General features: G+C 42.0%; 44 protein-coding genes, 1 rRNA gene and 1 pseudogene (1 of these 46 running past the window's edge). 36 read left to right on the top strand and 10 right to left on the bottom strand.

The features are described from left to right. The 4 genes from DYE48_RS15520 to DYE48_RS15505 form a co-directional block, all read left to right on the top strand. Positions 1 to 899: the 3' portion of a glycoside hydrolase family 32 protein gene (locus DYE48_RS15520; protein WP_167449526.1), read on the top strand. Its footprint begins 577 nt before the window's first position; the window shows 899 of its 1,476 coding nt (coding positions 578–1,476); its start codon lies beyond the left edge, outside the window; its stop codon occupies positions 897 to 899. Positions 900 to 920: 21 nt separating this feature from the next. Further along, a complete protein-coding gene (locus DYE48_RS15515) occupies positions 921 to 1,523 on the top strand; it encodes a YesL family protein (protein WP_167449525.1) in 603 nt (200 codons plus the stop codon). 98 nt (positions 1,524 to 1,621) lie between these two features. After that, positions 1,622 to 7,294, top strand: a complete 5,673-nt coding sequence (locus DYE48_RS15510; RefSeq protein ID WP_167449524.1) for a GH32 C-terminal domain-containing protein — start codon at positions 1,622 to 1,624, stop codon at positions 7,292 to 7,294. Between the two features lie 426 nt (positions 7,295 to 7,720). Further along, positions 7,721 to 9,079 (top strand): glucoamylase family protein, encoded by a 1,359-nt coding sequence (locus DYE48_RS15505; RefSeq protein ID WP_244199452.1) that lies wholly within the window; start codon positions 7,721 to 7,723, stop codon positions 9,077 to 9,079. A 43-nt stretch (positions 9,080 to 9,122) separates the two neighbouring features. On the opposite strand, the gene DYE48_RS15500 is transcribed toward DYE48_RS15505, so the two are convergent. The 4 genes from DYE48_RS15500 to DYE48_RS15485 all read right to left on the bottom strand — a co-directional run bounded on the left by DYE48_RS15500 (position 9,123) and on the right by DYE48_RS15485 (position 13,219). Next, entirely contained in the window at positions 9,123 to 10,112 is a 990-nt protein-coding gene (locus DYE48_RS15500) for a LacI family DNA-binding transcriptional regulator (protein WP_115824418.1), read from the bottom strand. 62 nt (positions 10,113 to 10,174) lie between these two features. Continuing rightward, complete coding sequence (locus DYE48_RS15495) at positions 10,175 to 11,005, bottom strand: carbohydrate ABC transporter permease (RefSeq protein WP_115824417.1); 831 nt, start codon at positions 11,003 to 11,005, stop codon at positions 10,175 to 10,177. A 21-nt stretch (positions 11,006 to 11,026) separates the two neighbouring features. Next, entirely contained in the window at positions 11,027 to 11,908 is an 882-nt protein-coding gene (locus tag DYE48_RS15490; RefSeq protein WP_244199451.1) for a carbohydrate ABC transporter permease, read from the bottom strand. Positions 11,909 to 11,986: 78 nt separating this feature from the next. Further along, a complete protein-coding gene (locus DYE48_RS15485; protein ID WP_244199450.1) occupies positions 11,987 to 13,219 on the bottom strand; it encodes a sugar ABC transporter substrate-binding protein in 1,233 nt (410 codons plus the stop codon). Between the two features lie 227 nt (positions 13,220 to 13,446). Here DYE48_RS15485 and DYE48_RS15480 point away from each other — a divergent pair, with 227 nt between their 5' ends. The 3 genes from DYE48_RS15480 (at position 13,447) to DYE48_RS15470 (ending at position 16,839) form a co-directional block, all read left to right on the top strand. Further along, complete coding sequence (locus DYE48_RS15480; protein ID WP_115824416.1) at positions 13,447 to 15,612, top strand: glycoside hydrolase family 3 N-terminal domain-containing protein; 2,166 nt, start codon at positions 13,447 to 13,449, stop codon at positions 15,610 to 15,612. A gap of 331 nt (positions 15,613 to 15,943) precedes the next feature. Next, positions 15,944 to 16,240, top strand: coding sequence for a hypothetical protein (locus tag DYE48_RS15475; RefSeq protein ID WP_115824415.1), 297 nt, complete (start codon positions 15,944 to 15,946; stop codon positions 16,238 to 16,240). Between the two features lie 371 nt (positions 16,241 to 16,611). Further along, positions 16,612 to 16,839, top strand: a complete 228-nt coding sequence (locus DYE48_RS15470) for a WYL domain-containing protein (protein ID WP_115824414.1) — start codon at positions 16,612 to 16,614, stop codon at positions 16,837 to 16,839. A gap of 126 nt (positions 16,840 to 16,965) precedes the next feature. Here the strand turns inward: DYE48_RS15470 and DYE48_RS15465 are convergent, their stop codons facing one another. Beyond that, a complete protein-coding gene (locus DYE48_RS15465; protein WP_115824413.1) occupies positions 16,966 to 17,151 on the bottom strand; it encodes a hypothetical protein in 186 nt (61 codons plus the stop codon). 761 nt (positions 17,152 to 17,912) lie between these two features. Between DYE48_RS15465 and DYE48_RS15460 the strand changes: the two genes are divergently transcribed. From DYE48_RS15460 to DYE48_RS15385, 16 genes are all read left to right on the top strand, one after another. Beyond that, positions 17,913 to 18,302, top strand: a complete 390-nt coding sequence (locus DYE48_RS15460; RefSeq protein WP_147299290.1) for a hypothetical protein — start codon at positions 17,913 to 17,915, stop codon at positions 18,300 to 18,302. Positions 18,303 to 18,408: 106 nt separating this feature from the next. After that, entirely contained in the window at positions 18,409 to 18,828 is a 420-nt protein-coding gene (locus DYE48_RS15455; protein ID WP_115824411.1) for a hypothetical protein, read from the top strand. A 77-nt stretch (positions 18,829 to 18,905) separates the two neighbouring features. Then, positions 18,906 to 19,193, top strand: coding sequence for a hypothetical protein (locus DYE48_RS15450; protein ID WP_147299289.1), 288 nt, complete (start codon positions 18,906 to 18,908; stop codon positions 19,191 to 19,193). Positions 19,194 to 19,777: 584 nt separating this feature from the next. Beyond that, a complete protein-coding gene (locus tag DYE48_RS15445) occupies positions 19,778 to 21,346 on the top strand; it encodes a metal ABC transporter solute-binding protein, Zn/Mn family (protein WP_115824409.1) in 1,569 nt (522 codons plus the stop codon). Between the two features lie 222 nt (positions 21,347 to 21,568). Then, positions 21,569 to 21,874 carry an AbrB/MazE/SpoVT family DNA-binding domain-containing protein gene (locus DYE48_RS15440; RefSeq protein ID WP_115824408.1) on the top strand — a complete coding sequence of 102 codons (306 nt, stop codon included), beginning with the start codon at positions 21,569 to 21,571 and terminating at the stop codon, positions 21,872 to 21,874. Between the two features lie 371 nt (positions 21,875 to 22,245). Beyond that, positions 22,246 to 23,202, top strand: a complete 957-nt coding sequence (locus DYE48_RS15435) for a CobW family GTP-binding protein (RefSeq protein ID WP_167449523.1) — start codon at positions 22,246 to 22,248, stop codon at positions 23,200 to 23,202. 90 nt (positions 23,203 to 23,292) lie between these two features. Beyond that, positions 23,293 to 24,306: a permease gene (locus DYE48_RS15430; RefSeq protein WP_115824406.1), complete on the top strand. Its 1,014-nt coding sequence runs from the start codon at positions 23,293 to 23,295 to the stop codon at positions 24,304 to 24,306. 7 nt (positions 24,307 to 24,313) lie between these two features. Then, entirely contained in the window at positions 24,314 to 25,186 is an 873-nt protein-coding gene (locus DYE48_RS15425; RefSeq protein ID WP_115824405.1) for a TIGR03943 family putative permease subunit, read from the top strand. A gap of 157 nt (positions 25,187 to 25,343) precedes the next feature. Further along, entirely contained in the window at positions 25,344 to 26,069 is a 726-nt protein-coding gene (locus tag DYE48_RS15420) for a DnaD domain protein (RefSeq protein WP_115824404.1), read from the top strand. After that, positions 26,066 to 26,398 carry a hypothetical protein gene (locus tag DYE48_RS15415; RefSeq protein ID WP_115824403.1) on the top strand — a complete coding sequence of 111 codons (333 nt, stop codon included), beginning with the start codon at positions 26,066 to 26,068 and terminating at the stop codon, positions 26,396 to 26,398. The genes DYE48_RS15420 and DYE48_RS15415 overlap by 4 nt, the downstream gene beginning before the upstream one ends. Further along, a complete protein-coding gene (gene dnaB / locus DYE48_RS15410; RefSeq protein WP_115824402.1) occupies positions 26,388 to 27,626 on the top strand; it encodes a replicative DNA helicase in 1,239 nt (412 codons plus the stop codon). The genes DYE48_RS15415 and dnaB overlap by 11 nt, the downstream gene beginning before the upstream one ends. 182 nt (positions 27,627 to 27,808) lie before the next feature. Continuing rightward, on the top strand, positions 27,809 to 28,795 hold the full coding sequence (locus DYE48_RS15405) for a helix-turn-helix transcriptional regulator (protein WP_115824401.1): 987 nt from the start codon (positions 27,809 to 27,811) through the stop codon (positions 28,793 to 28,795). An 81-nt stretch (positions 28,796 to 28,876) separates the two neighbouring features. Next, complete coding sequence (locus DYE48_RS15400; protein WP_115824400.1) at positions 28,877 to 29,614, top strand: Rv1352/Rv1906c domain-containing protein; 738 nt, start codon at positions 28,877 to 28,879, stop codon at positions 29,612 to 29,614. 96 nt (positions 29,615 to 29,710) lie between these two features. Then, positions 29,711 to 31,192, top strand: coding sequence for a type I restriction-modification system subunit M (locus DYE48_RS15395; RefSeq protein WP_115824399.1), 1,482 nt, complete (start codon positions 29,711 to 29,713; stop codon positions 31,190 to 31,192). Continuing rightward, the gene (locus tag DYE48_RS15390; protein WP_115824398.1) at positions 31,185 to 32,399 is read left to right on the top strand and encodes a restriction endonuclease subunit S; all 1,215 of its coding nucleotides are present in this window, start codon (positions 31,185 to 31,187) and stop codon (positions 32,397 to 32,399) included. Before DYE48_RS15395 ends, DYE48_RS15390 begins: the two co-directional genes overlap by 8 nt. Then, the gene (locus tag DYE48_RS15385; RefSeq protein WP_115824397.1) at positions 32,396 to 35,344 is read left to right on the top strand and encodes a type I restriction endonuclease subunit R; all 2,949 of its coding nucleotides are present in this window, start codon (positions 32,396 to 32,398) and stop codon (positions 35,342 to 35,344) included. The genes DYE48_RS15390 and DYE48_RS15385 overlap by 4 nt, the downstream gene beginning before the upstream one ends. A 40-nt stretch (positions 35,345 to 35,384) precedes the next feature. Here the strand turns inward: DYE48_RS15385 and DYE48_RS15380 are convergent, their stop codons facing one another. After that, positions 35,385 to 36,116 (bottom strand): M48 family metallopeptidase, encoded by a 732-nt coding sequence (locus tag DYE48_RS15380; RefSeq protein ID WP_115824396.1) that lies wholly within the window; start codon positions 36,114 to 36,116, stop codon positions 35,385 to 35,387. Between the two features lie 255 nt (positions 36,117 to 36,371). Between DYE48_RS15380 and DYE48_RS15375 the strand changes: the two genes are divergently transcribed. From DYE48_RS15375 to DYE48_RS15350, 7 genes are all read left to right on the top strand, one after another. Continuing rightward, complete coding sequence (locus DYE48_RS15375; RefSeq protein ID WP_115824395.1) at positions 36,372 to 36,629, top strand: helix-turn-helix domain-containing protein; 258 nt, start codon at positions 36,372 to 36,374, stop codon at positions 36,627 to 36,629. A gap of 535 nt (positions 36,630 to 37,164) precedes the next feature. Beyond that, positions 37,165 to 37,329 (top strand): hypothetical protein, encoded by a 165-nt coding sequence (locus tag DYE48_RS21210; protein WP_167449522.1) that lies wholly within the window; start codon positions 37,165 to 37,167, stop codon positions 37,327 to 37,329. A gap of 36 nt (positions 37,330 to 37,365) precedes the next feature. Beyond that, positions 37,366 to 37,689, top strand: a complete 324-nt coding sequence (locus tag DYE48_RS15370) for a nucleoside triphosphate pyrophosphohydrolase (protein ID WP_115824394.1) — start codon at positions 37,366 to 37,368, stop codon at positions 37,687 to 37,689. Further along, entirely contained in the window at positions 37,676 to 40,126 is a 2,451-nt protein-coding gene (locus DYE48_RS15365; RefSeq protein WP_115824393.1) for a DEAD/DEAH box helicase family protein, read from the top strand. The genes DYE48_RS15370 and DYE48_RS15365 overlap by 14 nt, the downstream gene beginning before the upstream one ends. 254 nt (positions 40,127 to 40,380) lie before the next feature. Beyond that, positions 40,381 to 44,718 (top strand): AAA domain-containing protein, encoded by a 4,338-nt coding sequence (locus DYE48_RS15360; protein WP_147299288.1) that lies wholly within the window; start codon positions 40,381 to 40,383, stop codon positions 44,716 to 44,718. A 145-nt stretch (positions 44,719 to 44,863) separates the two neighbouring features. Continuing rightward, entirely contained in the window at positions 44,864 to 45,112 is a 249-nt protein-coding gene (locus tag DYE48_RS15355; protein WP_115824391.1) for a hypothetical protein, read from the top strand. Between the two features lie 682 nt (positions 45,113 to 45,794). Continuing rightward, positions 45,795 to 46,130 carry a hypothetical protein gene (locus DYE48_RS15350; protein ID WP_115824390.1) on the top strand — a complete coding sequence of 112 codons (336 nt, stop codon included), beginning with the start codon at positions 45,795 to 45,797 and terminating at the stop codon, positions 46,128 to 46,130. A 629-nt stretch (positions 46,131 to 46,759) separates the two neighbouring features. Here the strand turns inward: DYE48_RS15350 and DYE48_RS15345 are convergent. The 3 genes and pseudogenes from DYE48_RS15345 to DYE48_RS15335 all read right to left on the bottom strand — a co-directional run. After that, positions 46,760 to 49,255, bottom strand: coding sequence for a restriction endonuclease-like protein (locus tag DYE48_RS15345; RefSeq protein WP_115824389.1), 2,496 nt, complete (start codon positions 49,253 to 49,255; stop codon positions 46,760 to 46,762). Between the two features lie 24 nt (positions 49,256 to 49,279). Then, entirely contained in the window at positions 49,280 to 51,670 is a 2,391-nt protein-coding gene (locus DYE48_RS15340) for an McrB family protein (RefSeq protein WP_115824388.1), read from the bottom strand. A 242-nt stretch (positions 51,671 to 51,912) separates the two neighbouring features. Continuing rightward, positions 51,913 to 52,197, bottom strand: a pseudogene (locus DYE48_RS15335) (DUF5655 domain-containing protein); the annotation flags it as partial. Positions 52,198 to 52,407: 210 nt separating this feature from the next. Between DYE48_RS15335 and DYE48_RS21205 the strand changes: the two are divergent. Both DYE48_RS21205 and DYE48_RS15325 read left to right on the top strand, forming a co-directional pair. Then, positions 52,408 to 53,682, top strand: a complete 1,275-nt coding sequence (locus DYE48_RS21205) for a hypothetical protein (RefSeq protein WP_167449521.1) — start codon at positions 52,408 to 52,410, stop codon at positions 53,680 to 53,682. Positions 53,683 to 53,922: 240 nt separating this feature from the next. Next, entirely contained in the window at positions 53,923 to 54,555 is a 633-nt protein-coding gene (locus DYE48_RS15325; RefSeq protein ID WP_115824387.1) for a flavodoxin family protein, read from the top strand. 437 nt (positions 54,556 to 54,992) lie between these two features. Here the strand turns inward: DYE48_RS15325 and DYE48_RS15320 are convergent, their stop codons facing one another. Continuing rightward, positions 54,993 to 55,562, bottom strand: a complete 570-nt coding sequence (locus DYE48_RS15320) for a hypothetical protein (protein ID WP_115824386.1) — start codon at positions 55,560 to 55,562, stop codon at positions 54,993 to 54,995. 394 nt (positions 55,563 to 55,956) lie between these two features. Here DYE48_RS15320 and DYE48_RS15315 point away from each other — a divergent pair, with 394 nt between their 5' ends. From DYE48_RS15315 to DYE48_RS15305, 4 genes are all read left to right on the top strand, one after another. Further along, positions 55,957 to 56,391, top strand: coding sequence for a hypothetical protein (locus DYE48_RS15315; RefSeq protein WP_115824385.1), 435 nt, complete (start codon positions 55,957 to 55,959; stop codon positions 56,389 to 56,391). Positions 56,392 to 56,662: 271 nt separating this feature from the next. Next, positions 56,663 to 57,010 (top strand): DUF4260 domain-containing protein, encoded by a 348-nt coding sequence (locus DYE48_RS15310; protein WP_115824384.1) that lies wholly within the window; start codon positions 56,663 to 56,665, stop codon positions 57,008 to 57,010. A 12-nt stretch (positions 57,011 to 57,022) separates the two neighbouring features. Then, entirely contained in the window at positions 57,023 to 57,148 is a 126-nt protein-coding gene (locus DYE48_RS21500; RefSeq protein ID WP_279629303.1) for a hypothetical protein, read from the top strand. Positions 57,149 to 57,593: 445 nt separating this feature from the next. Continuing rightward, positions 57,594 to 57,671 (top strand): 16S ribosomal RNA (locus tag DYE48_RS15305); the annotation flags it as partial.

The raw sequence follows: 57,671 nt of genomic DNA, 5'->3' as shown, positions 1-57,671 counted from the left end.
TTGGAGAAGGCTGGGGCGAACAAAAAGGGGTATGGGAATGCCCGGACCTGTTCCCGCTCACGAATGAAACGTCCGGGGAAAAGAAATGGATACTGCCGATCGGAATTGATGCTGGCGCTCCTTCAGGTGGATCCGGCACGCAGTATTTTATCGGCTCCTTTGATGGCAAGCACTTTGTTCCTCATCAGCCGAAAGAAACGGTGCGCTGGCTGGACTACGGCAAAGACTTTTATGCTTCGCAGTCCTTTTCCGATGTCCCAGGGAGAAGGGTGGTCCTTGCCTGGATGAGCAATTGGCAATATGCCAATGACGTGCCGACAGATCCGTGGAGAAGTGCGATGACGATCCCAAGGGAATTGACTTTAACTATGGTGGAAGATCAGGAACGACTGATTCAGAAGCCTGTCGCAGAGCTTACCAGCTTGATAGAAAAGCGAATGGAGAAGGATTCTTTCTTCCTTAAAGAAAAGCAGTCCATCGAGCTGGACCAGCCTGCTTCTCCCTTCCTATGGGAATGGGATGTGGAAATCGAAAAGGACGGCGTTTTCGAAGCACAATTATTTGGAAAGCAGGATGGAGGTCTCCAGGTTCGCATTGATCGCGAGAAAAATGCGCTATATGTTCAAAGAGACAGGGCGGACCTTGATTTCTCCAAGGAATATGCGTGTACTTGTCAGGCACCATTGAATGGTGATCTGTCATCCTTCCATCTCAAGTTGGTCTGTGACCATTCCTCGGTCGAAATCTTTCTTGGTGATGGGGAAATAAGCATGACGAATGTATACTTACCGGCAGCTGACCACGAAGCGAAGTTAAAGATGGAAGCTGTCCGCGGAACGGCAGAAGTGAAACAATCGTCGGTTTCTGAATTGAGATCGATCTGGAAGCCGAACGCTTAAAGAAAGAAGAGGAGGATGAAGATGAAAGGTACGGGGAACCTCATCTACCTTGTTTGTGACTGGTTGATGCGGCTTGCGATTTTAAATGTATTGTGGATCACTTTTACACTCATGGGTGGCGGAGTTTTCGGTATCTTTCCTGCTTCTGCCGCCTGTGTCGCTTTATTGAAAGAGTGGATCGCGGACCGGCGTCCTCATCCGGTAGCGTTTTATTGGAACATCTATAAACGATCCTTTCTTTCTGCGAATGTCATGTTCCTATGTACGTTTGTTTTAATGATTCTTTTAGGGTTCAACATCTATACCAGTCTTCAATTCACAGGGGTATGGTTCTACATTTTCTTCAGCGGTACCGTGTTTTTGGCTGGAGGGGTGTTGATGACGGCCATCTTAACGTTCAACCCTCTCAGTCATGGCATGAAGGCAAAAGAAGCGTTGAGAAACGCCCTTCATCTTCTTTTGCTTTACCCTGGTCGTCTGCTTTCTTTTATCGCCGGGTTTGCCCTCCTTCTCGTTTGTATTCGGTTCATACCTGGCATCCTGCCGTTGTATTCCGTCAATATCATTCTACTGTTAACCGTCCTTTTGTTTCCTTTTCAACAAGAGGCTCAAAAACCCGTCTGACTGGATGCAAGAACAGACGGGTTTTCTTTTACATGGGTTTTAAAAAATCAGCGCACTACTTTTTGACAACGCTTACAATTCTAAAGGAGGAAGATCACTTGAGACGTGCGATCCGTCGTTTCACCACCGTTTTGACGATTGCCCTATTAATCTTGGCTTTATTTCCGACCTATCCAATGGCTGAGGAGGGGGCGCAGGAGAGTCAGGAAACTTCGCTTGATCCATACCGGTCACAATTTCATTATTCACCAGCTGAAAATTGGATGAATGACCCGAATGGAATGGTCTATTATGACGGGGAATATCACTTATTCTATCAGCATAACCCAACAGGGAATCAATGGGGGCCGATGTACTGGGGCCATGCGGTCAGTAAGGATTTAATCAACTGGGAAGAACTCCCGATCGCGTTGTATCCGGATGAAAAAGGGTTTATCTGGTCAGGGAGTGTCGTCGTAGATAAACAGAATACCGCAGGGTTCCAGACAGGTGATGAAGCGACTATGGTCGCTGTTTTCACTCATGAAAAAGCAGGACACCAAACCCAGAGTCTTGCGTACAGCAATGATAAAGGACGAACCTGGACGAAGTATGAAGGCAATCCGGTCATGGACATGCCTGACGATACGGATGTTTTCAGAGATCCAAAAGTCTTCTGGCATGAAGAGTCAGGTCAATGGAAAATGGTTGTGTCCGCAGGGCAGAGCATCGAATTTTACCAATCTGATAATCTAAAAGACTGGCAGCATACCGACACCTTCGAACGTCCGGCAGATGCCACAGGGGTTTGGGAGTGCCCGGACCTTGTAGAACTGCCGGTCGACGGGGATGGAAACGAAAATAAATGGGCGCTCATCATGAGTGTGAGTGAAGGTTCTTCTGCCGGTGGTTCTGGTATGGAGTATGTCGTGGGAGATTTCAATGGAGAATCTTTTTCTACAGAAATGACTCCGGTTCCTTTGGATTATGGGGCAGACATGTATGCCGGAGTCACGTGGAACAACCTGCCGAAAGAACAAGAGCGTACGGTTTTGCTTGGCTGGATGAACAATTGGCAGTATGGGCAGGACATACCGACAGAAAACTTCCGTGGAGCGATGTCCATTCCGCGGGAATTAAAGCTTCGTACAGCAGAAGATGGAACATACCAACTCCAACAGCAGCCTGTAGCTGAATTTGAACAGCTGAGAGGAGAAAACGTAGAACGAAAAGATGAAGTAGTAACAGAAGGAAGTCAGCAGCTCGGCGATTCTGTCAATGACTTGCTTGAAATAACCGCTTCTTTTGATATCGATCAGTCGTCAGCGGATTCCTTTGGGTTTACGTTGAAGAACGAAAACGATCAATCGACGACGATTGTTTACCACGCAAAAGAGGAGAAGATCGCCCTTGACCGTACGTCATCAGGGGAGGGTGACTTCTCTGAGGATTTTGCCGCCGTCCATGAAGCGCCTCTGAAAGTGGAGGACGGGAAAGTTCAGATGAGAATCCTTCTGGATCGCTCGTCTGTGGAAGTGTTCGGAAATGAAGGGACGACCGTTCTGACTGACCAGATCTTCAGAGATGAGTCCCCTTCCACACTGGAAATGTTCAGCACGGGAGGAGAGGCGTACCTTACTCAATTGAATGTGACGGACTTGAATAAGGCGACCGTGGAACCTAGGAAAAGGACGATTCCGGAAGATGTTCCGAACACCTTGGAAAATGGTGGATTCGAAACAGTCGATCTAACAGGATGGACGGCGAGAGGAAGTGCGTTTACCCACGGTGTTTCTCAAACTGAAACGTACTGGGACGGCATTCCTTTTGAACACGAAGGAAACTACCATCTTTGGGGTTTTTCTGAGGACGTGACTGATTCTGATTTCCGGACAGGAACGCTTCAATCTGATCTTTTTCAATTAAGCGGAAAAGGACAGGTGGAATTTCTGATCGGAGGTGGGCAGGATAAGGAACGCTTATATGTAGCGCTTGTCCGAGCGTCAGATGGGAAAGAACTCTTCAAAGCGACAGGAGCGAACGACGAGAAATACCGCCGTGTCTCCTGGGATGCCAGTGCCTATCTTGGTGATACGCTGTACTTGAAAGTCGTGGATTACCATAATGATGGATTCGGACATATAAACGTCGATGATTTTCAGGTGTATACAGAAGGAGAGCCGGTTAGAGATGAGCTAGTGAACGGGGATTTTGAAACAGGTGATTTAACAGGATGGACCGTCGTTGAGGGAGATGCTTTCAGCCCGGCTGACGTAACCAGTGATACGGATTGGGGCTGGGGAGGGCCGTTCAACCATCAGGGCGACTACCATCTGTGGGGCGCTAAAGATGGTGGGGATGAGCAAACCGGCATCCTGCGTTCTTCATCCTTTATTTTATCTGGAACAGGGACGATCTCTTATTTGATTGGTGGAGGCAATGACCCCGATCGCTTGTATGTCGCCCTTGTACGGGCGGCTGATGATCAGGAATTGATGAAGGCGACCCATACCGAATGGAACAATACTGAAGAATATTCGAAAGTCGTTTGGGATGCTTCTGAGTATGTAGGGGAAGAAGTGTATCTGAAAGTCGTGGACAACGCTACAGAAGGATGGGGACATATCAATGTGGATGACTTCCAAGTGAAGCAAACCGGCCTGCTTGCTCACTGGTCGTTTGATGAGCAGGAAGGAAAGGTTGCGAAAGAGGAAATCCGTGGAGAGTCCGATCCTGTGCACTACGTGTTTAATGACGCGGTATACAAAGCATCATCGGATCCGTTATGGCGGCCGGGTCTGGTAGGAAACGCTTTATTATTTGATGGCTATTCCACATGGGTGACGCATGAGGACGAATCATTCGTCCAGCCCGAAGATGCCCTTACAATCGAAGGATGGGTAGCTCCACGAGCCTATGAGTGGGGGGACCTTAATCAAATATCAGCGATCGTCAACCAGCATGACAAGTCCAAAGGGGAAGGGTTTCTTTTAGGAATGGGACGTCACGGAAAACTTTCCTTCCAGGCAGGCATCAATGGGGATTGGCAGGAGGTTTCCACAACGGCTGACGAAAGGTTGGAAAAGGATCAGTGGTCCCATGTGGCCGCTACTTTTAATCGGAATGACCAATCCATGAAACTTTACTTGAATGGAGAACTCGTCGGTCAGACAGATACCCCGAATGGAAGGATAACAGCGTCCAGCGAAGATCTTTTGATTGGGAAACACAACCAGGCGGCCCTGGTTAATGGGGTGTTTGATGTCAATATGTTCAATGGTTTGATGGATGAAGTGAAAATCGCGAATGATGCGAAATCATCAGAAGAGATTCAGGAAGAATATCAGTCTATGGTAGAGAGTTTCGACGATCAGACGCTCCCTGAACCAGCACTGGACTGGGACCGCACTCGTTACGATGGCGATCAGCATCGGCCACAATATCATTTCATGCCTCCGGAACATTGGATGAACGAACCACACGCACCAATCTATTACAATGGAAAATATCACATCTTCTATCAAAAGAACCCACAGGGACCGTATTGGCACCATATTCACTGGGGACATGCGGTTAGTGAGGATCTTGTGCATTGGGAAGAGCTTCCTACAGCTCTTGCACCTGAAGCGGGCTCCGTGTCTCCAGACGGAGTATGGTCCGGCAGTGCGACCCTCGATGAGAACGGGGAACCGGTCCTATTCTTCACGGCAGGAGATGACAGTAAGTTCCCGAATCAAATGACGGGGCTTGCCGTTAGTGAGGACCCGAGTGACCCTGAATTGAAGGAATGGCGCATGCTTGATGAGCCCGTAACGGTACAGGAAGAAAACCTTCCGGCAGAAGAGGGCGAAGTGATGTACGGACAGTTCCGTGATCCATTCGTTTGGAAAGATGGAGACACCTGGTATCAGCTGATGGGGTCAGGCATTGATCAAGTGGGTGGAACCGCGCTGTTATATTCTTCGAAGGATTTGGAAAACTGGACTTACGAGAAACCTTTCTTTACCGGAGATTCAGAATCCTATCCAAAAACGGGAGATGTATGGGAACTACCTGTCTTTCTTCCGATCGGAAAAGATGAATCCGGAGAAGGAAAATATGCGTTCTTTATCAACCCATGGTTCGATGGATACAGTCCGCACAATGTCAAATACACCTTCTACTGGGTAGGCACGTGGGATAAGGAAAACTTAGCGTTTGTCCCTGACCATGAAGAACCGAAAATGTTCGACTATGGTGAGCATTTCACAGGCCCAAGCGGCATGGTGGATGAAGACGGCACGCCGATTTTATTCAGCATTGCCCAAGACAAACGAAGCGAGCAGGAACATTACGACGCAGGCTGGGCGCACAATGCGGGACTGCCTGTGGAACTTTCCTTGAGAGACAATAACGATCTCGGATTGCAGCCGATAGAAGAACTGGAATCTTTGAGAGGGGAGTCCCTGGTATCCTTTGAAAACAAAGGAATGAAAGAAGCGAATGAAATGATTCAAGATGTGGAAGGCGACATGCTTGAAATCATTTTAGACGTGGATCCGCAAGAAGCAGAGAAAGTGGGCTTGAAAGTACGACAGAGCGAAAATGGTGAAGAAGAAACGCTCATATATTACGATACCGCGGAAGAAACGTTTGCCATCGACCGGAATCAGTCCAGCCTGGACCCGGATGTGAGTAAAGGGGTCCAAGGGGGAGAATTGAAATTGAACGGCGACCGCTGGCAGCTTCATCTTTATTTGGATCGTTCGATGGTGGAAGCGTATGCCAATGGACAGAAGAGCATCACTTCCCGCGTCTATCCTACAAGCTATGATGCGCTTGGCATAGAGCTTTGGAGTGAAGGAGGCGAGCCTGAGATCGTGTCCATGGATGTCTGGGAAATGAACGGTGCCTTCGGTGAGACCGCACCGGTTTATGAAAAAGAAACAGAAACGGTCCCACCACATGGGGAGCTTGAAAACCATGATTTCCAAATCGGTGACTTAACGGGCTGGAACATCGTAGACGGGAATGCTTTTTCTGATGCGCATGTAACAACGAAAGATGATTGGGGCTGGGGCGGCCCGTTTGATCAGGCCGAAGATGTGATAGACCCTGAGCCCTATCACCTGTGGGGATTCCTTGATTCCAGCGGAGGCGACGCAGCCACAGGTATTTTAGAATCCAAGGTCTTTGAACTTGGCGGCAATGGGAAGATCGACTTTTTGATCGGCGGGGGCAATAATATCGATCAACTATCTGTCTCACTGATCCGGGCCTCGGATGGAAATGTACTGAAGCAAGCGACAGGAAGAAACCAGGAAACGTACCGTCGAGTCACATGGGAGGCTTCTGAGTATGTAGGAGAAGACCTCTTGATTCGCATCACAGACAAGGCCGAAGGGGGCTGGGGTCATATCAATGTGGATGATGTCAACGTCCCCGTCGCCTTGAGTGAAGAAGAGAAAATCCTCAAGCAGCTGCAGGCGATGGATCTGCAAACAGGCGAAGATCTTGATGAGAAAATCGAACTCTATCAGGATGCGGAAAAAGGAATAGAGGAGAAAGAGGAGACATTCGTTTCTATCAAGAACGAAATGATAGACTTTCTGGAGAAGCAACTGAAATTGAAGAAAAAAGAATATACCCTCAGTTCGATCCAGCTCCATTTTCTAGTCAAGCATGCAATTGAAGAAACAGGAGCACAACAACCTTCGGACGCAGGAAAAGTCCAGGGGTATGTGATGAAGAGAGTGAACAAACATGCGACAGGGAAAGAGGTTCGCGGTGTTATCGAGGAATACTTGAAATAAGAAAGAGGTTCTGTTCCAAGTCGGAGCAGAACCTTTTTTTGAGTAAGCAGTCATGTCTTTTTCAAGCGCTTTTTATCACTTATAAAAGTTGCTGGACCCCAGTGTCTTAGAGAGTTCCAGCGTCTAGCGAGACATCCTTCTTTGCTCTACGACAAGTCAACACCGAACCACCAAGTTCTACTAGTTAGTATTCCCTCCGACAGCTCAGCCCCGTTCAGCTCACGATGTGTAAGCTACTTCTACATTAATATTGAAGATTTGTTTTTCCGGAAGACAGCTCTCCAATAGAAAAATTAACCAGTACTTTCATACCAGTAAATATCTGAACTTTACGACAATTACTACTATTATCGCATTTACCAATACCCTATAGTCTTGTACACTTTAATCGAAACGTTTCACCAATTTCTGAAAGGGAGTGTTTTTTTGAAAAAGAAGGTTTCTCTATTATTTTTATCACTCATCCTAATGCTGAGTGTAGCCGTACCAACCACTTCACTAGCGAAACAGTCACCGAAAGGAAAAGAAATTGCTTTATCGAAACAATTGGAAGCGATTTCAAAGAAAACGTACCGGTATTTTGAAGATTTTACAGTGGAGGAAACAGGACTGACTTATGATGCTGTCAGATATGATGAGAACGGGGAGATGACGGCACAAAAACACACTTCGCCAACAAACATCGGTATCTACATGATGAGCACGATTGCTGCTGAAGAAGCGGGGCACATTTCTCGTGACGCAGCCGTAGATAAAATCCAGACGACTTTAACAACACTTGAGGACATGGAAAAATGGAATGGGTTGTTTTATAACTGGTATAATACATCAGATGGGTCTCTCTATACGGACTGGGGGGAGTTCATTTCAACAGTAGACAATGGCTGGCTGTCTGCGGGTTTGATCGTCGTAGGACAAGCTTACCCGGAGCTCTATGATCAGTCCAATGAAATCGTACAGGATATGGATTATTCCACGCTCTATACGCCTGAAGTCGGGCAGATGAGAGGCGGATATGATGTCGCAGCAGAAAGTTATACATCACACCATTACGGAGCTTTTTACACAGAACCTCGTGTGGCCAGCTACATTGCAATTGGTAAAGGCGATGTTCCTAAAGAACACTGGTGGAAGATGTACCGCACGATGCCTGACAGTTGGGATTGGCAAGCCCAGAAGCCGGAAGGATATACGACGACGTATGATGGCGTGGAAGTATTTGAAGGTCACTATTCATACAATGATAAAAAATATGTACCAAGCTGGGGAGGAAGCATGTTCGAAGCACTCATGCCACCTCTTGTATTAAAAGAAAAAGAACTGGGTAAAGATGCATTAGGATTGAACAACCAACGACATGCTGACATCCAAATCGAATATGCCAAAGAAGAAGGATACGAAGCTTGGGGAATGTCGCCTGCTGCGACGCCGGAGGATTATTCTGAATTCGCCGCCACACCGCTGGGGATGGATGGATATAAATCAGATGGCACGGTAACCCCTCACGCCACTTTCTTAGCTCTTGAATATGCACCTATGGAAGCATTCAAAAACATTCAGCAATTGAAACGTTTCGACACTTATAGTAAGTATGGTTTCTTAGATTCTGTCAATGTCGAAACAGGGGAAGTAACCAACGCTTATCTCGCTCTTGACCAGGGCATGACGATGGTATCGATCATCAATTATCTCAAGGATGGGGTGATCCGAGACTATTTCCATGAATCAGACATTGGTCACGCTCCTGAAGAGCTGCTGATCAAAGAAGAATTCTCTATTAAATAAAAAATAACCCGGTGATTCCAGAGAGGGAATCACCGGGTTATTTTTATCTACTTCGTACAGAAGAACGTTTCACAAACTCTGTTGAAAGATTAAATGACTTATCAACTTTCTCTCCTGCGAGCATTTGAAAGATCGTGTGGACCGCTAATGCGCCTGCTTCATACTTCGGTTGCTTGACGGTCGTCAAAGGCGGGTTTACATACTCAGATAACTGGATATCATCAAACCCGATAACAGAAAGGTCATCCGGAATCGAAACACCTTTTTCTGAGAAAGCCTGAAGGCCGCCAATAGCCATTTCATCATTGGCATAAAACACAGCCTCTGGCAATTGCTGCTGGGCAATAAGCATTTTAGTTGCCCGGTAACCACCATCACGAGTGAAATTCCCGTTCATTTTAAAGCGGGATTGAAAGGGGATCTCGTAGTCTTTCAAGGCTTCTGAAAACCCTTTGAACCGTTCCTCATTGTCATGAGAATCATGGGGGCCACTGATAAACCCGATGGATCGGTGTCCATTCTCGATTAAATGCTCCGTGGCCTGATAGGCTCCGTGACGGTTATCGACTTTCACATGGATTGCAAAAGGATTTTGAACTTCACGATCCAATACAACGATAGGGAAGTCTTCCCGTGCCGATTCTTCAATGAGCTGGGTGCTTACATTATTCGCAAGTATGATTGCTCCGTCCACTCGTTTCTCCCGCAGGAATTTCGTGGCTGTGGAACGATCGCCTCCCAAGGAACTGCAGGCGATCAAATCATACTGATGGCTTGCCGTCACTTCCTGGACCCCTTTGATCAATTCAGAAAAGTAAGGCCCTGACATATCACTCAATATCAAGGCGATGGTATTTGTTTTGGTCCGCTTCAGATCCGAAGCGAACCCGTTCTTTTGATAGTTCAACTCTCTAGCGGCTTTAAGCACTTTTTCGATCGTAGATGCACTTACTTTTTGATTGCCATTCAATGCATAGGAAGCTGTCGAAAGAGCGACCCCTGCTCGCTTAGCCACATCTTTAATTGTAGCCATTTTAAATCCTCCACCTGTCTATTCATATACTTAATTATAACAGTTTTTACAAGAAAACCTGCTTATTTGATTCCTGACATCGTAAAACCTTCGACAATGTATTTCTGGAAAAAAGAGAAGATAATGATGATCGGTACGACCATGAAAGCAGCCCCAGCCATTTGAAGAGCAAAATTATTCGCATACTGTCCCTGCAGGAGGGAGAGTCCGACGGATAAGGTGTAAAGGCTCTCATCGTTGGCGATAATCAATGGCCATAGGAAGCTGTTCCACCCCGCGATGAAGGTCAGAATTCCCTGTACCGCAAAAATAGGTTTGGCAATCGGCATGACCAACCTGAAAAAGATATAAAATTCGCCAGCGCCATCCAGCCTTGCTGCTTCAATTAAATCATCGGGGATGGTCGTCATAAACTGACGGAATAAAAAGATGCTGAAGGCGACAGCTAAACCTGGTAAGATAATGCCTGTCATCGTATTGGTAAGGCCCATAGCATTCAACAAAAGATACACAGGGATCATGGTTACTTGACCAGGGATCATCATCGTAGCTAATACGATATAAAAAAACTTATCCCGGCCTTTAAAGTTATATTTAGCGAAGCCATAGCCTGCCATTGCGTTGAATAATAACCCTAAGAAAGAGAAGAGGACAATGACCAGGGTATTTCTCAGGTAGACGGCAAAATTCATATTGGTGAACAGGTTGATATAATTATCAAGTGTCGGGTTATCAGGGATGATGGTGGGTGGGATGGACAAGACTTCACTTTCAGGTTTGAAGGAGCTTGAGATCATCCATATGAATGGAATCGAAACGAGAATTCCTCCCGCTACCATAATAAAGATGACAAGCGCTTGTTCCCACTTGTTTTTCTTAGTCGCTAGTGCCATAACTTCTGGAACTCCCTTCTATTAATATTCCGTATCTGATTTTCTGAACTTGAACTGGATCATCGTTACAAGGATGATCATGGCGAAAAGCACAAAGGACGCAGCGGCCGCATAGCCGAATTCACTGAATTGGAAACCTTCCTTGTATATGAAGAGGGCAATGGAAATCGTTCCATCCAAAGGTCCGCCATCTGTCATGACGAATGGCTCTTCGAAAAACTGCATCCATCCGATCAGAGTGGTAACGGTCACGAAGAAAGTGGCGTAGCGCAAGAGCGGTAACGTTACATTAAATAGCACCTGCAAGCGGTTCGCTCCATCCATTTCGGCTGCTTCATAATACGATTTCGGAATTCCCTGCAAGGCTGCGAGGAATATGATCATATTGATACCGATTCCTTTCCAAACCGCTAAGATGATCAGTGAGATTTTAGCGATGGTCGGTTCTTGCAGCCAAGGAACGTTTTCGACCGTAAGTAAAGAAAGTAAATAATTAAACAAGCCGTACTCTGTATTGTATAAATAACCCCAAATAACAGCGACAGCAATGATATTTGTGATGGAAGGCATATAATATACAGCCCGGAACATATTGAAAAGTCTGCTTGTGCCGTAATTCAGCAATAAAGCGATGGACAAAGAACAGATGATGACTAATGGAACACCGATGACTACATAAAAGATGGTGTTGAAAATGGATTTGATAAATTTATCGTCTGCGAATAGGGACTGGTAATTTTCCAGGCCGACAAATGAAACGGAAGACCAATCGGCCAGGCCTTTCAAGTTCATATCTGTGAAGCTGATAAAAAAAGCAATTAGGATCGGAATCAAACTGAATAATGATAACAAAAGAACAGCTGGAGATATGAACATATAAGGGTGTCTATTTTTTAATTTCATGAAAACCCACCTATCTTGTCGTGACATGGATAAAAGAAGATGGAATGGAGGTTCCATTCCATCATTCCATGTTGTTTTTTATTCCTCGATCAAGCTTTGAGCTTCCTGATTGAACTCCTCAAGCTCTTTATCTACGTCAGCTCCACCTACGGTAATGCGTTCGATATGAGCCAGTAGTTCCTGGGCAATCCTTTCAAACTGTTCGGTCTGCAAACCAGGTTTCGTATTTTCAAGCTGCTCTCCGAATGTTGCGTACATCGGATTTTCCTGCATCACTGGATCTTCCCAGGCTTCCGTACGGGATGGCAGAGTATTGGACTCTTCCAACCAGCTCAACTGTGTATCCACATCCGTCATATAGGAAATAAACTTCAAAGCACCCTCGACATTATCGGAGCTTTCAAATATAGATAGATTGGCTCCACCCATGCTGGACGTATTCGTTTCTTTTGTCGGCATAACAGCTGTCGCCCATTTTCCTTCAAGGTCAGGAGCTTGATCATTAATGATATTGATCATCCAAGGGCCACTGAAGAACATCGGTTTAGAACCATCTTTGAAAGCTTCGACGATGTCTTTTCCTTCCTGCTTCTGACTGATTCCCTCTTCGAAATAACTGGTATAGTATTGGATCGCTTCTTTGAATTCCGGAGAATCGAAATTCAGATCTCCTTCTTCAAGGTTCGCTTCATAACCATTCTGCCATGCGAAAATGAATGGAGTGATCTGATCATTTCGATCAATGTCAAGACCATAGGAACCTTCACCGCGGTCTGCTAATTTTTGAGCAGCGTCCTTCAGCTCATCCCACGTTTTAGGTGCTTCTTCATAACCTGCTTCTTTCAATACATCTTTCCGGTAGTAAATGACTCGTGTATCTGCATACCAAGGAATTCCTACGACCTGATCTTCGTGTTCCATCGTTGTTACAGAACCGTCGAAGTAATTTTCTTTTGCGAAATTAGGGTAGTCTTCCATGTATTCGGATAAGTCTAATAGTGCTCCTGCTTCTGCGAATTCCGGAACCCAGGTGGTGCCCAGCTGAACGACATCCGGCCCATTCCCGGAGGCTACGGCTGTCAACAATTTGTCATGAGCGGTATCCCATGGAATAGCCTGCACATCAACCGTCAAACCTTCGTTCTTTTCCTCGAAATCTTTACTGAACTCTTTCAGTTTTTTACCTTCTTCACCCATCGCCCACACCGTTATCGTGTTTTCATCTCCTTCGGAGGAGGAACTATCCGAGCATCCTGCCAATGTCAAAGATGTCAAAACAACCGCGATAAACAACCATAGTTTTCCTTTCACTTAAAGCACCCCTTTGAAATAATTTAAGTTTATTGAAACGTTTCGATAACTGTATTATAATTTACTTTGTATCCGCTTTCAACTACTTATTCGATATTTCTCATAAAAATAAGTAATCCTTATTCAAAGCCGTTATATAAAGGTTGACGGATAGAGTTGGCGGGATTATACTGCAATTACATTTATTCGAAACGTTTCACTTATTATTCAATTGAGGGGGATCATTCATGGGAGAACATCAACTGAAAAACTTATTGGATCAAATGACAGTAGAAGAAAAAGTAGGGCAGCTCGTTCAATTGGCCACACCTTTCTTTAAGGGGGCTTCAGATCGCGGGGAAATTACAGGCCCGATGGTTCACATGAACATAGATGAAGAGGATATCAAGCGTACAGGTTCGGTATTAGGAGCTTCAGGAGCTAAGGAAACGATCAATATTCAAAAGGTTCATATGGAAGAGAACCGGTTAGGAATTCCTTTGTTATTCATGTCGGACATCGTCCATGGGTTCAAGACCATCTTTCCTGTACCCCTAGCCATCGGCTGCTCATGGGATTTGGACCTTGCTGAAAGGAGTGCTTCGATTGCAGCAAAAGAAGCGGCTGTCGCCGGCGTTCACGTCACATTCGCTCCGATGGTGGATCTATCCCGGGAACCAAGATGGGGACGTGTCATGGAGGGCACAGGGGAGGATACCTTCCTGAACAGCCAATTTGCCCGTTCCTTTGTAAGAGGTTTTCAAGGAGATCTGGAAAATGATCCTTATAAAGTGGCCTCCTGCGTCAAACACTTCGCTGCCTATGGGGCGCCGGAGGGCGGTCGTGATTACAATACCGTAGATATGTCTGAATGGCAGCTGCGAGAAAACTACCTTCCGGCATATAAAGCTGCGTTAGACGAAGGTGCTCAGATGGTAATGACGGCTTTCAACATCTTAAATGGTATGCCTTCCACAGGTAATGAACCTTTGATGAGGGGACTTCTGCGGAATGAATGGAACTTTGATGGTGTGCTCATTTCTGATTGGGGCGCGGTGAAGGAATTGATCCCTCACGGAGTAGCCGAAAATGAAAAGCGAGCAGCAGAAAAAGCCATGAAAGCAGGCGTCGATGTCGAAATGATGACGTCCTGTTACGTCAATCATGTAGAGGAACTGATCGAGGAAGGGACATTGGAAGAAAACATCCTTGATGAAGCCGTTCTGCGCATCCTTCAATTGAAACAGAAACTCGGCCTGTTCGATAATCCTTACCGAGGAGCGAGTGAAAAAGAGGAAGAGACCTTTATTCTCTCCCCTGAAAACAGAAAAGCTTCCCGTGAATTGGCTTCCAAATCAATGGTGCTTTTAAAAAACGAAGAGATTCTGCCGTTGCAGAAGGATCAGAAAGTCGCTTTGATCGGTCCTTTCGCAGACAATACGGATATACTTGGCCCGTGGTCCTGGGGAGGTTCCGCCGAAGACACCGTTACGGCTGCTTCCGGCATCTCCCAGTACTTGAATGAAGACCAGCTATTAACTTCAGCCGGATGTGATATTGAGACTGGAACAAAAGAACAATTGGAAGCCGCTCTGCGAAAAGCAGAACAAGCGGAAACCATCGTCGTAGCGCTTGGGGAGCATTCCGATATGAGTGGGGAGGCGGGATGCCGTGCAGACATCCGTATTCCTGAGGTCCAGTTAGAGCTGTTGAAAAAAATCAAATCCCTAGGAAAACCTGTCACAGCCGTCCTTTTTAATGGACGTCCCCTTGATCTACGCGAAGTCATCGAGAACGCAGATGCCGTCATAGAAGCTTGGTATCCAGGAACAGAAGGTGGGAACGCGCTCGCAGATATCCTATTCGGCGAAGTGAACCCTTCGGCTAAACTGACGATGTCGATGCCTTACTCTGTAGGACAAGTGCCGATCTACTATAATCGTTACAATACGGGTCGTCCTAAAGGTGCACCAGATGCGCAGGAGCGTTATGTATCCCAATATCTCGATATCCCGAACGAACCGCTGTACCCGTTTGGTTATGGATTGAGCTACAGCCGATTTGAATATGAAGAACTTACGATATCCTCAGTGCGGATCCACCCAGATGAGCCCTTGAACGTTTCTGTTAAAATAACCAACAAAGGCGACTATGCAGGGGAGGAAATCGTTCAATTGTATGTAAGGGATCTAGTCGGCGAGGTTGTACGCCCGCTGAAAGAGCTGAAGGACTTTCGGAAGGTCTATCTCAACCCTGGAGAGACAAAGGTTGTCGATTTTACCCTCACAGAAGAGCAGCTTAGGTATTATCATGCGAGCATGGAACTTAAGAGTGATGCAGGGGAGTTTGAGGTTTTTGTAGGGCCGAATAGTCGGGATACGAAGTCTGAGAGATTTACGCTTGATCGTAAATAATTTCTATTCAAAGTCACATGGATTTTTCCGTGTGGCTTTTTATTTAAGAAAAAGGCGAGGAGGGGTGCTTCTTTTAAGATATAAATTATCTGCTAATACAAGTGTCTTCCTTGGTGAATGCGCCTGACCACAAGTTTCTGTAAGAGTCAATCTTTGTAAGACTAAATGGAGAAAAACGAAAAGGCTTAACTACTCCGGTTAATTTAAATTTATGGAATCATGCAGTCCCCATCTTCCTTAAAAGTTGGGGGCTTTTTTGAAAGCATCTTTTGATAATGGTTTATTTAATGGCTTTTTGTAAATATTAGAGGTTGAAACAGGAGGTGAACGAATGAAAATTAAAGGAGCCATTTTATTAGGCGTGTTAATTGCAGCTGTTTTGAACGGTTGCACAGGCAACGAACAAAATGAACCGGAAGATGTGAATTACCAACCCACACGCTATGACCAGGACGATCAAAGAAATCGTTTGGACAGAGATAACGGCGAGGATACGAGGCCTGACGTTGATTATCCGATCATCGATAGAGAGGATCAGGAGATCGAGTTTGGTGACAGGGAAATTGATCTTGAGGAACCTTTTGAAGAAAATAACAATAAGGACGATAACCGAGAAATGGATGAATAACATATGTAAAGCATCGGTGCGCGTTTGAAAAAGTCCCTGGCCTCTGCCAGGGTTCATATTGTCCTGTTGCATTTTAAATAAGTAATATCCGTTAAGCTCGAAAACCTCTGCCTCTTCACTGAATACCTCAAGTCTTCCCCTGAAATTCAGCGACTTCGGCTGAGGTTTGCGTGAACATCCAAACTTGGTCGTTCCGCACCTGTTCCCCAGCCATTTCTCCATGCTTATATCAGTGTTATTAACCATTATTAAATCCCAGGTTATTCTCATATATGAGACCTTCATTTACCAGTTTACTTCTAAAACCGTTGTGGTAACATATACATAAATAGAACAAGTGTTCGTATTCATGTTAAAGGATGTGATGATCAATGAATGGAGTATTGAGAAGGTCTTTAGAGGAGAAGCAACAACTGGAACTCATCTACATGGCTGACCAAGGGAAAATCTCACAAAGGGTCATCCGCGTTGTTTCCATCAAAGAGGAGACCGTCCTGGCTTATTGCTATACTCGTAAGACTGTCCGGTCATTTAAGCTTGCCAATATTTTGTCTGTAACCCCTTATAAAAAGCGGGAGAAGTATAAAAAAACACCTTGAAATACAGTTTTCGAAATATGTAGAATGTACGGTTACTCCTAGCGGGGACTATAGAAGGTACATCAGGATAGATGAGAGCTGCAAGAAAATAAGTATGTAAAAAAGAACCACAATAATAGTGGTTCTTTAGTCTTTCATGGATCCCGCCTCACGCGATGTCATGGCCCCTATCCCTGCGCTTACATCCTTTTGAATTTCCTGCTTTACTTTTTGTGGATCTGTTCCGGGATGGTTTGGGTCCATCAATGATTTCGGATTCTCTTTTCTTCCTTGTCCTACCTCAGTTCCTGCCTTTGTCTGGTTCTTTGCCACTACAATCACCTCCATACCCGTAGGTTTAGCCATAACTCAAATATTAATCGGGTGTATATTCTTAATGAAATTTCCTCCCCCCTGTTTTGGTGAAATTCTTATTAAATAAATTTAAATAGAGTGATTATTTGCATCAACAGACCTTAATAGAAGTCAAACCTGGTCTGATTTTGAAAACAATTCCCAAAGCTTTCTAGGATCTTTTTCATTGTTCATGCTCTTGAGATGAGACCGGAATTAAAGAAATCGTTTCTCAAATTGATACCCAGTGGGAGTTAGGGAAGCTGATTACTACAAGCGTGAAGAATATCACCTGCGGAACCTTTTTGCATTAGCCGGCAGAAGGTCAATATGAACACGTGAACTATCTGCATTTTCTCTTACTGGTCTTACAGTACATGTATTACCTCAAAAAAAGAGCCTCTGAAGATGGAATAAAAACAAAAACTGAAACCGCTCGATTTATTCAGACGGAATATCTTTACCTTTAAAAATTAGGAGAGAGAAGTACATCATCCCTGCAATTTCGATGCACCAACGAAAAAGGTTTAATCTAAGAGATGGAGAAACTTTTGTTTCTCCATCTCTTTTATGATTTCCACTTTAGTAATGGAAATAATTAGCCGATAATTTCATTAAATAGAGAGTACATATTACAAACGCAACAATCTTCATTAGAGGCATGTATAAAATCACACTACAAATAAACTAATAAGGAGACTTTCACTATCATTGTTTTAAAGATTATTGGTGTAATTGCCTTGTTTATTCTAATAGTTAAACATTTTTCACCTCCCCTAATATTTTCTGCAGCGATTCTTGTATTCCTTTTAGCTCTTGCTTTTTTCGGAGGGACAATGCTTAAAGTTATAGGTGTTATTGGATTGCTTGTTTTAATGGTTAGATATTTCTCCAGTTTCATTGTGGTTTCAGGCGCAATTCTTGTACTACTTATTTCCATTGGTTTTGTTGGTGGAATATTTGAAACGGTTTCTGACTTCATTAAGGGTGATAATAGAAATTATCGTGACTCCGAAGAAAGGTATGGTGATTATGAAGAAGGCTACACTGATGATGACAACACACACCATGTTGATCCTCACTATGTGGAAGGTTACGAACGATCCGACGGCACTTTCACTTATTCTTAAAGGCTCAATTTTGAGTTGATATTGTTAATTACCTTAAGAAGTCGGACTCTTAGTTGGAACTTATAGTGCTGTCATTACGTAGAGGTAGGAAGAGGGGGGTGTTTCTATGTATGGTGTTACTTATTTTTACGCTTTAGCAGCGATTGGGTTGCTATTTTTTATTCCATATTTGATCATAAGAGACCTTAAGATGGGCCGGAAACTTTCTTCAATTCTCACATCTAATGTAATGCTTGTCATTTTGCTATTTGTGGCATTAGGTGAAGTATTAAAAACATTTCTGTCGGAAGCACACATGATGTATTACAATCAGGTTTTTTTCCTTGTGATAATTGTATTTATTGTTGTGCCACTTGTATTGTTCTTATTTTTCACTGTGAAAGAAGAGCATCAAAAGTGGGAGGATTCGCAGGAATACAAATACGAATGGCTATATAAAGTTAGATACCTTTTGCTAGGGTGCGTGGCGGTACTTTTTGTCGGTGCTTTGTACCGTTTCTATCAAGTTTATGTCTTTCTCTTCTAATCTTTAGGCAATTATCCCATAGAAGGTGTTTGTTCTTTTTATAATACATAGATGAGTTCTGCAAAGTTGTAAGATTTTTGTGTTGGAATATTGAGGAGGGAAGAGAGATTAAAGTAGTTGAAGTGTTATTACTTATAATTGCAATGGCTTCAGTTTGTACATATCTGTTTTATGAGGCTGACTATTTAATTTACATAGCTTTAGCTGGAGGGATTGGCTTTTCAATATTACATTTAATAAGAACATATGATAAAAGAAGAGGAGCAGTATTAGGTAACCCAGATGCTAAGTACTATAATACATTTGATACTTATCATGATGATTTTTCTAATGGTGATAGTTTCACTGATGATAGCGATAATTAATTTACTTTCTCACAAAAAGTGCCTGACCCCCACTGTGTTAAAGTGTTAACGCGGTGGGGTCATTAGCGCATTGATTTTCCTAGATCATGCGCTGTAACAGAGTCTCCTTTTAATATGCGGGCAAGCATCAGACACCAAGGTGGAGAGCTGAGCTTATGATGAAATCCTGCTTACAAGGACTTTTATACATACAAAGAGTTTTCCATACAAATCGCTGTTCTGTATATGCTTATATGTTATTAAACATATATAAACCCTACGTATTCATGCCCAAACCGTGGATACTAAACCATCCTTTATCACACTAACGCACCGGGGGTCAGGCACCGAAAATAATATACATCAATCATAACAATGGTGAGATATTGAAGGCCTTTTAAATAAAAAATATGCTGTTTTAGGGATAGTGCCTGCACCCGCTGCGTTAAAGTGTTAACCAGCGGAGGCAGGCACTTTTTTAATTCAACAATTCTGCAATCACCATTCTTGAAGAGAGAAAGAGAATAAAATAAGAGTAATGATTACTATTTACAAATCGTAATGGTTACGATAAAATCAAGTCTGCAAGTAAAGGAGGAGAGCAGATGTTTAAGAAATTTTTAGGATTATTTAGTTTATGTTTAGTTATCTTTACCATGGCTGCATGTAATGGGGAAGAGGCAAGCAGTGATGGTAGTGAAAAAGAATCCCAAGATTCAATGGAAGAGATGAAGGTGTTCACTACGGTTTATCCCCTTCAGTTTTTCACAGAACAAATCGCAGGAGACCTGGCTTCAGTAGAATCTATTCTGCCACCGGGAACCGACCCTCATACTTATGAACCAACGACGAAAGAAATGATCGAAATCGCGGAATCGGATGCTTTTATCTTTAATGGTGCAGGATTAGAGCCTTATGCGAAAAAAATCTCTGAATCTATCGAGTCAGAAGATGTTCAAATTCTTGAAGCATCCAAAGGAATCGATTTAAAAGACCATAGCCATAACCGCGGCGAAGAAGATAGCCATGACGACCATGCAGATGACGAGGGTAGTCACGAAGGGGACCATGAGGGGCATCATCATGGCGACCAGGACCCGCACGTGTGGCTTGATCCGATTCGATCTATTGAAATGGCCGAACATATTAAAGAGACACTGGTTGAAATAAACCCAGAGAAGGAAGGAGTACTTAATGAAAACTTTGAGAAGCTGAAAGAAAATCTTGAACGTTTAGACGAACAGTTCCATGCAGAGATTGAAAGCCTGCCTGGAAATAAGATTATCGTATCTCATGCCGCCTATGGCTATTGGGAAGAAAATTACGGAATAGAGCAGGTGGCGGTGTCTGGACTAAGTCCTGCGAATGAACCTTCACAGAAGGACCTGGAAAATATCGTAAAAACGGCTGAAGATAATGGCTTGAACCATGTACTTTTCGAACAGAATGTAACCCCTAAAGTAGCAGAAGTAGTGCGCCAGGAAATCGACGCCGAGACGTTACGCATCCATAACTTATCTGTCTTAACTGAAGAAGATATCGAAAATGATGAGGATTACTTCAGCCTCATGAAGCGTAACTTAGAAGTCCTTTCAACTGCTTTAGCGAATCCTTCGGCAGCTTCAGACAACGCTCGCGAATCTGAGGAGCACGATCATGACCACAGCCATGAACATGGTCATGACGAAGAAGCGGAGAAAATTTATGAAGGCTACTTTGAAGACAGCCAGGTGGAGGACCGAAAGCTTTCCGATTGGGAAGGGGACTGGCAGTCGGTTTACCCTTACCATAAAGACGGAACGCTTGATGAAGTCTATGCTCATAAAGCAGAAGACGGGGGCAAGACAGCGGAAGAATACAAGGAATATTATGAGCAGGGGTATAAGACAGATGTGAATCGTATTGATATTCACGGAAAGACCGTCACTTTTTATGAAGATGGAGAAGAACGATCCGGGGACTATGTCTCGGATGGTTATGAAATCTTGACTTACGATAAAGGCAATAGAGGGGTAAGGTATATCTTTAAACTGGAGGAAGAAGCGGAAGGTCTTCCGGAGTATATTCAGTTTAGTGATCACAGTATCTATCCGACGAAAGCGGATCACTACCATCTTTACTGGGGTGATGACCGTGAGGCTTTACTGGATGAAGTGACTCACTGGCCGACCTAATATCCATTAGATATGGATGGACATGATATCGTCCATGAAATGATGGCCCATTAAATTTCTATACGGGTTAAGAAAATGCTGGCTGTTCTATATAGGAAAGCTGAAGGCTGCCACGGTCTTCAGCTTTCCTTTACCTTTGAACATAGAACTTAATCTATAAGGTCGGACAGGGATTCATTTTAATAAATAACACACCAATCTGGAGGGTGGAGAAAGATAAACATGAAACAAACTCAAAAAACAATTGATATTACACGTAAAAGTGATTTCAACATGCCCGTTAAATGGAGAAGGAAATTACAGATAGAAGACGGGATGAGAGTCGTGTTTAAAGTCGAGAATAATGATATCGTGATAAAGCCCGCTTCCAATAAAACCCTTGATGTGATGAGCACGGTGGGTAGAAAAGGGCTGATCTACCTTCCGAAAGAAATCCGTACCTACTTTGAGCAGAAAGGATTGAAAAGTTTCCATATTGACATAGAAGAAGTAGAGAAGACGATGATCCTGACACCTCTGAAAGAATAGAGCAGGGCGCATGCGGTTTTAATACATTGTGATAACAAAAAGAGCGAACCATTTTGCCGTGGTTCGCTTTTTTTTTGTGTAGTGGGTCCATCCTCTTCGGAAAGAATGGTCGAATGAATAAAAAAATTCTCCAGTTCGATAAGGCTCGTGTCTTGTTTTTCATCTTGTCCATCATTGTCCATGGGTCCTATGATCATCATTCTGTCTGAATCCCCACCTACATCCTTAAATTTGAAGTCCTCAAATCGAATGAGGCCTTTGACTTATTTTCAGGAAAAGCCATCGTCCAAACGTATATTTTTCATGTTCAAATAGTAGATTGTAATAAATAGTAACAATTACGATTTATCGAATGGAGGAGGATGTTAGTCGTGCCCATACCGACTTATATGATTAGTGGCTTCTTAGGTAGTGGAAAAACCACCGTTTTATTAAAAATGATAGAAGAATGCGAGAGGAAGAACCGACGGGTAGGCGTGATTTTAAATGAACTGGGAGAAGTGAATATAGAAAAACCTCTCTTTCAGAAACAAAATGTGAAAGAACTATTAAATGGCTGCATATGCTGTACTATCAAAGAGGATTTAGAGACAACGTTGGATGAATTTATACAAGAGACGCAAAAGAATAAACTGGATCTTTTAATCATCGAAGGAACAGGCGTTTCCAACCCTCTCGAAGTAAAGAAAGTATTAGAAAATCCTATTTATTCGTCTCATTTCCGTTTGTATTCGATGATTAGTTTGATAGACTCCAGTACCTTTTTAGAGTATCAGAGTGTGTTTTCAAGCACTGCGGACATAAGGAAACTGCTGGAAGAACAGATTACCAGCGCCGATCTCATTCTATTAAATAAACAGGACCTGACCAAAGGGAAGACTCTAAATAAAACCATCAGGAAAATCAAAGGTCTCGCAGGGGAGTCCGTCCCGATCTTTCAGACATCCTATGGGCGTGTCCCACCTCTGGAGTTATGGAAGAGACGAATCGACCCTTCTATCCATTCTTCAGCGGAAATGAGAGAAGAGGATGCTCATTCCCATCACCACTCCGGGCTGCGTGCCGTGAAAATCGAGCCCTTACCAAAGATGAAGAAACGAGATTTTGAGAGTTGGTTGAGCCACTTACCTAAAACAATCTTAAGAGGAAAAGGAGTCGTGAATCTTGAAGGTCATGAAGGCCTTTATTCCTTTCAATTTTCCTCCAACATGCTCGAGTTTGAAAGGATTAAACATCCGGCAGGCATACACCCGGCTATCATTTTGATTGGTGATCAGCTCCAGCGAACAGAACTAATGCACAGCTTCAATCGGTTCGGAAAGGTATGATATTGGTGAAGCAGCTAAGACGATAGAGCTGCAGAGTGGATGCTTGAAGACAAAGGCAGAACGAGAAAAAGTATGGGATAGGAGGAAGCTATGACTTTCAGGCTTTACAACACAGTATTGGATGTGACAGCCGTTTTAGCTTTTGTTATTGTTGCTTACTTTGTTACGTATAGTCAAACGCTTGGAAAGAGTGCTTCTATGATCCTGCCCGGTTCTTTCAACCAGCTGAACACAATCTTTCTCAGTCTCATCATTGAGGCCATTCCTTTTGTACTTATTGGTGTTCTCATTGCCGGATGCATTCAAATGTTTATTACAGAAGAACACGTGAAGCGATGGATCCCCCATAATAAATACCGGGCGATCCTGATGGGCTGCCTGGTGGGATCTGTTTTTCCCGCCTGTGAATGCGGAATCGTGCCCATCGTCCGGCGATTAGTAGCAAAAGGAGTACCTTTGCACGCGAGTATTGGATTTCTTCTGACAGGACCATTGATCAACCCGATTGTCATTTTATCGACGTACATGGCCTTTGGAAATGATATGAAAATGGCAGGTTTACGGATGGGAGTGGGTTTTGTTGCGGCGCTTCTGATCGCCCTCTTGATCAGCACTTTATTCAAGTCCAACCAGCTCAAACATTCGGTTTCCGGGTTGCATGGCTCTGAAACGCTCCCGCAATCAGAGGTATCGTTCATGAAGAAGCTTAAGGGTATGTGTATTCATTCCATTGACGAATTCTTTGATATGGGAAAGTACTTGATCATTGGTGCTTTCGTTGCTGCCTTTGTTCAAACTTATGTACAAGCCCAATCCCTCTTTTTGTTCGGAGAAGGATTGATGGGGGCGACGGTTGTCATGATGGGGCTGGCATTCTTTTTGTCCTTATGTTCAGAGGCAGATGCTTTTATCGGAGCTTCTTTTAGTAGTTTATTTCCTTCCGGCGCAGTTTTAGCCTTTTTAATCTATGGACCTATGATTGATTTGAAAAATACGATCATGCTGTTGAGTGTGTTCAAATCCAGGTTTGTGTTCACATTATTCCTAGCCATCACGGTCATTGTTTTCGTATGTACGATCACTATATCTATGGTGGGCAGGTGAGTAGGCGGTGCGCTTTCACTTTTATCAATTTTTGAAACTGATCCTCTTAGCCGCCTTTGCTTTTTTCCTTATCCAATTGCATCATACCGGGGATATTGTGAAATTAATCAACCCCAAATATGTCCTGATGAGTCAGGTGGCCGCAGGAGTGATCGTTCTCCTGTTTTTCGTCCAGCTGGGTAGAGTATGGCAGGGAAATGCCGACGAACATGCCTCCTGCGCTCCCGGGTGCACCGAGGACCACGATCACAAGCAGTCGTATGTAAAGAGGTGTGTGAGTTACCTGGTTCTCCTTTTTCCTTTATGTACAGGGTTTGGACTGGACCTCACCTCTCTGGATGCAACGATTGCCAAAAATAAAGGTTCCCTTCTCCCACAAGGAGAAAATGCTTATCAAGAAGAACCATCATCGAATCCACCGACTCTCGATGAGAACAAGCCGATCCCCAACAATAATTATTTGACGGATGAAGAATATGAACAAAAAATGGGTCGTCTAAACGATGATGTGGTGGAGATGAACGAGGATATTTTTGCTTCGTATTATCATGAAATAGAAGAAAACCCTCATAAATATAAAGGGAAAACGATCCAAATGAAAGGTTTTGTGTATAAAGAAGAAGGATTAGATTTCAATCAGCTCGTGGTGGCAAGGTTTCTGATCACCCATTGTGTTGCCGATGCAAGGGTCATTGGATGGTTGAGTGAATCGGACCAGGCCGTCCAATTTATTGAAAATACATGGGTGGAAGTACATGGGGTGATTGATGTAGGAGAGTATAATGGTGTCGAACTTCCAATCATCCAGATAAAAGAAATCAATCCTATCCCTGAGCCGGCCAATCCTTACATTTTCCCTATTTTGACGAAAGTTCTTTAAAGTCAGCCAGCTTTCATAAGGGACAAACCTTTTCAAAAAAATAAAAAAACTTTCAAATTCATAGACACCAAACACACACTTCCTTCGATTATAGAATTGAGGAAGTGTTTTTCTATGCACAAATCCTCCATCTTCCCATAAGAATAGGAGAATCCAAATGAACTATATCAAAGCGATCAACGCCTTCTACGATCACCAGGAATTCAATCCTCTAACTTCTGCCGCCATCAACCTTTGGCACAGCCTCATGCATGTGAATAATAAATCCCGTTGGAAAGAAGAATTTACGGCTTCGATGACCGTGCTTTGTCTGAAATCCAACTTGAGTGAAAGCAGCATTCGGAAAGCACGCAAGGAACTCGTGGAGAAAGGGTATGTGACTTTCACTTCGAGATCTGGCAACCAGGCTCCCATCTATCGGATTCTCCCTTTATATGAAGAAATGGACAATGAGAACGACAGTGTGGACGAGAACAGTGGTGGCAAGTCGAACGGCAACGGTAGCGGCAACTCGAACACATTAATTAAACAAAACGAAACGAAAGAAAAAGAAGAAGTAGTAGAAAAGCCAGACGACAATCCCCACCATTTTTACGAAAAAAACATCGGGACGCTGTCACCGTTCATCGCAGAAAAAATCAGCCAGTGGTGTGATGAGATGTCGGATAAGCTCGTCATACAATCGATGAAGCTTTCGGTTGAGAGCAACAAGCCTTTCTTCAGCTATTGTGAAGGCATTCTGAAACAGTGGCAACAAGCGGGCGTCCGCACTTTGAGAGGAGCGGAACGAGCGCAGAAGGCTCACAAGAAAAAGAGGACCACTTCGAAGCAAGAGAAAAACAAAACGGTGTTCGATAAGTTGAGAGAGGAGGTGCAGGCATGAAAAGAGAAGAAGCCATCGAGGTGCTTGAGACAATCAGTGAATTGTATCCGCAGAAATTCGATATCACCGAGCGTGTCGCGAATATGCTGATTCCGAAGCTTTTGGAAATGGATTATAGAGGGGTTATGGCCAAGCTTTCCGATTTCGCCGTCCGGAGTCCTTTCCCGCCGACCATTGGAGAAATCGCTGTCTATGAACCTGAGGTAAACCGCCACTTAGAGCAGATGAAAGTGTGGGAAGCGGAAGCGGCTGAAGTATCTGATGAGACCCGGCAGCGGTTCATGGAAAAGTTCCGAACGCTGGCAGAGGTGAAGTCCCATGAGTCATAATCTACAGACAGAACAGGCTTTGTTAGGTATTTTTCTCGTAGACAGTGAGAAAATCAAGCAAACGACGCTCGCCCCTGAGCATTTCTCCCGACACGACCATCGACGCATTTTCCTTGCGATGCAGCAGGTAGACAACAACGGAACACCGGTGGATATGGTGACGGTAACCACGAGTCTCGGAGAAGAGATTGCTCAGGTGGGCGGAGTGAGCTACCTGTTAGGACTGGCCGAATCCGTTCCGACCACTGAAAACTTTCACTTCTATGAAAAACTCCTCGTTGAATCCTACACGAACCAGCAAATGAGACAGTCGGCGATGGAGTACATCGAGAATCCGAGTGCTGATGCGCTGCTTGGCTTGAAGCAGCAGCTTCATCTGCTGGATCAGGACCCGGAAGCGGATGAGCAGACGGTGAAAGAGCAGCTCAATGACATCGCCATGGAGATGATCTCCTCACCTGTACAGACAGGTTTACCCACAGGATTCGATGACTATGACAAAATGACAGGAGGAGCACAGCGTGGCGATTTGATCATTGTTGCTGCCCGACCTTCGATGGGGAAGACCGCCTTCGCCTTGAATATCGCCATGAACCATTGCAAGAACGGAGGAGCCGTCGACCTGTTCAGTCTGGAAATGGGATCCAAGCAACTGCTGCAGCGGATGATTTCTTCAGAAGCACGCATCGACGGGCAGAAGTGGCGCAGTATGTGTTTCTCCGCCGAAGACTACAAACGTTCCTTCCATGCCATAGGTGAGATCGCCGAGTGGAATCTGTCCATTCACGAGCGTCAACAAACCGTCCAGGACATCACGACAAAAATCAGAGCCTCCGTAGCTGGTGAGCCCAATCAAGATCACCTCATCATCATCGATTACTTGCAGCTGATGAATGTCAAAGGCCGCTATGAACGCCGCGACCTCGAAGTCGGCGCCATCACTCGCGAACTGAAACTCCTCGCCCGAGAACTCAACATTCCGATCATCCTTCTATCCCAGCTTTCCCGAAGCGTTGAACAGCGTCAAGACAAACGCCCGATGATGTCCGACTTGAGAGAATCCGGTAACATTGAACAGGATGCTGACGTCATCAGCTTTTTGTATCGAGATGATTACTATTCGCAAGAAGGTAGTGATGTGGTGGAGGTGATTTTGAGAAAGCAGAGAAATGGTCCGGTGGGGACGGTGATGTTGGGGTTTGAAAAAGAGTTCGGGCGGTTTGCGTGATTTGGATTCGCTGAGTCATAAAATGAAACGTCTAGTAATCTTCAGATGACCGGTTGTACTTCGAGAAGAATACATCCTCCGTTCAATCCTTCACGGTTCTATACATATCAAGAAAACTCCATTTATTCCGGCTGCTTCCTGTATTATACTGGAAGGAGATTCGAAATAGGGGAGGCCGTATCATGGAATTGAACAACAACACACGACTACTCAAACTGAGGGATATCCTTTTCGAAGAGACGGATGAGCATCATGAACTCAGCATCCAGGAAATCTGTGAAAAACTGAAGCTCTACTTCGGCCCGGAAGCTAAATTCGATGCTCGTACACTCAAGCGTGATATGGACGTGCTCGAAGATGCGGGAATCGAAATTATCCGCAATACCGGACGTTTCGGTAAAGTGTATTACAGCTATCAGGACCGCGTCTTCGAGACCTATCAGCTGCGGCTCATCAATGACGCCATCCTATCCGCGAAGTTCATCACAGAAAAAGAGAAGAAGGATCTGATCGAGCGGAACAAACAGCTCACAAGTAGACATATCGCAAAGACACTCCCGGATCCGCTCCTGTACTCCCAGTCTGCGAATGACGATTATGAACTCGTCAAATTGAGCATAGACAATGTCCACAGGGCAATCTCAGAACAGAAGGTGCTACGTTACCAGTACGGAAAATACAATATGGACAAGGAATTCGAATACCACCGGAACGGCGATACATATCATGTCGAGCCCTATGCCCTCATCTGGCAGAACGATTTCTATTATCTGATCGGAAGGTTCCGCGGAAACGGGGAAATGCGCCACTACCGTTTGGATCGGATGCGGAACATCGAAATATCGGAAGAACGTTTCAAACGGAAGCAGGATTTCTTAGTTAAAGAATACGTCGACCAAAGCTTCCACATGTTCGCTGGGGAAGAGACATGGATTAAAATCGAATTCGATGCAAGCTTACTGAACGTCGTCCTCGACCGTTTCGGAAAAGACGCCTCAATAAAGGCAATCAGTGACGACCGGTTCATCCTTTCGACGAAGGCGAAAATGAGCATCGGACTCATTGGCTGGATTCTCACTTGGGGACACAAAGCGAAAGTCGCCTCACCAGAATCCCTCGTCGCTCAAGTGAAAGAAGAAGTGCAAAAGATGTCCAAGCAGTATGAATAGAGAACGTGTGTTGGGAGTGCAAATTTTTGATCACCCCATCCGTTATCCTTGAGTTAACACAAATCAAGGAGGAACAAACACATGGCGAAACAAAAGAAAAGCTTCATCAAAAAATGGTGGTTCTGGGGAGTCGTGATCCTCGTAGTCTTCGCAGCAGCACAAGGCGGAGGAGAAGAACAGGACCAGGCAGAAGCAGAACCGGAAGAAACTCCAGTCGAGGAAGTGGAAGCGGCCAGCACAGAAGCCGAAGAGACCTCAACGGAAGAAAACGAAGCATCAGCTGAAGAGGAAACCGAAGAACCTATCGTGGAAGAGACGGAAGAAGAAGTACCGGCAGAAAATGACACCGTAAAAGTCTCTACAGGCATGCACGAAGTCGGAACGGATATCGAACCAGGCCTCTATAAATCAGAAGGATCCGTCTACTACTGGGAACGCCTCGCCGGATTCAGCGGTGAATTCGACGACATCATCGCAAACGGCAACCCACAAGGCCAAGAATACGTCGAAGTGAAAGAATCCGACACCGCCTTCAGCACCCAGGGCACCGGCAGCTGGACGTTGATTGATGACAGCTATGCACCGGAAACACAAACGAGCTTCGGTGATGGCACGTACCTGGTTGGAAAAGACATCGAACCCGGGACATACAAGAGTGAGAGTGGGGGAGGCTACTGGGCTCGTCTGAGTGGGTTCAGTGGAGAGCTTGATACCATCATCGCGAATGATAATCCTGGCGGTTCTTCGATTGTAGAGATTCAAGAATCTGATCGTGGTTTCCAAACGTGGGGAAATGGTGAGTGGACGAAGGTGGAATAAAGGGGAGGAGGCTTTAGTGGCCTCCTTTTTCCATTGGTGGAATTGTAATATATTTGATATATTGGAGAGTAGAGAAAATAAAAGGGGTTAAAACATATGAGCAAATTGACATTACCACAATTAGAATCCCACTTATGGGAATCCGCAAACATTCTAAGAGGAAGCATCGACTCCTCTGATTATAAAAACTATATCTTTGGACTACTTTTCCTCAAACGATTGAATGATGTGTTCGTGGAAACAGCTGTAACGATTGAAAAAGAAGAAGAGGACGATTACGGCTGGTATGACCGTGATGAACACCAATTTTTCGTCCCTGAACGAGCGCGTTGGGCTCATGTCCAGGAACAAACACAAGACATTGGTAATACGATCAACAAAGCGTTTGAAGCGTTAGAAGAAGAAAACAAAGCGTTGGAAGGTGTTCTGGCCAGTATCGATTTCAATGATAAAGAAAAGCTACCGGACAAACTTCTTCTTCAACTCATCCAACATTTCTCTTCCTTGAACTTAGGGAATCAAAACCTTTCAGAGCCTGACATGCTAGGTCGGGCTTACGAATACTTGATTAAGCAATTCGCCGATGATGCAGGTAAAAAAGGCGGCGAATTTTATACACCAAGCAAAGTCGTTGAACTGATTGTTAAACTAATCAAGCCAGAAGAAGGCATGCGTGTGTGTGATCCGACCGTTGGATCTGGCGGAATGCTCGTTCAATCTGTTGACTATATTAAAGCCAATGGTGGAAATCCACGCAACCTTTCCTTGCACGGGCAGGAACGCAATTTGAACACATGGGCGATCTGTAAAATGAACTTACTACTTCACGGGTTGAGTGATCACCGTATCGAGCGTGGAGATACGATTCGGGAACCAAAACTGACGGAAGGTGGCGAACCTCTTCGTTATGATCGTGTCATCGCTAATCCACCATTTTCCCTTAAAAATTGGGGGCGCGAAGAAGCAGAAAGTGATGAATTCGGACGCTTCCGTTTTGGTCTCCCTCCAAAGAACGCGGGTGACTATGCTTTTGTACAGCATATGGTTTCTACGTTGAATCATGAGGGAAAAGCAGGAGTCGTTATGCCACACGGAGTTCTTTTCCGTGGTGGAGCGGAAGGCAAAATTCGTCAAGGTTTATTAGAAGAGGACCTAGTAGAAGCGGTTATAGGGTTGCCTACAAACCTTTTTTATGGAACAGGTATCCCTGCAGCTATCCTTATCCTGAATCGAAATAAAGATGAAGATAAAAAAGGGAAAGTGTTCATACTGGATGGGTCAAAGGATTATCAAGAAGGAAAGAACCAAAACTTTTTGCGTGAAGAAGATATTACTAAAATAGTAGAAACCTATGACCAATGGAAAGACCAAATGAAGTATTGTCGTCTGGTATCCCTTGTAGAGATTGAAAAGAACGACTTCAATTTGAACATCGCACGATATATTGACAGCACAGAAGAAGAAGAAGAGGTAGATGTTCAAGCTTCATTAAAAGAATTGAGGAATATAGAAGAACAACGAGATAAGATTGAGGAGAAAATGTATAGTTATATCAAGGAGATTGGATACAATGTTTAGGTGGGATACTAAAAAATTAAATGAAGTTACTGATATTGTAATGGGCCAATCTCCTGCATCCTCTGATTGTAATGAAGATGGAGTTGGACTTCCTTTTTACCAAGGAAATGCGGATTTTGGCTATATAAACCCTACCCCAACACGTTTTTGTGATAAGCCTAAAAAAGTGGCGGAAAAAGGAAATATTTTGATAAGTGTAAGAGCACCAGTAGGAGACCTCAATATACTGCAAGAAACTGCGGCTATTGGCCGAGGTGTAAGTGGAATAAGTGTAAAATCAATTAATCGTGATTTTCTATTTTATTATTTACAGTACATGAAGCCAAAATGGGCTAGATTACAACAAGGAAGCACATTTACAGCTATTAATAAGGGTGATTTGGCCAATTTAGATGTACCTTATCCCAAACATTTTGAACAACAAAAAATCGCGGCCATCCTTTCCTCTGTCGATGAAGCGATCGAGAAGACCGAACAAATCATCTCCCAGACCGGGAGAGTGAAACAAGGGTTGATGCAACAGCTGTTAACCAAAGGCATTGGACATACAAATTTCAAGGAAACGACTGTAGGAGAGATACCTGAAAGTTGGGATGTAGTAGAGTTACAAAACATCGCAAAAGTAACTGGTGGAAAGAGACTTCCAAAAGGGGTCTCTCTTGTGGATTATGATACTGGCCATCCGTATATAAGGGTGGCTGATTTAGGAGAAGAAGGGATAAATATGGAAAGTATTCAATTCGTTCCATATGAAGTTGCTACTAAAATAACTCGTTACAGAATCTACAAAGGTGAATTGTATATCTCTGTAGCAGGTACCTTAGGAAAAGTTGGAGAAGTTCCTCCAGAATTGGATGGTGCCAATCTTACAGAAAATGCAGATCGCTTAAGTGAAATTTCTTGTGACAAAGATTACTTGAAATATGTGTTAAAAAGCTCCATTGTGCAACGGTATATTAACCGAGAGCAAACTCTTAATGCTCAGCCTAAGCTAGCATTAACCCGAATTAAGAAGTTTATAATTCCTCTGCCACCGAAAGATGAACAAATGAAGATAGCAGAAATAATAAGTTCTTTTGAATTGAAACTTATAAATGAAACTGAAAAATCAAACAAATTGAAGAACCTAAAAAAGGGTCTAATGCAACAACTCCTTACTGGAAAAGTACGCGTACCTGGAAAAGCTGCAAGGGTGATCACATCGTGAACATTACTCAGGACTGGAACGAGAAAAAACTAGTAGAGGATCGTGCCATAGGTCAGTTGAAGTCTTTCGGGTATACACATAAAACAGGATCCAGCCTGGACCAGGAGAGAGACACTCAGTCTGAAGTTGTTTTGAAGAAACGATTGACACAAGCTATTCAAAAGCTGAATCCCTGGATCAATGAAAACAATCTGAATAAAGTCGTCCGTAACATAACGCACCTAGACTATACAAACCTCATGGAAGCAAATCAATACTTCCATGAGGTTTTGATTAACCAACTATCTGTTCAGCAGGACCTGGGAAAAGGTCGTAAAAGTCAAACGGTTCAGCTCATCGACTTTGAAAATCTGGAAAGCAACGAATTTCTCGTTGTCGATCAGTTTTCGATTACGAACGCTAAAGGAACGATTCGTCCTGACCTCTTGATCTTTGTGAACGGTCTGCCACTCGTGGTCATTGAATGTAAAAGTCCGACACTCCCCCCCGATGAACAGATCGGACAAGGAGTGAAGCAGCTCATTCGCTATCAGAAGGATAGTGAAAATCTCTTTTATTACAACCAGTTCGTCATTTCCACAAGTAATGATCGTGCTAGAGTGGGGACAATTGGCGCGAAGGTGCAGCATTATAGTTCATGGAAAGATCCCTATCCACGTACAGTCTCGGAAATTGGGCCGAGCCCTTCGGCACAGGATATCCTTCTTACAGGTGTGCTAGTAAAAGAGCGCTTAATGGATCTTATCCAAAACTTTATCGTCTATGAGCCTGAAGAGGGGAGAGTCATTAAGAAACTTGCTCGGTACCAGCAACATCGTGCGGTCAATCGTGCGGTTAACCGTATCCTTCATGAAAACACTCCCCAAGATCGCGGAGGTGTCGTCTGGGCGACCCAGGGTTCTGGGAAATCATTATCGATGGTTTTCCTTGCGACGAAGTTGCGGCGAATCGCCGAATTGAAAAACCCGACTATTGTGATCGTCACTGACCGTCAAGATCTGGACCAGCAAATTACGAACACGTTCCGCCGCTGTGAGTTTCCGAACCCGCAACAGGCAGGTTCTGTTTCTGAACTGAGAGACTATTTAAAACAGGGGCCTGGATCGACGATTATGACGCTCGTGCAAAAGTTTCAGGAAGCAGAAGGGGAAGACAGCTTTCCGGAAATGACAAAGTCGGAAAATGTTATCGTAATGGTCGATGAAAGCCACCGCAGTCAGTACAGTTCTTTAGCATTGAACATGCGAATGGCTTTACCAAATGCTACGTATATCGGTTTTACCGGCACACCTATTGATAAAAAAGATAAAAGCACAAGGAGGACGTTTGGTAACTACATTGATAAATACACCATCGAACAGGCGGTGGAAGATGGCGCAACGGTACCGATTTTCTATGAATCCCGTCTTGTTGACCTACATGTTCAAGGGGAAAGTGTTGATCAATTGTTCGACCGATTTTTCCGAGATTACTCAGAGGAAGATCGGGAGCGAATTAAGAAGAAGTTTGCGACAGAAGAAGCGATTACGGCTTCACCGAAAAGGGTTCGGCAAATTGTACTTGATATCATTCAACACTTTGAAGATCATATCAAACCGAATGGCTTCAAAGCGCAAATTGTTGCAATATCAAGGGAAGCAGCCGTCTTATATAAAAACATGCTTGATGAACTGAGTGATTATGAATCGAAAGTAATCATATCAGCTGGTCATAATGATAAAGAAGAAATGCAAAAACACCACCTCTCCAGACAAGATGAGAAAGACGTCATTCAGCGCTTCAAAAAGCCGATGGAAGAAGACTCACTCAGTTTTCTTATCGTTTGTGATAAATTGCTGACAGGCTTTGATGCTCCAATAGAGCAGGTGATGTACTTGGACAAACCGTTAAAAGAGCATAACCTGTTACAAGCCATCGCCCGTACTAACCGGACGTATGATAAGAAGACATATGGCCTGATTGTCGACTACTTTGGGGTGTCTCGCTTTCTGGAAGAAGCACTTGGCATTTTCCATGAAGAGGATATTAAAGGGGCTATGAGTGATGTAGATGCCGAAATTCCGCGTTTGCAAACACGCCACCGCAAAGCGATGCGTTTCTTTGATTATAAAAATCAAGATGATCTCGATGGTTGTTTAGCTGTTCTCGAACCGGAAGATATCCGTAATGAGTTCGATACGGCGTTCAAGCATTTTTCTGAAAGCATGGATATGATTATGCCGAGCCCAAAAGCAAAGCCTTACTTGGACGATTTGAAATGGTTAGGGAAGATCCGTGTCTTGGCAAAGTCCCGTTACCATGAGGAAGATGGGGCGGATATTTCTGATTGTGGTGAAAAAGTCCGTCAGCTTATTGAAGAGCATGTCTATGCTTCGACACCACACATTCTGTTTGAGCCGATTGATATTTTATCGAACCGCTTCGAGGATAAAATAGATGAAATCAAAACACCAGAATCTAAAGCAGCAGAAATGGAACACGCCATCAAACACGAAATACGTATGAAACTGGATGAAAATCCTGTGCTCTATACCTCTCTTAAAGAGCGATTGGAAGACTTGATCGAACGTCGCAAAGAGAGACAGATGACGATTGAAGAATTGCTGGAAGAGTATCGGGAAATGATCCATGAGATGAGGAACAATGCAGAAGAAAGTAAGGATCATGGATTTGAACCGGAACAATACCCTTTCTTCCAATTGCTTGATAGAGAACTGGATGCTCATGAAGAAGAAAATCTCAAAGTATTGACGCATATGATTACAGAAGTGATTCAAAACCACGCGGTCATCGACTGGACAGAAAAGGAAGACGTCCAGCGACAAATGAGGAGAAATATCAAAAAGCAATTAAGGGCAAGCAACTGTCCAGGAGATCGAGTGGAAAACGTTGCCCACCAAATCATGAAGCTTGCAGAAGTCCATTATAAACAAATCGCATACTAATACCAAAAGGCAAGGTCCCAGATCCGGGTACCTTGCCTTTTTATGAACCTATCGTATGAAGTTCCATTCCATGAACTCGCAACCACTTTTTGTTTTTTTCATAATCAAAGAGGACTGACTGCACGACATTCCAAAACTTTTCGTTGTGCTCGGGAATAATCAAATGAGCAAGTTCATGGACGATTACGTAGTCGATGACGGAAACAGGAGCCATGACAATTCGCCAGTTCAAATAAATATCCCCGTTAGGTGTACATGTTCCCCAACGTTTATGTTGCGTACGTAATTGTAAAGAGTTCGGGGACACACCGAGAATTTCTTCATAAATCTCCGCGCGTTCTTTCACTTTTACTATGCCATGATCGCGATACCATTGAATGAGCTTTGCTTCGAGAACCTTTTCTACATGTTCGTATTCCCAATCGCGTGGAACAATGGCAATAAACTTCCCCTGATGAAACTTCAATGCTGGTGTAGGAACAGCCTCTTTATGAACTTTCAACCGATAGTGACGACCTAGATAGGGAAACTTCTCCCCACTCACATATTCCTTCTTAAAAGAAGGGGTGTGGACTTGTTCCATATCCCGCAATTTACTCTTAATCCACGAGGCTCTTTGCTTGATGCCTTTTTCTATCGTTTCCATACTGGCCTCTTCTGGAGCTGCTACTTGCACGCCATTCACTAGATCTACAGTGATTTTCAAGTCTTTTCGTTTCATGTGAAGTAATTCATAGTCTATGGTGGTGGTGCCGTATTGGACTTGTGGCATCTAGATCACATACCTTTATGTTGTTTTCTTTAGATAGGATAACACGTAACGACCGAAAAAAGAATATGAACCAGAACGTTTGTTGGGGAGGTGTTCTTTTTACTTAAATTTAGATCATCTCCTCAAGCAATTTTAGAGAGATACGAATTGCAGAGTCTTCCCATTGTTTTATATGAAGTGAAGAATAATTGGGAATATATTACATGTGACTCTCCGTACGTGGTGCTCTTTTTCATACCATTAGAAGATCTAAGTATGGAAAAAGATTATGATTTACAAGTACGAAAAGCAGTAGGAGAAAAAGTTAAGCAATTACGTGAAGAAAGAAAATTATCACAGGAAGAATTCGCATTTTTAGTTGGTATTGATCGGACATATGTCAGTTTCATCGAGCGAGGGGAAAGATCCCCAAGACTACCTATGCTTTATAGAATTGCACATGTCCTTGAAGTCCAACCTAGTTCACTGCTAGTAGAAATCGATGAAACACCAGACTCATCTATAAATAGTTAGGAGGGAACATACATATTTTATAAAGAGTACTTATACCTTGAGGTTAAGCGTACACCGTTATTTATTGAGATTTATCAAGCGGATCAATGTATTGCTATGACCAAATTTTATGACCGTCACTATAAAGTAGAGGCTACCAACAAGAATGAAGCGGTTCAAGGTATACTAACATCAATAAAGGATTGTGATTTAAACGAATATTAGGATAGAGACCTGTGCTGGAGAAGTCAAACAAATCTTCTTTCGTCATAGGTCTTTTTTTTTATCAAACGATTAAGCGAAATTAGAGAAGTGAGCAAGCAAAAAAGCAGGCCCATTCTATATTTCTTCAGGTATGTATTTACGAAAGAAGGATTTAATTTTCGAACGTTTGTTGGGTGTGCACATTTTTGTATTCCCTCTTCGCTATACTTAAAATATAAAAATTACCAAAAGAAATGTAAATGATCCCCTAAATCAAGCAGGTTTTCTATGGTAAAATAAATAAAGAATTTGTAACATCTTTGTAATACTGTGTAAAAAAGGGGTATATAAAATGAATTCTATGTTTTCATTTATGAAAGATGTGGCCTCAGAATTTTTAGAAATTGGAGAAAAAGTTGAAGCTTTATTATATGAACAAGTGAAGTGCTCTCGTTCAGGCCCGCTTACATGGCGAACACCTTATATAAATAAAAAATTAACGGAAGTGCCTTTTTAATATAGCTGTTCATTAACCTTAAGGTGGAGTGATTAGATGCCAGTTTATAATAAATTAGTACGTGATCTTATACCAAAAATTATTGAAGATCAAGGCAAGTCTCTTAAAACACAAATTCTTTCTGATGAAGCCTATCGTAAGGAGCTTAGAACAAAGTTAAAGGAAGAGATGAACGAATATTTAGAAGCAGACAATGATAAAGATGCGGTTGAAGAATTGGCCGATGTGTTAGAGTTAATGAATGCTTTAGCCAAACAACACGGTTCTTCCATAACAGAAGTGGAAGAAGTTCGAAAGCAAAAAGCTGAGAAACGAGGAGCTTTTGAAGAGAAGGTGTTCCTAGTACATGTCGAAGAATGATCTTCAAGATACAAAGTTAATTACAAACCAGCTGGTGGATGAAGTCCTTGATTACATCCACCAGTCCAATACGATCTACATTTTAAGTGCTTTCATTATGAAATCTGGAGTTCAAATGCTGTATCCGGCTTTAAAGGAAGCAGCCTCGCGAGGAGCCGATATAAAAATTCTCACAGGAGATTATTTGTACGTGACTCAACCGGAGGCTCTGGAGTTATTATCAGAACTACCTGGAGAGACTGTAGAAATAAGACTTTGGCAAAGCCGTGGACGTTCATTTCACCCAAAAGCTTTTATGTTCAACACTGAGGAAGATGGAGCGTTAATTGTGGGATCATCTAATTTATCCAATTCTGCGTTGACAAACGGAGTGGAATGGAACCTTTACATGCAAAGTTTCCTCTCTGAGGATACATATGAAGACGCTCGGAATCACTTCATTAAACTATTTAGTGATGATACGACAATGAAAGTTAACAAGGAAACGATAAAAAAATACGAAGAGAAGCATACAGAGTTTCATAATAATCATCCCGAGCTTGTTCATCATTGGACCAAGCAAGAAGAGGTAGAGATGACTATTGGAAGGGATGAGCCTGGCACAATCAACGAAACAGATGAAGAATACCAGGTTTCCAATGAGAAACTGGAACCTAGGTTTGCTCAGCCAGCGGCACTGGAGGCACTGTTGACCACACGTGAGGAAGGTTATGATAAAGCGATGGTTGTTATGGCTACGGGTCTCGGTAAAACATACCTCGCCGCATTTCTAGCTGAGCATTTTGAACGGGTCCTTTTCGTAGCTCACCGTGAAGAAATACTCTATCAAGCAAAGGCATCGTTCGAACATGTGCAGCCTGACAAAACAGGGGGCATTTATAACGGAAAAGTAAAAGATATGGATCATCCTATGATCTTTGCATCTATCTTCACACTAAGTATCAATGATCACTTGAAAAAATTTGATCCATCGCATTTTGATTTGATAGTGATTGATGAATTCCATCATGCTTCAAATAAATCGTATCAAAATATACTGCGCTATTTTGTACCACAGTTTCTAATGGGGATTACCGCCACTCCTGAGCGGACGGATGGGCAAGACATATTTGCTTTGTGTGACGGAAACGTTGCCTATGAAATGAACTTTATTCAGGCTATTCAAAAAGACTGGCTTTCTCCTTTCCATTACTATGGAGTCTATGACGACATTGACTATTCAAAAATCACCTGGTTAGGAAACCGGTACGATGAAGAAGAGCTCATTCAAGCTCAATTACAAGAGTCTACAGCAAAGAACATTATACAAAATTGGGAAAAGCATAAGCAGACACGCACGTTATGTTTTTGTTCAAATATTAAGCAAGCGGAATTTCTCTCTAATTATTTTCAAAGAAATGGTTACCAGACTATTGCTCTACATTCAAAGACGATGAATATAAGTCGCAAAGGTGCCATTGAAAAGCTTGAAAATGGGGAGATTGATGCGATTTTCACTGTGGATTTATTTAATGAAGGAACAGATATTCCTTCTGTAGATACGATTTTGTTTGTGCGCCCGACAGAGTCTCTGGTTGTTTTCACCCAACAGATTGGGCGGGGCTTGCGAAAACATCATCAAAAATCGCACTGTACCATCATTGATATGATCGGGAATTATCGAAATGCTGATGTGAAATTGAAGCTTTTTGATACGAGGGATAAGGAAGAAACGAAAAAAGGTAACCAATTAAAACCTATTGTACCAGCTGGTTGCCAAGTTGAGATCGATACAAGAGCTGTAAAGCTGCTTGAAGAACTTTTAAGAAAGCGCAGTCCAAGGAAAGAACGAGTGAAGATATCTTATGACAAAGTGAAGGAAGAGTTAGGCAGAAGGCCGACATATGAAGAAATGCACTTAAGAGGTTCAGTGAACAGTAAAGAATTCAAACAAATATGGAAAAGTTATGGGGGCTTTTTGTCAGCTTTCGATGAGCTTTCTTATGAAGAAGAGAACGTTTATTCATTATATAGTGATTGGATTGAAGAAGTCGAACGTACATCGATGACAAAAAGCTACAAAATGGTCGTTCTCCAATACATGTTAAGTCGAGGAGAATTAAAGTGGACAGAACCCATAACTCCAGAGGAAGTCGCGCCTTATTTTCATGAATTCTTTATGGAATATAAATACCGTAGGGACACAGACTTTAGTAGCAAAAATACTAAAGCCCTTTGGAAATATGACAAGCAAAAAGTAGCGAAGCTCATAGCAGATATGCCTCTTACGAAATGGTCAGGGTCCAGTAGAGGCTTAGTTCAATTCGATAATGGGATTTTCTCTTTATCCTTTCATGTTTCAACTGAACATAAAGCCTTATTATATAAAATGACAGAAGAAATTTGTAACTATCGATTACACAGTTACTTTGAGAAAAAACAAGAAATATTGTACTAGAAAAAATGGGGATGTCCTTTTGGCCTTTTCCTCCCAACCATACTATGCAACTTAACCTCAAATTCATGGGAGGTTTGGTAGATAATGTGTACAAAGGAAAAGGAGAATCAATTTGAAAAGTTCATTTCATCTATACATGGGAAGCGTAAGTGAAGTGGCCCGCAACTTCCTTTGGAGGACTTTGCCAATGGGAACATTTATCTATAAAATGAGAAATATGTAAAACTAGGAAGAATTATAGCGAGGTGTTCGTTGTGCAGACTGTACAAAGTGATAAAGGTGCACGCTTTTTTAAGTATTTGTTAGAACTGAATAACTTAGTTGGAAAAGTGGATAGAGATTATAAAAAATTTGAAAAATCATGGGAGCTCGACACGTTGAATAACTTGGAAGGGTGTCGAGTCTTAGATGATTGTGAAGAGGAGAAGAACTTTCTTGAGATAAAAAAGCCCCAGATTACGGATCAAGATAAAAGGCCACCTCAACCTTCGGAAGAAATCAGGGAATGGATCAATGGTTCATACAAAAATGAGAAGAAAGAACCGGTCCACTATATGGAACGTAGCATCAAAAATGAGGAAGACAATGAAGAAACCATTTCTTTTAATGCGGAAGCTGATCGGGTCAAGCGCTTCACGGCATGGAAAGAAGAATGGAAAGCATGGGCGGAACAACTGAAAGAGAAGAAAGTTGTATCGGAATTATATAATGATTTCTTTCACTTAATCTCCCGCTTCGAACGTGAAGGCGACACGATTGAGTTCATTTATGGACGAGGTATATTGACTTGGCAACATAGTGATCAGAAAATCGGTACGATCCGTCACCCGTTAATTACGAGTAAATTAGAGCTCAATCTTATTGCAGAAAAGAGCTTGATCGTCGCAGAAGTGGTCAATGATAACGTTAAGATAGAAAGAGATATGCTTTCAAGTATCAGTTTACCAAATCTACAGCAGTTAGATCATGTTATTGAAGAGATGAAGGAAAGGGACATTCGCGATGATTTCTCTGATTTGTTCCATAAGTATATGTCTTTAATTCACCCTGATGGTACTTACGAGGGGGATTCCGATGCAACCGTGAACATTACATCCACCCCTGTCCTATATGAACAAGAAATCTTTTCTCTAAGAGGTAAAAAGGTGCGCGTTCTGCGTGAAGATTTAGAGCAAATCATAAGCGGGATTGAGAATGGTTCGATTGAAATGACGGAGGCTGTGACTTCTATTTTTGAAGGGGAATCAGCAGAAAAAGAAGAACAGTCGGTATCAACAGGAGATGAATCGACTCCTTTGCCGAAGGATCATCTTTATTTCCCTCTTCCTGCGAATGAACAACAGAAAGATATCGTGAACCGTATTGACCGCAACTTCGGGGTTACCGTACAAGGGCCTCCAGGGACGGGAAAGACGCATACGATTGCAAACTTAGTGTCTCATTTCTTGGCGCAAGGAAAGCGTATACTTATCACTTCTCAAAAGGAAAACGCTTTGAAGGTACTCAAGGATAAAATTCCTGAATCCATCCGCGATTTATGTGTACCTGTCCTAGGCGGAGGTAGAGAATCAATGGAGGGAATCGAACGATCCATCCGAACCTTAAGTGAAAAATTGGGCGAATTAGACACCGATTCCCTAGAAAAAACAATAAAACGTAATTTAGAATCCCTAGACCAGAGCAACCGTGAAGAGGCTCGTTTGACCAATGAATTGAAGACATATGCCAAAGAAGAAGGTACACCTCTTACGTACAACGGTGAAAAACTCTATAAATATGACGTAGCTAAGAAACTTTCAAAGACTGATACAAATTATAAATGGATTAAAGATGACGTGAAATTGAATACTAGCTTTCCATTGCAACAGGAAGATTGGGCAGAGCTTTGGAAATTGCGCGGACGCTTAGCTCTCGATGATTTGACTCTGTATGGAAAGAGATTACCGAAATTGGAAAAAGAGATCATGAGTGTTCCGACCTTCGATGAATTGGTTCAAGAAGGAGATTTCTTGAACGATTACGAGGAGGAAGGAAAGTCGATCCTTGAAACTTATCAACTGAATAAGAATAAAGAAACGATACTTGAAATGAAACGGCAGTTGCAAGAGATTCTTGCTCTCCAAGCGACGATGGAAAAAGAGTCATCCGTGATGATTACAGAAGATCTCAAATCAGGAGGAGTTCGAGAAGAACGTTGGAAAAAGTTGCTTTCAGAACAACAGGATAGCATCCAGCATCTTTTTGCTATGTATAATGATCTCATCACTCATGAAATTAACCTTCCAAAAACAGACCTTCAGGAAATTCAGACTGATGCAGAGATAGCTAGAGAACATTTAGCCGCAGGTAAGAAAGCATCGATGTTCTTTTTCTTGTTCAAAGGAAAGAATACCAAATACCTATTTGAAGAGAAAGTGTTGAATGGTAAGCCAGTCGATCGACAGGAAGATTTGGAGATCATTAAGAAACATACGCAATATGAAAAAATGAAAGAAGAAACCACGAGAATCTTAAACGGCAATATGCAGGAAGTGAACGGAAAGACAGTCGACAGAAGTTCTAGTCGATTTCCTCATGAAGCTGAAGAAGTGCTGAAAGAGATCAACGATATCATCCGTTTTGCTGATGAAGTCAAAAAAGCCGAAAGTTATTTCCCTGCAGGGGCAGAAATCGATTTTTATTCCTTTGACCAAGTCGAGAGGGTAAAAGAAGAACTGACCATCGCTGAAAAATACATCAGCCTCAATCATTGGAAAATCAAGCAGGAAGAAGAAGTGTCTAAGCTTCGAGAAATGAGCAATGAGAAAGAGATGCACCCCATAATTTTCGACTTCATCCAAGCGATGGAAACAAACGATAAAGACAAATGGGCGGAAACCACAGAAAAGCTGCTAGCATTTGGTGAAAAGAAGAAACTTGTCCATCAATTTTATGATCTTCTCCATAAGCTAAAAGAGGTGCTTCCAGCAACAGCCGCCTCTATCGAATCATCCGTAGGCAGAGAGTGGATGTATATTGATGATTATAAAGAAGCCTTGGAGTTAAGGAAACTTCAGACTTGGTTGGATGAAACCAAAGACATGAACGTAGCTAGGCTAAAAGATAAATTAGAGGAAGAACATAAAGAACAGAAAAGATTGATTAGTGAAGTAGTCACAGCTTCCACATGGAAATCACAGCTGGAAAGAATCACTCAATCGGAAAAGCGAGCGCTATCGTCATGGAAGTCTTATATTAAACGATATGGAAAGGGAAGCGGCAAATCCGCACAGACAAACTTGAAAGGTGCAAGAGAGTCTATGAAGACGGCGCAAGGAGCAATCCCAGTATGGGTCATGCCAATCAACCAAGTTCTTGAGAATTTCCCAGTAACCAATGATAAATTCGACGTCATCATATTTGATGAAAGCAGCCAGTGTGACCTCTTCTCTACCAATGTCTTACTTCGTGGTAAGAAAATGATTGTCGTCGGAGACGAAGAACAAATCAGCCCGCAATCAATCGGAATTAAACACGATGAAGTCAATGAGCTTGTCCGTCGCTATTTACAAGATGTCCCTAACGCTAATTTGTTTGACGGGAACATCTCCTTGTATGAAATCGCTGAACAAACGTTTCCGAAAGAAGGCAAGTTGATGTTAAGAGAACACTTCAGGTGTGTACCAGAAATCATCCAATTCTCTAACGATTTGAGTTACGGGGGAGAGATGATTCCTCTCCGCCTACCTGTGGAGGAGGAAAAGTTGGACCCGCCGGTAACCGCTATTAAAGTCGAAGACGGGTACAACGATGAGAGGGAAAAGGATCTCAACGTTCCTGAAGCAGAAAAGATTGTCTCAGACATCGAACAAATGATTAATGATCCTAGATACAATGATCAGTCCTTCGGCGTCATCGCACTACAAGGGAAGAAACAATCCTCCTTAATTGAAACGAAAATCAGAGAGGCCATTGGTGACGAAGAGTTCGTTCGAAGGAAAGTAATTTGTGGAGACGCTTATACTTTGCAAGGGGACGAAAGAGATGTCATCTTCCTATCCATGGTCGTTGCTCCAAAGCGCAACTTCAGAGCGTTGACCAAAAATAGTGAGAAACAGCGAATCAACGTTGCGGCCAGCCGTGCCAAAAACCAAATGAGACTCTATCACTCTGTCGATTCACAAGACTTGAAAACCGATGATTTGCGCTATCGCCTACTCAGTTATTGTAAAGAACCGAACCGAGTAAATAACGAAGTGGAGGATTTGGAAAAGTTATGTGATTCACCGTTTGAAGTGGATGTATTGCGTATGATTTTGGCTCAAGGATATAAAGTGACCCCTCAAGTGAAAGTTGGTCGCTATCGTATAGATTTAGTGGTTGAAGGGATGCGAAATCGACTAGCGGTCGAATGCGATGGTGAAGCTTGGCACGGACCAGAGAAATTTGAAGAAGACATGATTCGTCAGGAATCTCTCGAAAGAGCTGGCTGGGAGTTCTGGCGTGTACGTGGGAGAGACTTTTATCTGGACCGCAAAAATGCGCTTGAGAGTTTGTGGGAGAAGTTGGACCGCATGGGAATTGAACCAAATAAAGAAAGTGCAGAAGTATAGTGATGAGATAAGGAATTTTTCAGAAGAGTTAAAGGAGAAAAATTATTAGAGGATTAAAGCCGGGTGGCATAACTTAGGGGATCTGATGCCACCTGAAGATTCCTCTAATAAAAGTTTTAAAACATATCATATGAGGAGAGATATCATGGAAGAACTAGTGGATATTTTAAGAGATATAAAAATGGAGTTGCAAGAAATGAATAGGAAGTTGGATGATATTGACCGTTCCATCGAGAGTTTAAAAGGGAGCGGCGTATATGATTCTGTATCAGATTTGTACGATAAACTTGATGAAATTATGGGGCGGGGATTATATAATTCCATTACTGATGTGAATGAAAAGTTAGATTCAATTTCTTCTTCGCTCGATACGATTGAATTGAATACTATTTAAGATTTGTCAAAGGGCAAGGTAAGGTTAAATCTTTTTTATCAGATTTAATGCTACGTTATAACGACTAAAAATAGACGGGAATAATTACAAGGGAGAGGAAGCTGCTAAATTTGCCTCCTCTCTTCTTCAAATAGTTACTTTTACGGGTATTAGTCACTACCTGACTCCTAGACAAAAGGTATTTTGATCATAAATTATACAATTAAAAAGAAGACAAGAGAATAAAGGAGACTTTTAGCAAGTAACTAAAACAAGATAAAGATCATTCATGTCCTTAAAAGAGCCTTAGAATTGACCCAGGTAGTCCATCTGCTCTTTCTAGTTTAATAATAACTTCTTCTGTCCAGAAGCCCTGTGTAGCAAGATCAAGTAAAAGATCGATACAGGAGCGTCCTACCATCCATGGTGTCTGACGCTGGCCCGGATGTTTATGCGGGAGGCACTGTTACAGCGAACGCTTCAGGAGCTTCAATGCTCCCATCACTGTGGGTCTGACTCCATGTGTGCCGTCATCTCATCTGCTCGGCTTCCAAACATGAAAAAATCTGAACCCTTTTAATTAATGAAAGTGTCTGACACCAACTGAGTTAACACTTTAGCGAAGCGGAGAGCAGGCGTTCCTTATGAAATTGTTATTGAAAGATGTATACGGATAATTAAGAATAATTGGGGTTGATAATCAATGGAGCAGGAAATTTTGATGGTTAAGATACATAACGCAATTAAGGAAGGTAAAACCCTTTATGAATCTACCAATGGAAACTGGAAGATAAATAGAAAAAGATTAAAGCATATCAGGTTTGTACTTGGGATAAATAATGGTGAAGTTGTTTGTGGGTACCAGCCTACAAAATGGTATCAGATTGAAGAGGGAACAGAATCAGGTAGAAGCTTTTTTGAAGGATCTCCCATTGATGAAGGAATGTTGAATAAAATGCAATCATCTAATGAAATCCTAAAAAATAAATTTGGGACAGGTTCTGCTATCGCATATGCATATGTATCAGAGTTACATTAAACCACAAGTGTATTTGTCAGCAAGCATGTACTCTCTATGAAAAGGGACTGCTAAAAATTAAAGCATTAGATGATAGTGCCTGAGTTCGACAGTAACAAGAAAAGTGCCTGCCTCCACTTCGCTAAAGTGTTAACCGCGACGGGGGCAGGCACCTCAATGCCATTTCCAGCAGGCCTTAGTGTAATGCTTTTAGCCAAAGGAAGAGGGGTGCTGCATAGCAGTCATGGAGTCAGACCCACATTGTTGAGATCATTGGATTTTATGGAGCGATCGCTGTAAGAGTGCCTCCTTTGACACATCCGGGCCAGCGTCAGACACCATGGATAGCGGGGTGTACGTGCATTCAGGTCCTGCTTTTTTACTTGGTAACTAGGTGTGGTTTTTCCGTGAAAAGAGCGTTTGAAAGGAAGTGCCTGATCCCCACTTCGCTAAATTGTTAACGCGGCAGAGGTCAGGCACCATCATATCCTATATCTTAGAACCAAATTGAATCGTTCAATAAGGGCTAAAAAATGGGGGAGTGGGTTGTTCAATAAGTTATTAGTGCCAGGATCTAGTCTAGTTGTAGATAGGAGGGAAAAAGAGTTACTGCTTCTAGGTCCTGGCAAACTACTGTAGATTATTAAGTCTTAGTTGCTTAACACCTTTTGGATTTTCTTATAAATAGGTACAGGAGTCCGTTTGAAATCTTTTAATGACTCCACAGTTTGGTTACCATGTGAGTCATGAATCACAAGACGGTTATGACTTTCATCCAATTCGATAACGTTATGACCAATGCCAAAGGATTTTACCCCTGTAGAATTATCTAAATGCGTATGATCTAGTATGGTCTGAACCTTATTGGAATACCTGCGTAGGAACCGCCACAATTTCAGTTCGGTATTTGATTTCATAAATAACTCAGGTAAATCTTTTGCATGCTGCAACATTGTTAATGTCGTTAAAGTATAGACTTGTATCCCGTATCCAACAGGACGGATGGTCTTCGGTAAAGAGTCCCATTCTTTTACAGTGAATTTCACATAGAGTTCTTGAGACCGACTTGGGACCTCTTTCAGTTCGAAACGTTTTACTATATCTACATTTGTTATTTCCCCGTAATAGGTAATACCGTTGGATGACCCATTTTCTGCAGCCTTTTGTGTAATATAGAGAGCAATGTGTTTGGCTTCTTGCCACCCTTTTTTTAATTGCTTTAAGGGAATATGGTAGAAACGATGTTGCAAATGCGCCGTCAACCTCTTGTGGTCGTTAACTACTCCAACCAGAACTTTTTCATCGAGAGAGGACTCCCAGTATTCAAGCGATCCTTTTGGTAAGATGCCTTGGGTTTGTAAGTCTTCCGGACTGCTTTCAATTAAGTGTTCCAAAAACTCTTCAACTAATCGATTTGTATTCGGTAAAAACGGGAGGCCCCCAATATTGACTTCATCAATGCTTTTATAAAAAGGATGAGATTCATAATTCTCTTCATCCATCCACGGAAATAGCACATAAGCACCGAAGGCATAGCGTTCGTATGGTCCGTCATTTTTATAAACCCAGGCGTCCCGGTATCGGTGCATCGTATTAATATCCTCTTCCATCGGACTAGGGGTAGACGCTTCGTTCTCTGACTGGCCAAAATCGATGCGGTATTTCGCATCAAAAATATACTGATAAGCATAAGGATGGCCTTTCTTTTCTACCGTCAACATAATATCTGGTTTTTGCCGTACTGTAGGAGACGACGGGTGTCTTTCCTGAAAGCCAAGCGTGATTTGTTCTCCTGTAAAAGGATGCTGGAACCTTCGTTTGGCCGATTTGCTTTGATCAAGGTCCACAAAAAGCCCGTTTCGTTTAATCTTTATAATATCTTGGTCAATGGCTTCATACTTCTTATGCAAAATTTGCCCCATCTTTAAATACGTCCAATATTCGTATAGGGTTGCTACATCCTTTACAGACATTTTAAAGATTTCTCCTTGGAGGGAGAGCCCTTGCGATAATACTAAGTAAATCATATAAGCATCCCGATACCCTTGCTTCATTTGCATGACTAACGTGAGTACGGATCGATCCAATCGACTGATTTGACGCCAAAAGGGAGATCTTTCAATAGCATACAGTTTTCCTTGCATGAAGGTTAATGTATTCAATATAGAACGATCAGCAGAAGGGGAATTGCTCAGATAACGCTCCACCTGATAGCTCAAGGATTTTATTTTCTCCTGCAGTCGGATCATCATGAATTTCACGAAACGATTTTCCAATGTATCAAAGGAAAGAGTCTTTTTAGCATTTAATCCACGTTCTGGCATCATTTGTTTTTCATTTATCGTAACTCCATGGCTAGTCTCTTTGAACAAATAGGGCCTCTTCCGTAAATATTTTCGAGACTGACTATCCGTTCGTCTTAGTTGATCGCCTCTTACCTTGTGATATTCAGTGATTAATTGATGGTGCGGTTGCCTTTCGATGAGTTTTATGGCGTTCACAAATCGATCGAAATAATGATGAAGTAACCTGTGAAATTCTGCTTGAGAAGGGGACTTTGATGAAATTTTTGACGCCCCAAGAAACGTCTTTTTCATAAAATGAAAAGCTAAATTATACACTTCTTCGCTTACTTCCGCTAATAGACGCTTATAGTCCTCTTTGTAATCAAGTTTTGTTGGAAACAGTTCTATCGTTATATCAGCTAGCTGATCCTTACCATCTAGAATACTAAATTGTGTTAAGCCGACCTCATTCATAAATTGAAGTTGCCCCATTAAAAAGGTAATATCTCCGACTTTTTCTTTGCTTACAGATCTTCGAACTAAAGGATGTTCATGATAGAAAGAAAGTTCTTTGCCAGTTTTAGAAACGACCACTAGCTGATAAACTTCATTTTCAAAGAAGATAGGTGGAAAGGGTCCTTCAGAAAGGTCTATCATTCTTTCTAGAACAGGATGGAAGACATGAACAGCTGTCTCTTCTAACGCATGTACCTTTAATGTCATTGCTTGTTCTTGTACATGGACCTTTTTCTTATAGCTTTTTAAATTTTCAAAGCGACTGTTGAATGGCCTGCCCTTCAAATGCACGGAAAACTCTTCATTTTCAATGACCAGCAGGTTCGTATCATTGGCGTGAGACATGTGTACCCACCTCCTTATCAGCTTTTAACCTAACCAAAATGAAGTGAAGCCGTGCTGTTCTTGATTCTTATACATAATGGCTAACTTTTCAGCTGATTTAGGGAAGTGAGCATGTTCGATCGCTTGCTCATAGTTCACCATATCAAGGGCCTGGCCTGTGCAGTAAGTAAACAACTCCTCGATAATCTCAGCCGTAGCAAAATCACTTCCATTTATCTTTGGCAAGACTTTCTGTAATAGTTGTCGGTCAAATGCTTCTTTTGGTGTCATCAATTGACCTAGTTGGTTGTAAATCATATAGAAACAAATCTCGTCGCGAATTCGATATCCGAAATGAGTCTTATTCTTTTTTAAAATATTGTTGATGTCTATAAGCCGATTTGTTGTGTGCTTAATGATCGACTGATAATCAGTTATTGCATCCTTTAATGTTAAATACTTTGTCTTAAGTACGTCGTTCGTAACAGGATAATCCTCAACTTCTTGATTATCCTGTAGACTTGGAAAGAAGCTAAGATCCACTTCATTAAATTCCAGCGTATTTGCACGGTCTAACACCTTCGAGCTAAAAGGATGTGTCGTCTCGTCCATATTGACGGTGCCGATAATATAAACATTATCAGGAATTATTACGCGTTTACTAAAGCTTTCCGGTGTAGGTATTTGAGAGGTGACAATCTGATCTCCTACCCATCTACGGCTTTCCATCACACTTAATAAATCGCTGAAGTAATATTCAACTCTCGCTAGATTCATTTCATCTAAAAGAACAAAGTAAGGAAGCTCAGGGTTCTTTTCTGCTTCAAGCAGTACCTTTGTTAAGGGGCCAGGTTTGAAATCTCCTTTAATATCTTCAAACCCAATCAATTCTGAACCATCACTCCAATCGGGACGCACAGGAATGAGGTGAAACTGTCCATTTTCTTCGGTTGCCCCGATACTATTTGCAAACTTTTCAACAATTTTTGTTTTTCCAGTCCCTGAAATGCCCGAAAGGATGACAAAAGGTTTTGTTCGTAAGGAGAGGTAAAGACTTTTCACTTCTTCTTCTTTATAGTAAAAGCCTTCATTCTTAATATAATTGTATATATGATTGACCAATCTTTTCTCTGAGAGATTTGTTGTTTTGCGTGTTGACCCTTCAAGTTTGAAAGTTGCTGGAAAGCTGTCTTGAAACGAACTTAGAAGATATTCAGCAAATTCTTTGGATACTGAATAAAAATAACCCTGTTTCACATTTCCGTTCACATCAAAAGGTCCAACTTCTTTTTTCCGTTTATCCTCTGGAATAGTAACCTTTTTTAACTTAGGTGATAGCGGGAAATATTGGACGCGGAGGAGGTTGCCGTCTTCTTCCCACAGATCTGTAGCAAACGTAGAAGGCTTCTTACTAGTGACAGCATTCTCTGTTACTTCACAGATGGAATGGATAGCCCCCTGCGAATAAGCGAATACAACATCTCCCGGATTAGCTTTAAGAAGATCCGTATGATGGGTGAGAGGGGTGCCTTGTTTGTTTCTTTTAGGGGCCCATAGGAAACCGCCTTCTACTTCATCTTTAGCTGTTTGACCTTGGTTCACCCACCAGTAATTCCGGTTTTTATTTACCTTTTCAGACATCTCTATCACATTCCCATCTCCATCTATTAACTTCGCGTACTTTAGCCAGTTGAAAATGTTTCTAATTCCTTTTTCAGCAACAGATTCTTTGATGGTTGTTTGATCTGTTGAACTCACAACAGTTAAATAAGCAATTTCTCGCAAGACTTCTAGCTTTTCCTTGTAGTTATACATGTCCATAAACTTTAAAGATTCATACACCATATGTACAAATGGACTTTGAAGTATTCTTTTTTTAACTTCTTGAATGGAATTATCTTTATTCACCAGTTTATTGTCTTTATTTAAGTAACCAAGTAATCGTAAATTTTGACGAGCATGCGCCTTTAGCCGTTTCATATTGTCATCTTTAAACTTTTGGGCTATAGAATCTGCTGTATATTCGCCATCAATCAATTCTTGAAGCATTGTCATTGTTTGGTCAATAGTACTAAAAGGAATGTCTAGTGTGGTGAATGTTTTAAGCTGAACTTGGTTATTTTTAAGTTTTTCTACGAAGGGAAGGGAAGACAAAAAAGCGAGTATAAAAGAATGCCTTCTTCCTAAATCCACAAAATCCTGATCATTAACGGTTCTTTTATCTATTAAGATTCCTAATGCTTGTTCTAGCCAGTCGTTACGAATAAGTACGTAAGGGACTTCCTTTTTACCCTCATTGAATTTATTGCGTGAAGACTTAGTTTCTACATGGATACCTTTTTCACTAGATGAGACTATGTAATTGGGTGCATTTGTACTTAAGGTATAAACAACCTCTGATTGCTTAGCAAAATCTAAAATAAATTTATTAAGCATGGAAATCCTCCGGTCAGTGACATTTTCCTTTTATGGTATCACAAATGGAAGTAGTTTCTAATGTTTGGCTTTCTTTACCACTATGATATTAAATGGAGGGGGCAAGATACATTTTATTGAACGACTAATGATTGTATAAAAAAACCAGTACTCCTAGAAAAGGAGACTGGCTCATTTTTATATCTCATCAAGTATGTCATTCCACTGTTACCGCTCTCATCCATTTCCTCATATAATAATTATTAACTAACATCATAACTCATATCAATAAACGATTTAGACTTCTCCAAATCCTCATCACTGCTAATCGTAATCTCCAAATCCCCTGTACCATAATGCCCGATATTTCGGACATCACGCGTGAACCCTTTCTGTAAGTCAACTGTATCAGGATTAACCTTTACATAGAGCAAAATTTTCTTCGTAGACGGATGAACTTCCACACAGGCAAAATTTTTGATCCGCTTAAAAGCAATATAATTCTTTAATGTTTTCATTTGCACATCATCACCTAGAGCCTCAAGATAAAAAAAGAGTGCCTGACCCCCACTGCGCTAAAGTGCTAACGTGGTGTGGGTCAGGCACTTTCTTATGAAGACATTTTTTCTCCTGTCGATTAATTTTCCCACCATGTTAATCTAACTAAACCAATAGTAAACTAAAATTTACTCGTCCCCATGTTACATAGAGAATGCATGTATAATATATCTAGAGAAAAAGGAAGGGAGATAGTTAATTTGTTTGAAGATAAAAGGTTAGATAATTCGGATGAAATCAATGAAATTATTTTCTCTAACCCTATTGTCGGGGAACTTTCTTTGGAAAAGGTAACAGATGATAAATTAGAAACAAAGGAAAAATACAAGGAGGTCTTTGTTTCTGAATCGTCATTGATGACGGGAAACGTTTCACAGTCGGCTTTGCAAGTTGCGAATCAAGGCATGACGTTAGCTCAAATTGCAGAAAAAGCACCTAATGGCTTGTTTACTGCAACTACAAACCCTGTAAATCTATCTAAATTTGCAAACGGAACTACATCAACAATGGTGAGAGATGCATCGGGAAGTTTAGTTGAGCATGCTGGTTTTGCTCACGTCGGTTTACGTGCTTCAGTGAACCCGGCAATGATTCTTTCAGCAGGAATGCAAGTGATGTCAGCTATTTCAGGAACACATTATTTGAATGAAATTACTGCTCATATTAAAAAAATGGATGCGAAATTAGAAATGCTTATAAATTTTCATCATGATGCAAACATCGGACGTTTAATTGCAGCAAGAAAGGGTTTGTCTGAGATTGCAGATCGAGAGTTAGTTGATGCTACTGATTTATCTGCGATTAGAGGTTATAAAAAAAGTGCAGATGAAATTTACGAAGAATATAAGTATCGGTTAAAAAGACAAGAAAGTGAATGGAACTTGGAGCTTAAGTCCAAAGCTCTGGTGAAGAATCTTGAGGATATTAATTTTACAATGACGATTGCTTTTGAGGCTAATAAGTTATCTTTGATCGCGAGTCTAATCGAGATCGGAACAAGAATGAAGATTGGTGGACAACTAGAGTTTATTAATGGACTAATAGGGCAGTTGAAACAAAGTTATGCTGACAGCTTTTATCAAAATATTAACTCAGAGGCTGAGAGAGTTTATTTGAAGATACAGCAACAAAGTAGTAAAGAATTGTTTGGTAAAGAGGGAGAATTCGAAAGAAGGTTAGAAGAATTAACTGATAGTCCTACTCTTAAAGGTTGGGGTATTCTAGCTGAATTAGGAGTTAGGGGGATTATTCTTGGTAAGTCTAAATTGGATGTTAATAAAGTGAAAAAAAGTGTTGTGTTAGAAAACAAAGGCTTGAAAACAGTAAAAAAAGATATGAAACAAAATAAGCAAAGCGATGACATTGATAAAATCATCGATGAGGTCGTTGAACTACCATATAAGGAAACTAAAATCCTATATATCCCTACCGAAAATAACAAACATCGAGTGTTTGTTCCGATTAAACAGGAGTAGTAGAAAAAGGGTTCGTTTCAGAGTAATGCCCCCCCAGAGAGAATGAGACCGCTTGAGATCTCGGTGCCTGATCCCCAATCTTTTACATTGGTAAAGCAGTGGGGGTCAGGCACCGTTTTTACGTGCGCTTCCTAAGTATATAAATGTTACATGATTGTATGATCTCGAGAAGGTAGGCGAATTTCAGATTGAATTCTTTTGTCGAAGGGAATGGAAATATATAAATAGGAGGTAGATAAGATGAGTAAATTGAAAGCTCTCGTGCTCAATGCATCTTTAAAACAGACGAGTGCTGAAGAACCTTCTAATACAGGAGGACTCAGTCAAGAAGTATTAAATATAATGGAAGACGAAGGTACAGAGACGGAAATGGTGCGGCTGGCCGATTATCATATTCCTTTCGGGATTAGTGCTGACCTGGGGGGAGAGGATGAATGGCCGCTGATCTTAGAGAAAGTGAAGGAAGCAGATATCGTCATGATCGGAACCCCGATATGGTTGGGAGAGAAAAGCAGCCTGGCTAAACTGGCGATTGAAAGACTGGATGGAAGCAGTAGTGAAACGAATGAAGAAGGACAGTCCATTTTCTATAACAAAGTCGGTGGTGTAATCATCACAGGAAATGAAGATGGTGCCAAAAAAGCAGCCTCTTCGATTTTATATGCCCAGTCAAATCTCGGCTTTTTGATTCCTCCGAATGTGGATACGTACTGGGTCGGAGAAGCCGGTCCAGGGCCATCCTATTTGGATGTGGATGGAAATGACAATGAATTTACAAAGGGTCATGTGAAGATGCTTGCTTATAATACACTGCACCTTGCCCGGATTTTAAAAGAGAATCCGATTCCGGCTGTAGGGAATGTGATGCAGTAAAGCGCTAAAAAGGGAAGCGCGGGGACGGGTTCATGCGCTTCCTAAGCATATAAATGATGATTGTTACAGGAGAGGAGAGCCATTCGGGCTTTTCTCTCTTTTTTGCTGTTCTTTAAATGGTTCTGAAAGAGCAAAGTTCATCCCTAGAAAAGGTCCAAAAATCTATTCTTTCTTTCTGATCCATAGGGAACCTTATATTTTCATACTTCAATTAGATTCGAACCGAACTTGGGGAAGCACAAGAACCGTCCCTGCGCTTCCTAAAATGTCGGTGCCTGCCTACTCTGCTAAAGTGTAAAGAGTTAAATCTCGATAGTTTGTTTTTGACTCATAAGAAAGGAAAGCAAATAGCGAAAAATTAGCAATCCCCGAGTACCGAGTAAGCGTCTAGAATTTTAGAAAGCTACAGGTTGGTTATTCATTCTGATGTTTATAAATCATTTGATATATTTCTCTACTTCAATAATCCTTTCTTTTAAGTCATCCAGTAGCGTTATTACTTCTTCTTTTTCTTCTGGAGCTAGACCCTTTAATCGTTTATCAAGACACTCATTAAAAGAGGAATATCTATTTCTAAACCGTTTAATATAGTTTTGGTTATCGGTATTAGTTCTCAATTCACTAGCTATATGTTTTAGAAATTCTATCTGTTTGCTTATTTTCAACTGTTTTATTTCCTCTGATTCAACTTCTTTTTTTATCTTCTTTAAATGATTTTGTGTTAGTTTTAATTCAACTTCAAGGGATCGAATCTGACTTTTTAAGTGTGGGGGATAAGTTTCTATAACTTTTTGCTTTTGTTGTTTGTCCGGTGTTTTAACAGAAATAACTTCATCTGATTGAACTTTATCATTTTTTAGAATTATATATTCACCAAGTTTTATACATTGAGTAGGTTTAGGTTTGGATATTTTCCATATTTCCTTAAAAGTAGAATCTGCTTTATCCGTTTGGTGAGATGGTAGCATATTCTTTAAATTAACAATCCTATACTCGCGCATTGGCATTTAAATCCCCCCCTGAAGGTGTTAATAAATACCTATTAGTCTTTAAGATTGTCCTATTCATTTTTTCAGTAATGTGCTAGTAATGTGCTTTCATCCCTTAGGTTAAAAGCTTTAACGGGGGCCGTGCTTGTAATTTTAATCCGGAACATTTCAGGGCTATTATCTTTATTTCGGTGCATGATACTCACTTAGCTCGAAAGGAATGTATTGGCCAATTTCGCCTGAACTATGGTGTTTTTAAGAGCTAAAAGGTGTCGGACATTTATTTAAGCTCTGAATAACTTTTTCTACATCAGTTCTCATGTGTAACTATCCTAACTAAGGAAATGGAAGGCAAAATCATGTAATATAATGAAGTGGAAATTTATATTATCGTGATCAAGGGGGAAGCGAAGTGAATGTAAGTAGAGAGTTGAGACTGAATGCTGATTATACACCACTTCCTGTTTATGAGGGAGATGAGATTTATCCAAATGGTATATTTAACTTTAATATAACAAGAATGTATGAACATATTATCGATGGCAAACTGTGTGTAGAAAAAGAGTTAATTAATGTAAGAGAATGGTTCAAAACTCATTTCCATGGTGCAATAAATGAAGACTACTTACCTTCTGTGGATATAGACCGTCCTGTCATTCAAGCTGAGATTAGGCCGGGCATGTTCGAAATCATTGATGGCAATCATAGAATGGAAAAAGCTTACCGAGAGGGAGTACCCTATATAAACTCATACAAACTACGTGGTGAGCAATTGGTACCATACTTTCAAAATAAGGGTGGTTATATTACGTTTGTTGACTATTGGAATGCAAAGTTAAGAGAATAAAGCTTTAAATTATGGTACGTGTCACCACTCAAAATATCAATTAGAGTATGTCGATCATCGGATCAAAGATGAATCTCTTTGGGTGATTAGTGATCGAAGTGTGGAGGCGTATTGAAAAACATTATAAATAGAAGGAATACGGTTTCGGTTTAAACCCACAGGATGGAAAGCATCGAAAAATCGACCAGCATGGTTTTAGTATGGTGAATAGGTATTTATGTAATTCGGTTGTGTGAGGATAAAACTTAATATCCATAGGCGATGTGATGGTATGCCAAAACTTTTTCTCCATTTAGAAGGCACGGTTATCTTTATCACAAGCTTGTATTTCTACCAGCAAAACAGTTTCAGCTGGATCGTCTGCATTTTTCTTTTGTTCGTTTTCGATGTGTCCATGATCGGTTATGTCATCAATGAAAGCGTGGGGGCCATTGTTTACAATATCTTTCATAGTTACATCCTTCCGGTCACTCTCCTACTCGTTTCTACCATTATAACGTTAGATTGGTTATTGATGGTCAGCCTTATTTGGACGGGTCATATCGGGATGGATAGGATGATTGGTTACGGTTTGAAGCATCATAGTGGTTTCAAAGATACACATTTTCAAAAGGTCTAAGAGGGAGGAGAGATGATCGAATATTTTCTCGAAGAATGTAATGAACAAATGCGTAAAATCAGAGGAGATCATTTGGTTGGCGTATTTCTCCATGGTTCTCTTGTATTGAGGGGGGGCGTCCCTGAAAAAGAGATGTGACCTTATCTTCGGGACGGAAAGCAAATGACAAGGGAACAAGCAGAGTAACTCACGGCTTTTTTACTCCATAAATTAAAATCTCCATTTCCGGTGGAGTTATCATTCTGAGACGGAATCAATTGAACCAATGGCAGCATCCCTGTCTCTATGATCATAATTATTATAAAAACCTATTGCATCGTTTCGAATCGCATGATATATTATTACTTGTCGCTTTAAGAGAGCGGCTAGCCGCAAACGGCTTAACAAAAATAAATCATAAAAAAGTTGTTGACGGAAACAGCAGGAAATGATATATTTAATAAGTCGCTTTTTTGAAGCAGCAAACAAAAATTTGATCTTTGAAAACTGAACGAACCAACCAGTACGTCAAAACATTTCTTCTTTATAGAAGGAATTTGAAACAAGCACATTCGGTGTGCAAATGAGCAAGTCAAACTTAACTTTTATGGAGAGTTTGATCCTGGCTCAGGACGAACGCTGGCGGCGTGCCTAATACATGCAAGTCGAGCGCGGGAAGCGA

This window comes from Halobacillus trueperi (assembly GCF_003386945.1).
In the GTDB taxonomy this organism is placed as follows: domain Bacteria; phylum Bacillota; class Bacilli; order Bacillales; family Halobacillaceae; genus Halobacillus; species Halobacillus aidingensis.
This window is presented reverse-complemented; position numbering and strand designations above follow the sequence as displayed.

What these genes read in the sequence shown, in the direction of transcription:
- DYE48_RS15515 (WP_167449525.1), top strand. Translation starts at nt 921, where the DNA reads ATGAAAGGTACGGGGAACCTCATCTACCTTGTTTGTGACTGGTTGATG.
- DYE48_RS15500 (WP_115824418.1), bottom strand. Translation starts at nt 10,112, where the DNA reads ATGGCTACAATTAAAGATGTGGCTAAGCGAGCAGGGGTCGCTCTTTCG.
- DYE48_RS15495 (WP_115824417.1), bottom strand. Translation starts at nt 11,005, where the DNA reads ATGGCACTAGCGACTAAGAAAAACAAGTGGGAACAAGCGCTTGTCATC.
- DYE48_RS15490 (WP_244199451.1), bottom strand. Translation starts at nt 11,908, where the DNA reads ATGAAATTAAAAAATAGACACCCTTATATGTTCATATCTCCAGCTGTT.
- DYE48_RS15480 (WP_115824416.1), top strand. Translation starts at nt 13,447, where the DNA reads ATGGGAGAACATCAACTGAAAAACTTATTGGATCAAATGACAGTAGAA.
- DYE48_RS15475 (WP_115824415.1), top strand. Translation starts at nt 15,944, where the DNA reads ATGAAAATTAAAGGAGCCATTTTATTAGGCGTGTTAATTGCAGCTGTT.
- DYE48_RS15470 (WP_115824414.1), top strand. Translation starts at nt 16,612, where the DNA reads ATGAATGGAGTATTGAGAAGGTCTTTAGAGGAGAAGCAACAACTGGAA.
- DYE48_RS15455 (WP_115824411.1), top strand. Translation starts at nt 18,409, where the DNA reads ATGTATGGTGTTACTTATTTTTACGCTTTAGCAGCGATTGGGTTGCTA.
- DYE48_RS15445 (WP_115824409.1), top strand. Translation starts at nt 19,778, where the DNA reads ATGTTTAAGAAATTTTTAGGATTATTTAGTTTATGTTTAGTTATCTTT.
- DYE48_RS15440 (WP_115824408.1), top strand. Translation starts at nt 21,569, where the DNA reads ATGAAACAAACTCAAAAAACAATTGATATTACACGTAAAAGTGATTTC.
- DYE48_RS15430 (WP_115824406.1), top strand. Translation starts at nt 23,293, where the DNA reads ATGACTTTCAGGCTTTACAACACAGTATTGGATGTGACAGCCGTTTTA.
- DYE48_RS15420 (WP_115824404.1), top strand. Translation starts at nt 25,344, where the DNA reads ATGAACTATATCAAAGCGATCAACGCCTTCTACGATCACCAGGAATTC.
- DYE48_RS15415 (WP_115824403.1), top strand. Translation starts at nt 26,066, where the DNA reads ATGAAAAGAGAAGAAGCCATCGAGGTGCTTGAGACAATCAGTGAATTG.
- dnaB (WP_115824402.1), top strand. Translation starts at nt 26,388, where the DNA reads ATGAGTCATAATCTACAGACAGAACAGGCTTTGTTAGGTATTTTTCTC.
- DYE48_RS15405 (WP_115824401.1), top strand. Translation starts at nt 27,809, where the DNA reads ATGGAATTGAACAACAACACACGACTACTCAAACTGAGGGATATCCTT.
- DYE48_RS15400 (WP_115824400.1), top strand. Translation starts at nt 28,877, where the DNA reads ATGGCGAAACAAAAGAAAAGCTTCATCAAAAAATGGTGGTTCTGGGGA.
- DYE48_RS15395 (WP_115824399.1), top strand. Translation starts at nt 29,711, where the DNA reads ATGAGCAAATTGACATTACCACAATTAGAATCCCACTTATGGGAATCC.
- DYE48_RS15390 (WP_115824398.1), top strand. Translation starts at nt 31,185, where the DNA reads ATGTTTAGGTGGGATACTAAAAAATTAAATGAAGTTACTGATATTGTA.
- DYE48_RS15380 (WP_115824396.1), bottom strand. Translation starts at nt 36,116, where the DNA reads ATGCCACAAGTCCAATACGGCACCACCACCATAGACTATGAATTACTT.
- DYE48_RS15375 (WP_115824395.1), top strand. Translation starts at nt 36,372, where the DNA reads ATGGAAAAAGATTATGATTTACAAGTACGAAAAGCAGTAGGAGAAAAA.
- DYE48_RS21210 (WP_167449522.1), top strand. Translation starts at nt 37,165, where the DNA reads ATGAATTCTATGTTTTCATTTATGAAAGATGTGGCCTCAGAATTTTTA.
- DYE48_RS15370 (WP_115824394.1), top strand. Translation starts at nt 37,366, where the DNA reads ATGCCAGTTTATAATAAATTAGTACGTGATCTTATACCAAAAATTATT.
- DYE48_RS15365 (WP_115824393.1), top strand. Translation starts at nt 37,676, where the DNA reads ATGTCGAAGAATGATCTTCAAGATACAAAGTTAATTACAAACCAGCTG.
- DYE48_RS15355 (WP_115824391.1), top strand. Translation starts at nt 44,864, where the DNA reads ATGGAAGAACTAGTGGATATTTTAAGAGATATAAAAATGGAGTTGCAA.
- DYE48_RS15350 (WP_115824390.1), top strand. Translation starts at nt 45,795, where the DNA reads ATGGAGCAGGAAATTTTGATGGTTAAGATACATAACGCAATTAAGGAA.
- DYE48_RS15345 (WP_115824389.1), bottom strand. Translation starts at nt 49,255, where the DNA reads ATGTCTCACGCCAATGATACGAACCTGCTGGTCATTGAAAATGAAGAG.
- DYE48_RS15340 (WP_115824388.1), bottom strand. Translation starts at nt 51,670, where the DNA reads ATGCTTAATAAATTTATTTTAGATTTTGCTAAGCAATCAGAGGTTGTT.
- DYE48_RS15325 (WP_115824387.1), top strand. Translation starts at nt 53,923, where the DNA reads ATGAGTAAATTGAAAGCTCTCGTGCTCAATGCATCTTTAAAACAGACG.
- DYE48_RS15320 (WP_115824386.1), bottom strand. Translation starts at nt 55,562, where the DNA reads ATGCCAATGCGCGAGTATAGGATTGTTAATTTAAAGAATATGCTACCA.
- DYE48_RS15310 (WP_115824384.1), top strand. Translation starts at nt 56,663, where the DNA reads ATGCCAAAACTTTTTCTCCATTTAGAAGGCACGGTTATCTTTATCACA.
- DYE48_RS21500 (WP_279629303.1), top strand. Translation starts at nt 57,023, where the DNA reads ATGATCGAATATTTTCTCGAAGAATGTAATGAACAAATGCGTAAAATC.